This window comes from Rhizobium sp. CG5 (assembly GCF_023701945.1).
Classification (GTDB): Bacteria; Pseudomonadota; Alphaproteobacteria; order Rhizobiales; family Rhizobiaceae; genus Allorhizobium.
Window position 1 is genome coordinate 56,026 of sequence record NZ_JABAEF010000011.1, and the last position, 57,671, is coordinate 113,696.

47 protein-coding genes and 1 pseudogene (2 of these 48 only partly in view) are annotated in these 57,671 nt (G+C 60.8%); 19 read left to right on the top strand and 29 right to left on the bottom strand.

Going from position 1 to position 57,671, the window contains the following annotated elements; translation table 11 throughout:
- A protein-coding gene (locus HGO38_RS18310; RefSeq protein ID WP_250957353.1) for a nuclear transport factor 2 family protein crosses the window boundary here: on the bottom strand, window positions 1-24 show its start. 297 nt of this gene lie to the left of the window's left edge; the window shows 24 of its 321 coding nt (coding positions 1-24); the start codon lies at window positions 22-24; its stop codon lies off the left edge, out of view.
- Window positions 25-126: 102 nt separating this feature from the next.
- Between HGO38_RS18310 and HGO38_RS18315 the strand changes: the two genes are divergently transcribed.
- Window positions 127-1,032 carry a LysR family transcriptional regulator gene (locus tag HGO38_RS18315; protein WP_250957354.1) on the top strand — a complete coding sequence of 302 codons (906 nt, stop codon included), beginning with the start codon at window positions 127-129 and terminating at the stop codon, window positions 1,030-1,032.
- A 423-nt stretch (window positions 1,033-1,455) separates the two neighbouring features.
- Entirely contained in the window at window positions 1,456-2,001 is a 546-nt protein-coding gene (locus HGO38_RS18320) for a phosphatase PAP2 family protein (protein WP_250957355.1), read from the top strand.
- Window positions 2,002-2,044: 43 nt separating this feature from the next.
- On the opposite strand, the gene HGO38_RS18325 is transcribed toward HGO38_RS18320, so the two are convergent.
- The 3 genes from HGO38_RS18325 to HGO38_RS18335 are packed head-to-tail and all read right to left on the bottom strand — an operon-like array spanning window position 2,045 to window position 5,575.
- Window positions 2,045-3,724, bottom strand: a complete 1,680-nt coding sequence (locus HGO38_RS18325) for a metallophosphoesterase family protein (RefSeq protein ID WP_250957356.1) — start codon at window positions 3,722-3,724, stop codon at window positions 2,045-2,047.
- A 27-nt stretch (window positions 3,725-3,751) separates the two neighbouring features.
- Window positions 3,752-4,231, bottom strand: coding sequence for a class I SAM-dependent methyltransferase (locus HGO38_RS18330; protein WP_250957357.1), 480 nt, complete (start codon window positions 4,229-4,231; stop codon window positions 3,752-3,754).
- Between the two features lie 3 nt (window positions 4,232-4,234).
- On the bottom strand, window positions 4,235-5,575 hold the full coding sequence (locus tag HGO38_RS18335; RefSeq protein WP_250957358.1) for a nucleotide sugar dehydrogenase: 1,341 nt from the start codon (window positions 5,573-5,575) through the stop codon (window positions 4,235-4,237).
- A 151-nt stretch (window positions 5,576-5,726) separates the two neighbouring features.
- Between HGO38_RS18335 and HGO38_RS18340 the strand changes: the two genes are divergently transcribed.
- Together HGO38_RS18340 and HGO38_RS18345 are read left to right on the top strand one after the other, a co-directional pair.
- On the top strand, window positions 5,727-6,818 hold the full coding sequence (locus HGO38_RS18340) for a glycosyltransferase family 4 protein (protein WP_250957359.1): 1,092 nt from the start codon (window positions 5,727-5,729) through the stop codon (window positions 6,816-6,818).
- On the top strand, window positions 6,815-7,540 hold the full coding sequence (locus tag HGO38_RS18345) for a polysaccharide deacetylase family protein (RefSeq protein ID WP_250957360.1): 726 nt from the start codon (window positions 6,815-6,817) through the stop codon (window positions 7,538-7,540). The genes HGO38_RS18340 and HGO38_RS18345 overlap by 4 nt, the downstream gene beginning before the upstream one ends.
- Window positions 7,541-7,543: 3 nt before the next feature.
- On the opposite strand, the gene HGO38_RS18350 is transcribed toward HGO38_RS18345, so the two are convergent.
- Together HGO38_RS18350 and HGO38_RS18355 are read right to left on the bottom strand one after the other, a co-directional pair.
- Complete coding sequence (locus HGO38_RS18350) at window positions 7,544-8,527, bottom strand: glycosyltransferase family 32 protein (RefSeq protein ID WP_250957361.1); 984 nt, start codon at window positions 8,525-8,527, stop codon at window positions 7,544-7,546.
- Window positions 8,528-8,595: 68 nt separating this feature from the next.
- A complete protein-coding gene (locus tag HGO38_RS18355; RefSeq protein WP_250957362.1) occupies window positions 8,596-9,771 on the bottom strand; it encodes a DUF3095 domain-containing protein in 1,176 nt (391 codons plus the stop codon).
- Between the two features lie 487 nt (window positions 9,772-10,258).
- Between HGO38_RS18355 and HGO38_RS18360 the strand changes: the two genes are divergently transcribed.
- From HGO38_RS18360 to HGO38_RS18420, 13 genes are all read left to right on the top strand, one after another.
- Window positions 10,259-11,332 carry an NAD-dependent epimerase/dehydratase family protein gene (locus HGO38_RS18360; RefSeq protein ID WP_250957363.1) on the top strand — a complete coding sequence of 358 codons (1,074 nt, stop codon included), beginning with the start codon at window positions 10,259-10,261 and terminating at the stop codon, window positions 11,330-11,332.
- A gap of 71 nt (window positions 11,333-11,403) precedes the next feature.
- A complete protein-coding gene (locus HGO38_RS18365) occupies window positions 11,404-14,127 on the top strand; it encodes an ABC transporter transmembrane domain-containing protein (protein WP_250957364.1) in 2,724 nt (907 codons plus the stop codon).
- A 36-nt stretch (window positions 14,128-14,163) separates the two neighbouring features.
- Complete coding sequence (locus tag HGO38_RS18370; RefSeq protein WP_250957365.1) at window positions 14,164-14,622, top strand: cyclic nucleotide-binding domain-containing protein; 459 nt, start codon at window positions 14,164-14,166, stop codon at window positions 14,620-14,622.
- A gap of 35 nt (window positions 14,623-14,657) precedes the next feature.
- Entirely contained in the window at window positions 14,658-15,518 is an 861-nt protein-coding gene (locus tag HGO38_RS18375) for an MBL fold metallo-hydrolase (RefSeq protein WP_250957366.1), read from the top strand.
- A gap of 203 nt (window positions 15,519-15,721) precedes the next feature.
- Window positions 15,722-17,311 (top strand): adenylate/guanylate cyclase domain-containing protein, encoded by a 1,590-nt coding sequence (locus tag HGO38_RS18380; protein ID WP_250957367.1) that lies wholly within the window; start codon window positions 15,722-15,724, stop codon window positions 17,309-17,311.
- Window positions 17,312-17,429: 118 nt separating this feature from the next.
- Complete coding sequence (locus HGO38_RS18385; RefSeq protein ID WP_502941597.1) at window positions 17,430-18,386, top strand: polysaccharide lyase family 20 protein; 957 nt, start codon at window positions 17,430-17,432, stop codon at window positions 18,384-18,386.
- Window positions 18,387-18,867: 481 nt separating this feature from the next.
- Window positions 18,868-20,757 (top strand): dipeptide ABC transporter ATP-binding protein, encoded by a 1,890-nt coding sequence (locus HGO38_RS18390; RefSeq protein WP_250957368.1) that lies wholly within the window; start codon window positions 18,868-18,870, stop codon window positions 20,755-20,757.
- Entirely contained in the window at window positions 20,754-22,658 is a 1,905-nt protein-coding gene (locus HGO38_RS18395) for an ABC transporter substrate-binding protein (RefSeq protein ID WP_250957369.1), read from the top strand. The genes HGO38_RS18390 and HGO38_RS18395 overlap by 4 nt, the downstream gene beginning before the upstream one ends.
- A gap of 1 nt (window position 22,659) precedes the next feature.
- A complete protein-coding gene (locus HGO38_RS18400) occupies window positions 22,660-23,658 on the top strand; it encodes an ABC transporter permease (protein ID WP_250957370.1) in 999 nt (332 codons plus the stop codon).
- Complete coding sequence (locus HGO38_RS18405) at window positions 23,655-24,800, top strand: ABC transporter permease (RefSeq protein WP_250957371.1); 1,146 nt, start codon at window positions 23,655-23,657, stop codon at window positions 24,798-24,800. Before HGO38_RS18400 ends, HGO38_RS18405 begins: the two co-directional genes overlap by 4 nt.
- A gap of 57 nt (window positions 24,801-24,857) precedes the next feature.
- Window positions 24,858-26,057 carry a glycosyltransferase family protein gene (locus tag HGO38_RS18410; RefSeq protein ID WP_250957372.1) on the top strand — a complete coding sequence of 400 codons (1,200 nt, stop codon included), beginning with the start codon at window positions 24,858-24,860 and terminating at the stop codon, window positions 26,055-26,057.
- A 2-nt stretch (window positions 26,058-26,059) separates the two neighbouring features.
- Window positions 26,060-27,313 carry a glycosyltransferase family 4 protein gene (locus HGO38_RS18415; RefSeq protein ID WP_250957373.1) on the top strand — a complete coding sequence of 418 codons (1,254 nt, stop codon included), beginning with the start codon at window positions 26,060-26,062 and terminating at the stop codon, window positions 27,311-27,313.
- Complete coding sequence (locus HGO38_RS18420) at window positions 27,310-28,482, top strand: glycosyltransferase family protein (RefSeq protein ID WP_250957374.1); 1,173 nt, start codon at window positions 27,310-27,312, stop codon at window positions 28,480-28,482. The genes HGO38_RS18415 and HGO38_RS18420 overlap by 4 nt, the downstream gene beginning before the upstream one ends.
- Before the next feature lie 202 nt (window positions 28,483-28,684).
- Here HGO38_RS18420 and HGO38_RS18425 read toward each other — a convergent pair whose 3' ends face one another.
- From HGO38_RS18425 to HGO38_RS18485, 13 genes and pseudogenes are all read right to left on the bottom strand, one after another.
- On the bottom strand, window positions 28,685-31,309 hold the full coding sequence (locus HGO38_RS18425; protein ID WP_250957375.1) for a heavy metal translocating P-type ATPase: 2,625 nt from the start codon (window positions 31,307-31,309) through the stop codon (window positions 28,685-28,687).
- Between the two features lie 182 nt (window positions 31,310-31,491).
- Window positions 31,492-31,911 carry a type II toxin-antitoxin system VapC family toxin gene (locus tag HGO38_RS18430; protein WP_250957376.1) on the bottom strand — a complete coding sequence of 140 codons (420 nt, stop codon included), beginning with the start codon at window positions 31,909-31,911 and terminating at the stop codon, window positions 31,492-31,494.
- A complete protein-coding gene (locus HGO38_RS18435) occupies window positions 31,908-32,162 on the bottom strand; it encodes a FitA-like ribbon-helix-helix domain-containing protein (protein ID WP_250957377.1) in 255 nt (84 codons plus the stop codon). Before HGO38_RS18435 ends, HGO38_RS18430 begins: the two co-directional genes overlap by 4 nt.
- Window positions 32,163-32,345: 183 nt before the next feature.
- Window positions 32,346-32,483, bottom strand: a pseudogene (locus tag HGO38_RS18440) (transposase); the annotation flags it as partial.
- A 64-nt stretch (window positions 32,484-32,547) separates the two neighbouring features.
- A complete protein-coding gene (locus HGO38_RS18445) occupies window positions 32,548-33,648 on the bottom strand; it encodes a histone deacetylase-like amidohydrolase (RefSeq protein WP_250957378.1) in 1,101 nt (366 codons plus the stop codon).
- Window positions 33,649-33,671: 23 nt separating this feature from the next.
- On the bottom strand, window positions 33,672-35,177 hold the full coding sequence (locus tag HGO38_RS18450) for an aldehyde dehydrogenase (RefSeq protein WP_250957379.1): 1,506 nt from the start codon (window positions 35,175-35,177) through the stop codon (window positions 33,672-33,674).
- An 11-nt stretch (window positions 35,178-35,188) separates the two neighbouring features.
- Window positions 35,189-36,772, bottom strand: coding sequence for a GMC family oxidoreductase (locus HGO38_RS18455; protein ID WP_250957380.1), 1,584 nt, complete (start codon window positions 36,770-36,772; stop codon window positions 35,189-35,191).
- 10 nt (window positions 36,773-36,782) lie between these two features.
- The gene (locus tag HGO38_RS18460; RefSeq protein ID WP_250957381.1) at window positions 36,783-37,850 is read right to left on the bottom strand and encodes a branched-chain amino acid ABC transporter permease; all 1,068 of its coding nucleotides are present in this window, start codon (window positions 37,848-37,850) and stop codon (window positions 36,783-36,785) included.
- Between the two features lie 10 nt (window positions 37,851-37,860).
- Entirely contained in the window at window positions 37,861-38,748 is an 888-nt protein-coding gene (locus HGO38_RS18465) for a branched-chain amino acid ABC transporter permease (RefSeq protein ID WP_250957382.1), read from the bottom strand.
- Window positions 38,749-38,753: 5 nt separating this feature from the next.
- Window positions 38,754-39,479: an ABC transporter ATP-binding protein gene (locus HGO38_RS18470; RefSeq protein WP_250957383.1), complete on the bottom strand. Its 726-nt coding sequence runs from the start codon at window positions 39,477-39,479 to the stop codon at window positions 38,754-38,756.
- On the bottom strand, window positions 39,476-40,276 hold the full coding sequence (locus HGO38_RS18475; protein WP_250957384.1) for an ABC transporter ATP-binding protein: 801 nt from the start codon (window positions 40,274-40,276) through the stop codon (window positions 39,476-39,478). Before HGO38_RS18475 ends, HGO38_RS18470 begins: the two co-directional genes overlap by 4 nt.
- Window positions 40,277-40,350: 74 nt before the next feature.
- On the bottom strand, window positions 40,351-41,652 hold the full coding sequence (locus HGO38_RS18480) for an ABC transporter substrate-binding protein (RefSeq protein WP_250957385.1): 1,302 nt from the start codon (window positions 41,650-41,652) through the stop codon (window positions 40,351-40,353).
- 48 nt (window positions 41,653-41,700) lie between these two features.
- Window positions 41,701-43,128: an amidase gene (locus HGO38_RS18485; protein ID WP_352230499.1), complete on the bottom strand. Its 1,428-nt coding sequence runs from the start codon at window positions 43,126-43,128 to the stop codon at window positions 41,701-41,703.
- A 144-nt stretch (window positions 43,129-43,272) separates the two neighbouring features.
- Between HGO38_RS18485 and HGO38_RS18490 the strand changes: the two genes are divergently transcribed.
- Window positions 43,273-44,232 carry a LysR substrate-binding domain-containing protein gene (locus HGO38_RS18490; RefSeq protein ID WP_250957387.1) on the top strand — a complete coding sequence of 320 codons (960 nt, stop codon included), beginning with the start codon at window positions 43,273-43,275 and terminating at the stop codon, window positions 44,230-44,232.
- Between the two features lie 137 nt (window positions 44,233-44,369).
- On the opposite strand, the gene HGO38_RS18495 is transcribed toward HGO38_RS18490, so the two are convergent.
- From HGO38_RS18495 to HGO38_RS18525, 7 genes are all read right to left on the bottom strand, one after another.
- Window positions 44,370-45,989 carry a dihydroxyacetone kinase subunit DhaK gene (locus tag HGO38_RS18495; protein WP_250957388.1) on the bottom strand — a complete coding sequence of 540 codons (1,620 nt, stop codon included), beginning with the start codon at window positions 45,987-45,989 and terminating at the stop codon, window positions 44,370-44,372.
- A gap of 12 nt (window positions 45,990-46,001) precedes the next feature.
- Entirely contained in the window at window positions 46,002-46,997 is a 996-nt protein-coding gene (locus tag HGO38_RS18500; RefSeq protein ID WP_250957389.1) for an ABC transporter ATP-binding protein, read from the bottom strand.
- Window positions 46,990-48,087 (bottom strand): ABC transporter ATP-binding protein, encoded by a 1,098-nt coding sequence (locus HGO38_RS18505; RefSeq protein WP_250957390.1) that lies wholly within the window; start codon window positions 48,085-48,087, stop codon window positions 46,990-46,992. Before HGO38_RS18505 ends, HGO38_RS18500 begins: the two co-directional genes overlap by 8 nt.
- Window positions 48,088-48,089: 2 nt before the next feature.
- Window positions 48,090-48,278: a hypothetical protein gene (locus tag HGO38_RS18510; protein ID WP_250957391.1), complete on the bottom strand. Its 189-nt coding sequence runs from the start codon at window positions 48,276-48,278 to the stop codon at window positions 48,090-48,092.
- Complete coding sequence (locus HGO38_RS18515; protein ID WP_250957392.1) at window positions 48,275-49,213, bottom strand: carbohydrate ABC transporter permease; 939 nt, start codon at window positions 49,211-49,213, stop codon at window positions 48,275-48,277. The genes HGO38_RS18510 and HGO38_RS18515 overlap by 4 nt, the downstream gene beginning before the upstream one ends.
- Window positions 49,210-50,157, bottom strand: a complete 948-nt coding sequence (locus tag HGO38_RS18520) for a carbohydrate ABC transporter permease (protein ID WP_250957393.1) — start codon at window positions 50,155-50,157, stop codon at window positions 49,210-49,212. Before HGO38_RS18520 ends, HGO38_RS18515 begins: the two co-directional genes overlap by 4 nt.
- 104 nt (window positions 50,158-50,261) lie before the next feature.
- Complete coding sequence (locus HGO38_RS18525) at window positions 50,262-51,596, bottom strand: ABC transporter substrate-binding protein (protein WP_250957394.1); 1,335 nt, start codon at window positions 51,594-51,596, stop codon at window positions 50,262-50,264.
- Between the two features lie 300 nt (window positions 51,597-51,896).
- On the opposite strand from HGO38_RS18525, the gene HGO38_RS18530 reads away from it, so the two are divergent.
- The gene (locus HGO38_RS18530; RefSeq protein ID WP_250957484.1) at window positions 51,897-52,919 is read left to right on the top strand and encodes a LacI family DNA-binding transcriptional regulator; all 1,023 of its coding nucleotides are present in this window, start codon (window positions 51,897-51,899) and stop codon (window positions 52,917-52,919) included.
- Window positions 52,920-53,017: 98 nt separating this feature from the next.
- Here HGO38_RS18530 and HGO38_RS18535 read toward each other — a convergent pair whose 3' ends face one another.
- The 3 genes from HGO38_RS18535 to HGO38_RS18545 all read right to left on the bottom strand — a co-directional run.
- Entirely contained in the window at window positions 53,018-55,105 is a 2,088-nt protein-coding gene (locus HGO38_RS18535; protein ID WP_250957395.1) for an FAD-dependent oxidoreductase, read from the bottom strand.
- 107 nt (window positions 55,106-55,212) lie between these two features.
- Window positions 55,213-56,868, bottom strand: a complete 1,656-nt coding sequence (locus HGO38_RS18540) for a GMC family oxidoreductase (RefSeq protein WP_250957396.1) — start codon at window positions 56,866-56,868, stop codon at window positions 55,213-55,215.
- Between the two features lie 59 nt (window positions 56,869-56,927).
- Window positions 56,928-57,671, bottom strand: partial view of a GMC oxidoreductase gene (locus tag HGO38_RS18545; protein ID WP_250957397.1) — the end only. It continues 762 nt past the right edge of the window; the window shows 744 of its 1,506 coding nt (coding positions 763-1,506); the start codon falls outside the window, past its right edge; the stop codon is at window positions 56,928-56,930.

Genomic DNA, 57,671 nt, shown 5'->3' on the forward strand with positions numbered 1-57,671 from the left:
TTTGACAGCATCTGGCAGTTTCATCGGAGTGATCCTTCTCGTTTGCGTGTGCCTACCAATTTAGTGCTTGACGATAATAATGATAACCGGGACAAAGCCGGATGACGTATTGCGGAAATCAGGATAATGGAACGGACTTCTCTGGACGATCTGAACGCCGTTATGACCATCGCGCGCAAGGGGACGTTTCGTGCGGCGGCGGTTGAACTCAACATGTCGACGACAGCCCTCAGTCATGCCATCGCACGGCTGGAAGCCAGCCTCGGAGTGCGATTGTTCAACCGGACAACCCGCAGCCTTTCGCTGACCAGTGCCGGAAACATCTTCGTCGAGCAGGTGGGGCCGGCGCTTCAGGACATTCGCGGCGCCCTGGACGCCGTTCGATCCGAGCGCGACACCCCCTCCGGCACATTGCGGATCAATGCGGCTCCTTTCGCCGCGCAAGAGATCGCGACGCTCGTCTTCGAGTTTCTGCGTCGCTATCCGGATATGACGGTGGACCTTGTCACCGAGGGGCGCCTCGTGGATATCGTGGCTGATGGTTTCGATCTGGGGGTGCGCGTGGCGGGATTGATCCCGAGCGACATGATTTCGGTGTCACTCGGACGACGACAACGATATGCCGTCGTCGGCTCTCCCAACTATTTCGCCAATCATCCGAAACCGCTCGTTCCTCCGGATCTTCTGAAGCACAATTGCATCCAGGTCCGCCTTCCCGGTGGCGCACTGTTCAAATGGCGCTTCGAGAAGGATGGCGAGACGGTCCAGCTTGACGTCGAAGGTCCCATCATTCTGGATGAAGCAAATCTTGCGCGCGCTGCCGTGATGGAGAACGTGGGCATCGGCTACTTCATGGAGCAGAACGTGATCGCCGACATAAAGGCCGGTCGTCTCATCCGTGTGCTGGATGACTGGACACCGGCCTTCCCCGGTCTTTGCCTCTACTATCCCAATCGTCGCAACCCCGCCGCAGGCATGAAGGAATTCCTCGCCTTGGCGCGACACCATGCGTCGGAAGCCTCCAAGTCATGACTGTGCCGCGGGCAAAAGCAGCCCCGGTGGACAGCACCAGAATGCTTCAGTCTAGCCAGAAAACGCTCTAAATCGATACACCTTCATCGCGTGCCGACCGTTAGCGCACGCCGGACGTCGATGAAACATCGGCGCCGAGTGTTCTCTATCGAAATCACGGCACCCGACAGGAGTGCCATCATGCGGAGCCTGATGTGAAATCCGCTTTTCTGGACAATGCAGCGATATCGGATGCAGACGCGATTGAAGTTCAATGCGCTGACAGAAGATCAAAGACCGTGACGCCCCACCCCAACTCGAGCGGTTGACCCGAGAATGACGCCAAAAGGAGGGCCTGTGGTCGAAGGATCCAAAGCGCGGTGCAGCCCATTCGTGCCGGTGACCACGTGGACAGTGGGGTTCCTTGCGTTGGCTGCCTTGAGCATGCTTTTGATCGATCAACCTGTCGCCCGGTGGGTCACCTCTCTGCCTTCATGGCTGCAGACCGTCGGCATATGGATTTCCGAGGCGACGTCGCCTGTATTCGTCCTACCCCTCATCTTCGGCACGAGCGCATTTGCCTTGCTCTACGCCAAAGCCCGGCAAAAACCGGCATCTACATTTGGTGTTTTCTGTCTATGCTGCGGCGTCGCGGCCGTGCTGTCGTCTCTGCTTGTCAAGAATATCATCGGGAGGGCTCGTCCTGCTGCGCTGCATGGCTGGGACACGTCGCTGTTCAAGCCTTTTGCCTTCGACGACGCATTTGCTTCCCTGCCATCGACCCAGGCAGCCTTTGCCGCTGCGGTCGCTTGTTCGGCAGCAATCCAGTTCCCGCAATACCGCGTCATCCTGCTCACCGCAGGAGCCTTGACCTGTGCTGCGCGAATATTCGCAGGCGAGCATTGGCCAAGCGACGTGATCGCTGGCTGGGCACTCGGCTGGCTGGTGACACTTGCGCTTCTCAAACTCTCCAATACCCGCCTTCATTAAGGCCGGGGGCCGAGACCCAAATTTCCTCGCTGGCGGCCGAGACTTACCCGCCAGCCGTCGGGCCAGCGGCTCTGTCGAGATAGAAGATCAGCGAGCGGAAAAAAGTGGCGAGGTAGCGCGCAACTGCCCGGTTATCCTCATCATCGATTTTCTCGCAATAGAGCAGCGAGATCCCCCGCAAAACGGCAATCCGCCTGTTTCCCAGATAAGACATGGCAATCGAACCGCCTTGCCGGATCAAATACCAGTCAGTCACAAGGCCGATGACGTCGATTGCTTTCAGCTCGTCTTCGGACATTGCAACGGTTTCGTAAAAGTCTGCCCCGTCGCGCGGACGTGTCACGGGATCGCGGAGAAGGTCCGCGACCGTCATGGAGATGATCGCGGCGACCACCTGCGCGGGCCACTCACGGGGAAAGTAGCGATGGAGGACAAGGGCCTTCGTGTGGCGGGAGAGAAACTCACCATACGTCGCTGCGGACAGCGCAGCATCCTCGCTGAGGCCGGCTTGCTCGCATTCCCGCCGATAAAGCGCCACGATCGCTTGATCCAGCGCCATAGAGGAGATGTCGACGGTCTCCACCGCAATATCGTCATGGCAAACCGAGACGACATCGAAAGCAGGCGGAAAGGCGACAAGTGACGGCACGGATATGTTGGTGAGCTCACCGTTGGCGTTTTTGCGCCGGCTCACGCCTCTGACGTGCCAATGACCGCTGAAATGGAGCGAAATTCCGGCCGTGATCAGAGCCTCGGCAACCGCGTCCTGGGGTATCCTCTGGGCAGCGACACCGCCTGGGAAAAGATCCCTCTCAAAACCATCCCCACCATCGCCGAAAGGGCTGATGGCCGGATAGTGCGAGTATGTCAGAAGCACTTTTCCCAACGCCGTGGCGCGCGCGCTGACGTCGCGGATCCAGTCGAAGATAAAGGGCTTAAGCCGCAACATGGCATTCCAGCCGGCGCCTGTACTGTCGATAAAGGCGCCTTTGGAACCGGTCTTGAAGGTGCCGTTGTTCGGCTCGAACACATTGGCATCGATCATCAGCAGCCACAGCCCCTCCTCCGGCTCGACCAGATAGGACGCGTCCACCAGGAGATGGCGGTTCTGCCCGTCCTGCGACACCACCTCGTATCTTCGCGCCTCAAGCGCATCGTCGTGGCCGAACGGCGTTTCCCACCACCAATCCACCGGGCGGCGGAAATAGCCGTGTCGCGCCATCGACAGCAGGGCGGCCGGATAGCCTTCGCAATACATGTGCGGCGTCACGATGCTGCCGGGCTTCGGATCGCGCCCATCGCTGGTCACCAGCACGGGCACGCCGTCTTCCTGCAGAAAATACCGGGACTGGTGTCGGCCCCACGGGCCGAACATGTCGTGGTTGCCAGGCAGGGCATAAAAGCGCGTGCCGAATTGGGCTTCATGGTCGGCAAGCCGTCGCTCAAGGCTTGCCGTTGTGCGGCGCTGGCCGTCATCGGTGTAGTCGCCGAGCAGAACGACATGACGGATGCCGCGTGCGGCAATCGTCTCGAGCGCCCTGTCGAAGGCCCCGGCACTCTCGTTGAAGACACGGGTCGACTCACGGCTGTGCGCCCAGGTCTGCAAGGTCAGCCTGCGCTCACCCACAGCAATGCTCGGCACCGCATAGTCGCCCTCGATATCATGGAAATGCGCATCCGCGATCACGGCCAGCGAGAAGCGTCGATCAGGGTCATGCGCCATCGTGGCCACCGCGCAGGAGGTGAACCATCATGACCTGCGATAGAGGAAGTAGCGCTCGGGCGGGAGATGTATCGGGATGGACAATCGTTCGAGTTCCGGCGCCTCCAGGCGCAGTCCGCTCACCGCATAGCCGCCAACTGCCAGCATGCCGGAAACCATCTGCGGCAACCAGGTAAGCGTCACCGCATCCCGGTCGTCATAGCCGGTTCCGATATCTGCATGCACCAACGCCGCGCCGCAGCCGACGAAAGTCTGGCCCGTCTCGGCGATCTCGCCCAGCACCATGTTTTCCATGTCCGGAACCGAGCTCTTGTGTGCGCCCACCACTCGGTCGAAGGCGATGATCCGGCGCTTTGGAAACTGTTCGCGCAGGTGGCTATAGGTTCGCCCGTTTCCCAACCCGATTTCGAGAATCGGCCCGTCGGGCAGGACAACGTTGCCGGCGATGGAATTGAGGATATCGCGCTGGGCGGTCATCCGCATGATAAAGGCATCCAGGCGGCTCATGGTTCAGGCTTTCACAATGTTGGTGGACACAATCTGCCGCCTTGCAAAGATGTTGCGCGTGTCGACAATCAACGGCGCCCAGTCGGCAATGCTCTGATAGTCGACGGCGTCATGATCCGTCGATACCAGTACGAGATCGAAGCTGCGGATCGTTGCCTCGTCAAAGGCGATGCTGCGCTGACCCATCAGATCAAGATATTCGCGGGTCCTGGGAATTTCAGCAATGAAGGGATCGTGATAGGCAATATCGGCCCCGCGCTCCTTCAGCAGTTCCATCATCCGCAGCGATGGACTTTCGCGGATATCAGGGACATTCTTCTTGTAGGCGAGCCCGAGGACCAACACGCGCGACCGGCTGAGCGCCTTGCCCGCCTGACGATCGAGCGTCTCGGCCACCCTGGCGACGATATGGTAAGGCATCGCGGTATTCACCTCGCCGGCAAGCTCGATAAAACGGGTCGGCCGGTCGAATTCGCGGGATTTCCACGTCAGATAGAATGGGTCGATCGGGATGCAGTGGCCGCCAAGGCCGGGGCCCGGATAGAAGGGCATGTAGCCGAATGGCTTGGTCTTGGCCGCATCAATCACTTCCCAGATATCGATGCCCATCTCGTCATAGACCAGCTTAAGCTCGTTCACGAGTGCGATATTGACGGCGCGGAAGATGTTTTCGGTCAGCTTGACGGCTTCAGCCGTCGCCGTGGTCGAGACCGGCACCACGGTTTTCACCACCGCACCGTAAAAGGCGATCATCAGTTCGCGCGCATCGGCACCGTCGCCGGCAACCACCTTGGGAATGGTCGAGGTTGCAAAATCGCGATTGCCAGGATCCTCGCGCTCCGGCGAAAAACCGAGGAAAAAATCCTTGCCGGCTGCCAGGCCCGTCTTTTGCAAAATCGGCTTTACCACTTCTTCCGTCGTCCCGGGCCATGTGGTTGATTCCAGCACCACGAGTTGACCGGGGCGCAAGGTTTCGGCAATCGTTCGGCAGGTGTTTTCGACATAGGAGAGGTCGGGATCGCGTTGGCGTGTCAGCGGTGTCGGCACGCAGATGGCAATCACGTCACAGTCTGCAAGCCCCTTGAAGTCACAGGTCGCAGCAAACCGTCCGGCTGCAATTTCCGCCTGCAGAACCGCGCTGGAAACGGCCTCGATATAGCTCTCCCCCGCCGCGATCGCGGTAATCTTCTGTGGATCTACGTCAAAGCCTGTCACGGTGAAGCCGGCCTTTGCCATGCTCATCGCCAGGGGCAATCCGACATAGCCGAGACCAATGACGCCAGCTTTCGCCGTGCGTGCCTGGATGGCCGACAAAAGTCCGGTCGCAACGGCGGATGATGTCATGGATGAGAGGCTCCGTCAGGTTCTATTGTCCCTCAGGTGCGTCTAGCCCGCCTGGATGTCAAGAGCCGGCAATGGCGGCTGGCAGGATCGTTTCGCCTGTTGATCGACCGCGCCTCTTGCCTTGCCTGCAGGACCGGGCTTTAACGCAGATATGAAGATCGCCTTCTACGCGCCGCTGAAATCGCCTGAGCATCCGGTTCCCTCTGGCGATCGCCTGATGGCAAAACAACTCGTCGCAGCCCTCAGCGAGACCGGCAACCAAGTCTCGGTCGCATCGCATTTGCGCAGCTTTCACCGGACACCGGATACGGTTCTGCCCGATCTTGAATCGCAGGTGGCATCCGAGATCGAACGGCTTCGCCAGGAATGGCAGCGCAACGGCCCGCCCGATCTCTGGTTCTGTTATCACCCCTATTACAAGGCGCCGGATCTCATCGGGCCGCCGCTTGCCCGCCTTTTTGGCATTCCCTACGTGACTGCGGAAGCCTCCTATTCGAAGCGGCGCAATCTTGGTTGCTGGGCACGGCATCAGGATGCGCTGAAGGATCTGGTCGCCAGAGCCGCCGTCAACTTCTGCTTCACCGAGCGAGACCGTGCGGGCCTGGAATCGGCAGTTCCAGACGCGCGACTTGCGCGTATCGCCCCCTTCATCGACGCCGCGCCATTCCTCACCGCAACTCCGGCGCCGGAAAAGGCCCGCCTGGTGACGGTCGCGATGATGCGACCGGGTGATAAGCTCCAGAGCTATGCCGCGCTGGCGGCAGCTTTGAAATATGTAATTGCCCCCGACTGGCACCTTGCCATTGTCGGCGATGGCCCGGAGCGGGAAGCTGTCGAAGCGCTCTTTTCCGCTTTTCCAGCAGGCCGGATCGAATGGCTGGGTGAGTTGTCTCGCACCGGGGTCATCGAACAACTGTCACGCGCCTCGCTTTTCGTCTGGCCCGGTCATGGCGAGGCCTACGGGCTTGCCTATCTCGAAGCGCAGGCAGCCGGCCTGCCGGTCATCGCCGAAAACATCGCCGGCGTACCAGAAGTCGTACTCGACGGCAGCACGGGTCTGCTGACCGCGTCCAATGACGCCAGCGGCTTGGCGCAATCCATTGACTCTCTGCTTTCGGATCAACAACAACGGCAGAAGCTTGCCGAAGCTGCCCGAATATTTGTCTCGACCGAACGTTCTTTACCGGTGGTCGCTCGCCGCATTGCCGACCTCCTGGTTCCAGCACTGGAGTTTACCCTATGACCGAACTACTGCTGCGCGAGACCCTGGGTCGCCTGGCGGACAACCGCCAGACGATAAAACTGTGGCTGCGCGACGATGACGCGGTCAACCCATCAACAGCGCTCGACACCTTGTTGACCATGACCGCTTCATACGCCGTTCCGGTAACGCTCGCCGTCATACCCGAGCACACAGGCGAAGCCTTGGCAAAAAGGCTCGACACCGCGCCGGATGCCCTCGTCGCCGTGCATGGATGGTCCCACGCCAATCACGCGCCGGACGGCGAAAAGAAGCAGGAACTCGGACCGAGCCGTCCGGCCGAGTTGGTTCTAGCTGAACTGAAGGCCGGCCTGCGCAAGTTGAAGGACCTGCACGCCCACCGTTTCATTCCGATGCTGGTGCCCCCGTGGAACCGCATTGCCGCAGGTCTTGCGTCTCGGCTTGGCGAGCAGGGTTTCACATCGCTCTCTGTTTTCGGCAGGGAGCAGCCAAGCTCTCCCATCTGTCTGATCAACACCCATGTCGATATCATGGACTGGCATGGCACCCGCGGCGGACGCCCGGCCCCCGTCTTGTTTGCAGAGCTTGCAACCGAAATCGGACGGGTCGATCCGGCGCCGCTGACCGGCATACTGACCCATCACCTCGTGCATGACGCCGCAGCCTGGGATTTTCTGGAAGCGCTCTTTGCCATCACGAATGGCCATCCGGCATGCGAATGGGTACGGCCAGAACCGAGCTGACGGTTACCAGGACTTCCAGTCGATCAGGAAACCCCGATCGCAGCGCATCGCCTCATTGCGCGCGTCATCCACCGCCTCAAGCGGCGCGCGGCGCGGCAGGACCGCGGCCATCATGTCGACTGTGGCAAGCGTGACGCCAGCACCCCGACAGGCATAGGTGAAGATCAATGGCCCCGTCGACCACCAGGCTGGCGCATCCGGCAAAGCGCCCATAACCCGCGGGATCGCCTCTATGATCCGCCGTATGACCGGATGCTGCGGTGGCGTGCTGATGAAGGCATTGGCCAGAAGCAGGCCGCCGGCACTGGTCAGCCGCGGCGTCGCGTCGGCCAGCGCCGTAAAGCCGACAAGTGCGATAAAATCGTCGAAGCCAACATCGTCGCGCGCCGGATACCAGTCGGCATCCATGTAGAGGCCACCGAATTTTTCCAGCACCAGATAGCGCGCCACATCGGCCGCACCGGGAAAATCCTTGCGCGCCATCATCTCTGCAAAGGCGGCGTTCTGATCAAAACCTTCCGCCAGCAGCGCAGCCTCGTCCCAAAGCCGGTATTGCATCGAAAAGGAAGCACAGTGGCGTCGCCAGGCGTCCACGGCCGGCGGCTGCGGCAGATCGCCGATCCAGACCTGGTGGAGGATCCGCGGCACTGTCTGGCCGGCCAGCCGAGCAATGCGCCGCTGTTCTTCGCCGCTATAGCGTCCGATATCTGCCATAACAGCGGGATCCGGCACCAGTGTGAACTGAAGCCCTATGACCCGCAGCCTGTCCTTGGAGACCTTGGCAAGCTTCAGATTGGCCGAGTGCAGTTTGCGCGGCAATCCGAGCACGGTCGGCGGCCCGAGTTCAGCGCGGGCGACCAGTTCCTTGTCGGCCATGAGACTGTCCAGCAGGTCCTGGGCACCCTTGGTGTCACCACCGCGCGCCATTTCGACGCTCTGGGCAATAATTGCCCGAGCAATGGCGCGTGGATTGTCGCTGATGGTCAAATTTTTCTCCGGGCAAGGCAGGCCGATTTTCTATCGGGGAAATCGCCATCCCGCAAGATCACCGACACTTACGCCTGCGGCGCCATCAGCATCTGCCGCTTTATCTGGGTCGAAGCAGCCGCATAACCGCCCATAGCTCCATCGACGAAATGCATGTGGTCAAGCGACAGCGGCGATGGAACGATGCAGGTCATGAGGGCTGCCTCCTGTTCGTGCAGGCCATAGAAGCAAAGGCCTGCGGCATAGGCCTGCTCGAGCCGCTCGCGCAGTTTATCCAACCTTGCCTGGTCCATGTCGATTGTCATTTTCAGGCCATCGTCGAACTTTCGGAAGTCTGTATTGCTGGCCACCGATCGCCCGTAACGGGCCGCATCGAAGCCGCGGAATGAACCGCCAAAGACGCGCAGGACATTGACGAGCAGGACTTCGCCGACCACGCGAAGGCCGCGCTTGAGCATGCCGACGCGGTTGAGGTGGCGAGCTCCGGCGCTCGCCTCGAACCCGATCCCCTCACTGACGAAGCCGAGCTTTGGTCCTTCCTCGGGCACAGGGTGCCCCTCTCGCCCATCCACTTCCACCAGATCGATGATGTCGAGCACGAGACTGCTGAAGGCCTGCGGATCCTGCACAGGGCCCGCAACCACAATGATCGAGACGACCTTTCCACGCGTCGCTTTGATCGGGTCCCAGCGGCAGGAAAGACCACTGAGGTCCGGCCGTGCCCCGATCGCCGCGGCCGGAACCGCATATAGGCCCTCTTTCATGCGCGCATCTGCCCAGCTGTTGCCGCCGCCCGAAAACATCGCATAGGACACGTCGTCGCTGGCCTGAAAGCGGGCGATGCGAACATCGAAGCCATGGTCGCGGATATCTTCGACAGGGACCAGCGCTGCGCGCAGTGTCAACCCCAGATCGTCGAAGGCCCACCGCTGCACATTGGACAGCGTGGTCATCGCGATCTCCCGACCCTGTGGCGGTATGGCCACGGCCGCGCCATCCCCACCAAAGACGAAGGGCAGGTCGTGACGCCCGAGACTGTTGTTGAGGCTGGCGATCACGGCAGCGCCCGCCATGTTGACGGCCTTATAACGGCCCGCCTCGATGGCCACGGTCGAATCGACGATGTCAGCGACCGCCAATGCCCAGCCAGACGGCAGGGCGCTATAGACAGCGGGATCGGCCACATCCTCGAAATTCCGCAGGACACGGACGCCCGCAAGAAATTCATTATACGTCGGTTCCATCCCGCCATCCTTGTTCGACACGCCCAATCGAATTGGGTACACAAAGGCGCGAAATCAAGTGCGTTCGCCACTGGCAGACTTACTGCAGCCGATGGCTCGAAGCCATAAGCCCAATCGCCTGGACGGGCGCGCCGCCCGTTCTGCTTGCGCCACCACATAAGGTCCAGGTCGTCGCTGCACGATCCGAGAGAGGAGTGACGAGATCATGCGCCCTGTTGAGAGCCGTGCATGTCCGATGTCTGCGTTGACATCGCAGTTCACTCGCAACCAATCTTAAATCCTATTGTATTTCAGAGAAAATCTGGCATATCCGTGATCCGATATATGCCGCGGTGGCGCGATCGTTGTTCGCTTGAACGACTGTTGACTGAGCTCCGGCAACGTAGATTTATCTGCGTCGCTTAGTTAGCGAAACAATACAAATGCTTGTTCGGTCCCGAACCGATAGATGGGACAGGCTTAACAAGAACGAATCCATGGGCAAAGAATGCGCTATTTGATAACCGGCACGGGTGGCTTCATCGGCTTTCATCTCGCGCGCAGACTGCTGGCTGCCGGTCATGCCGTGACCGGCTTTGACGGCATGACCCATTATTATGACGTCAAGTTGAAGCAGCAGCGCCACCGCATTCTCTCCGCCTATGACAATTTCGATCCGGTGATCGGCATGCTCGAAGACCGCGACGCTCTCGATCGAGCGGCCTCGATCGAGACGCCCGACGTGATCGTTCATCTCGCAGCCCAGGCCGGCGTCCGCTATAGCCTTGAAGAGCCCGGCACCTATGTGTCTGCCAATATAAACGGTTCGTGGCAGGTTCTCGAACTGGCCAAAGCAGTCAAGCCGAAACACCTGCTTCTGGCATCGAGCTCTTCCGTCTATGGCGCAAACGAGAGCATTCCGTTCCTGGAGAGCGATCATGCCGACGAGCCTTTGACCATCTACGCCGCGACCAAAAAGGCGATGGAGGCGATGGCCCATTCCTATGCCCATCTGCACAAGGTGCCGACGACGGCCTTCCGGTTCTTTACCGTCTATGGCCCCTGGGGCCGGCCGGACATGGCGCTGTTCAAGTTCACGGATGCGATCATCAATCACCGTCCCGTGGAAATTTACAGCGAAGGCCGGATGAGCCGCGACTTCACCTATATCGATGACCTGGTCGAGGCGATTGTCAGGCTTGTCGAAGTTCCGCCGGCAGAAGGCAACCGTGTCGAAACCGAGGGCGTTGTCGACACGCTCTCGCGGCACGCGCCTTTCCGAGTGATCAATATCGGCGCAGGCTTGCCGGTCGAACTGATCCGCTTTGTCGATATCGTCGAAGATGCAATCGGCCAGAAGGCAATCCGGAAGTATCTGCCGCCCCAAAAGGGCGACGTACCGCGCACCTTTGCCGATCAGAAGCTTTTGAAGGCCCTCACCGGCTTCGTGCCCCAGACGCCTTTGGAAGAGGGGGTGCGTGCATTCGTCGAATGGTATCGCGAGTGGTCCCAGGCGCTTAAGAATGACGACGCCCTCCGCGACGTCAGCACCCGCAGGGCAGAGATCCGTGCATCTCTCTGAGATTCTTTGACAACCAGCACAGCCGGCGTTAAAATAACGGATGCCCCCCGGTCAGGCCAAGTTTTCAGTACATGAACAAAAGTCTTTCTCGATATATCTGGGGTCATACCCGACGCCAGCAGGTCGTTATACTGTTGATCGTCGCCTTGTCGATGATCCCTTATTTCCTTGCGCTTGACCTTCCAAAACAGATCATCAACGGGCCGATCCAGGGCGACGGGTTTGCCACAGCAGATGCTGTCCAGCCATTTTTCGAGGTCAGCTTCAATCTGCCGCTGATCGGCGTCATCGAAGTCTATGCGGGCTATCCGCTCGACCGCCTCTCGATGCTGATGGCACTCAGCTTCGAATTTCTGGCTCTGGTCATTGTCAACAACGCCTTCAAATATGTAATCAACACCTACAAGGGTCGCCTCGGCGAACGGCTTTTGCGGCGCATCCGCTTCCAGCTGATCGACAGGATCCTGCTTTTCCCGCCGATCTACTTCAAGCGGACCAAAAGCAGCGAGATGGCGACCATGATCAAGGACGAGGTCGAGCCGCTCGGCGGCTTTGCTGGAGAGGCCTTTGTCTCTCCCGCCATGCTCGGCGGACAGATCCTGGTCTCCCTCGCCTTCATCCTGGCGCAGAACCTCTGGCTTGGCATGGTCGCACTCTTCATGGCCATGCTGCAGCTTGGCATCATTCCACGCATGCGCCGGCGTCTCATTCGTCTGGGCCGGCAGCGGCAGCTGACCGCGCGCGCCCTGGCCGGTCGCGTCGGCGAGATGGTGGATGGGATTTCGACGATCCACGCCTACGATACATCAAACTATGAACGCGCCGACATGGCACGCCGACTGGGCGAGATTTTCGCAATCCGCTACGATCTCTACCAATGGAAATTCATGGTGAAGTTCATCAACAACTTCCTGGCTCAGGTCACTCCCTTTCTGTTCTACTGTATCGGCGGATATCTGACGCTCAAGGGCAGCCTCGACGTCGGTCAGCTGGTTGCGGTCATCAATGCCTACAAGGAATTGCCAAGTCCTTTGAAGGATCTGATCGATTGGGATCAGGCTCGCCAGGACGTGCAGGTGAAATACGAGCAGGTGGTCGAGCAGTTCCAATCGGATTCCATGCTGGGGGAAGAAATCCAGAAGCTCTCAACGGCCGTGGTCACGCCACTCGATGGCACGATTACAGCCGTCAACCTGGCGATCAACGACGACAGCGGCGCGCGGCTTGTCCACAATGTCTCCTTCGAAGTCGGACGCGGCGAAGTCGTGGCTTTCCTCGATGCGAACGGGACAGCAGCCGTCGCCGTGGCCGAGGCAATGGGTCGCGCTGTCTGGCCGGCAAGCGGCAAAATCACGGTCGGCGGTGTCGACATACTGGAGCTGCCGGAATCGATTAGCGGCCGCAACATGAGCTATGTGTCCGCAGAATCCTATTTCTTCCACGGTACGTTGCGGGATAACCTCCTCTACGGCCTGAAGCACGCCCCGTTGCAGGCCCTGGCGCGCAAAGGCAAGGCAGCCACCCAGCGCCAATGGGAAATCAAGGAGGCACGCCTCGCCGGCAATGTTGATTTCGACATCGAGGGCGAGTGGATGGGCAACCCGGAGGCTGCCGACAGTGTGGCAGATCGTGCCACCCAGAACCGCTGGATGCTGGGCGCGCTCGACACCGTCTTGCTGACCCATGATGTCTTCGACCTCGGATTGCGCAACACAGTCGATCCGCGACAACATGCGGAACTGGCAAGCTTTTCAATCCACGCACGCCAGACCTTGCGTCAGAGGCTGGAGGCCCTGAAACTGCCGCAACTTGTCGAGCCGTTCGAGTTTGACGCCTATAACAGCGAGGCAACAATTGCCGAGAACCTTTTGTTCGGGGCGTTGGTGGGTGGCGAGGGCGCAGCCCGCAGCATTATTTCGACAAACTATTTCCGTTCGATCGTCAGGGAGAACGGGCTGGCGGAGGAGCTGTTCGAGGTTGGCCGCGAAGTGGTTGCCAATATGGTCGACCTGTTCGGTGACGAACAGCAGAACAATCCGCTGCTGCCGGAAATGGCCTTCATGGAAGGCCGGGAAATACCCGATCTCGCCCGACTTCAGATGGACGTCGATGGCAAGGGCCCGTTCGAGGTGTCGGAAGAAAATCGCCGGCTTATGTTTCTGACGGCCTTCTCCTATGTCGAAGGCCGCTTCCGCTTCGGCCTTCTGACCGATGGGCTGCGAGCCAAGATTGTCGATGCACGCGCGCGGTTCTATCAGAACCTGCCGCCCCAGTTGCAGACGCTCATTTCCCCATATAATCGCGAGGAGTATCAGCCGGGCCTGAGCCTGATGGAAAACATCGTGTTCGGCAAGATCAGCCGCTCGGACGCCAATGCCCATGAGCGCATCGTCTCGATGATCCAGGATCTGGCCAAGGAAAAGGATGTTTACGGCAAGATTCTCGAAACAGGCATCGAATTCGATCTCGGTCCCGGCGGCCGACGCCTCACCCTGTTGCAGCGACGCAAACTGAACGTGGCCAGGGCTATCATTAGAAAATCAGAATACTACATTCTCAATCAGCCATTGCCTGGACTGAATCCACGACTTCAGAGTCAATTGGTTGAAAATGTCATCTCGTTCTTGCAGGTGCAATCTAATGAGTGCAGTATAATCTGGGTCCTGTCCAATCCGAGCTTGTGCTCATACTTTGAACGGGTCGTGGTTTTCGACAATGGCGAAATCAAAGCCAATGGAAGCTATGGCTCGCTCGTGGCTGAAGACGAGATGGTGAAAGCGCTGACGACGGGATAGGTTTAGGACCGCTAACTTTGGTTTGGAGGTGTGCATATGATCCTTGCTGATGAAGTTCGCTGCCTGCGCACGTTGCAGTTGTTTGCATCTGTCGATGCAGCAAAGCTGAAACTTCTGGCCTTCAATTCCGAAAGGGTGCGCTATTCACCGGGTCAGGTGCTTTTCTATCAAGGCGATGTCGGCGATGCAGCTTATGTCATTCTCAGCGGCACGGCAGAGGTAACGGTGGAAACGTCATTTGGCATGGTCAAGGTTGCGACCATCGAACGAAACTCGCTGATCGGTGAAATTTCCCTGCTCGGGGACGGCACGAGAACGGCAACGGTGACTGCGTTGACGCAGCTGGAGACATTGCGGATCGGCAAGGAGAACTTTTTGAAGCTGATGACGGAGTCACCAAAATTCATGCTATCCGTTCTGGAGGTACTTTCCAGCCGTCTGACCCGGACCACCCGGGAGTTGGCCAAGCATAAGGGCCAGTATGAGTTCGCATGATTTGTCCCTAGGACTGCTGTCGTCGCGAGGGTGCCATGGTTGGCGTCGTCGTCGATGAAGTGAAGGACCAGTCCGCCCGGCTTACGGTAAAGGTTTGGGGCACGCGCGGTTCGACACCTGTCTCAGGCCCCGCTTATTCGCGCTATGGCGGCAACACAACCTGCATTGAGGTGCGCTGCGGCAAGCGGGTGCTGATATTCGATGCCGGGACGGGTATAGTGCCTGCGGGCCGGCAACTTCTATTGGAAGACGAGACCGACCTACACCTCTTTTTGACCCATAGTCATTACGATCACATCATCGGACTGCCGTTCTTTGCGCCGCTGCACAAGCCGCATATGTCCGTCACCATTGCGTCCGGCCACATGGAAGGCAGGATGACGACGCGCCAGCTTGTCGCAGAGATCATGCAGCCACCTTGGTTTCCGGTCTGTCCCGATGTCTTCAAGGCGGCTGTTACCTATCAGAACTTCATGCCGGAAGATCAGCTTGAGCCGGTGCCCGGCGTCGTGTTGCGCACCGGCCGGCTGAGGCATCCGGGCGGCGCCGTGGGATATCGCATCGAATTCGCCGGCAAGGTGGTGGCGATCATAACGGATACCGAACATGTGCCGGGCGAACTGGACGAACACGTGATGAAACTCGCTGAGGGCGCTGATCTGTTTCTTTATGACAGCGCCTATTGCGACGAGGAAATGAACAAGTATAACGGCTTCGGACATTCGTCCTGGCAGCAGGCAATCCGTGTTGGCGAGGCGGCAAATGTGCAGACGATTGCCATGATCCACCACAGTTTCTTTCACGAGGACAAGGATCTCGATCGCGTCGCAGCTCAGGCCAAAGCCCTGTTCGATCGTTCACATGTCGTCAGGGACGGACAGGTCTTCGAATTGTAACCGCGTGCCGGGAAGAAATCCGTCTCTCTCCAGCCATTCTCCTTCTTTAAGGGAGACAGCAGGGTTTCATCCAAAAGGTTAAATGATTGATGGCGAAGCCTCCGGCGCGGCCCTTTCTTCCGGATAAAGCGGCCCGAACGCTGGGATTGATCACGGGTGTGATCATGTTCACGTTCGTCAGCATGCACCTTTTGAACCACGCGATGTTACTGGTATCGGAGGAAGCCGCCGGCCATGTCCTGCGGGTCTTCAAGGTGATCTGGCGCAATCCGCTCGGCGCCATTGTGCTATATGGCGCCTTTATAATCCACTTCCTGTTGGCACTGCGCTCGCTCTATCTGATGCGGCATTTCGATATGCGGATCGGCAAGATGGTCCAGCTCGGCTTCGGGCTTTCGCTGCCAATTCTGATTTCGGCGCATGTTATCTCGGCGCGCCTGCCAATTCTGTTTGCCGGCCCCGACAGTCGATACGACACCGTCATTCGTTTCATGTGGTCGGACAGTCTTTTTGCTTTCAGGATGTTTGCAGCGATATTTGTGGCCTGGATCCATGGCTGCATCGGTCTTTATTCCGCGATCAGTCATCGGGAATGGTATCAGCGCTTCGCCAACCTCTTCTTTGCAGCCGCGGTGATCGTTCCGACACTCGCACTCGCCGGTATCGTCGCGTCCGGGCAAAGGCTTGATCCGGCCACCGCAGGCGATCGAGGCGATCTGAGCACATTGCCCCAGGAACTGCATGGAAACTGGATCGCTCAATCACTCAACCTGGACCTCTCCCAGATAGAGCGCCACTTCTTTATCATTCTGGCGGCATGCTGCGCCGTGGTGCTGGTGCTGAGCATTATCCGCAAAAGCAGGCAGAAGGAGCTCGAAATCGCCATCACCTACACCCATGGTGCGTTTGTCCGGGTGCCGCGCGGAACCAGCGTGCTCGAGGCCAGCCACATCGGCCACATCGACCACTACTCGGCCTGTGGCGGAAAGGGACGATGCTCGACCTGCCGCGTTCGGGTTGTCGAGACGGATGGACCGCTGCCTCCCCCGAATGCCATCGAGCAGGCAACGCTCGGTCGCATCCAGGCTCAGCCTGACGTTCGGCTTAGCTGCCAGCTGCGACCGGACTACGATCTCGTCGTCGACCAGCAGCTTCTGGTGCCCAAGGGTGGAGATCGGCGGTCGCTCAATGACGAACCCAACGGAGGCCGGGAGAAGGAGATCCTGGTGATGTTCTCGGATCTGAGAAACTTCACGACGATTTCGGAAAGCAGCCTGCCCTACGATATCGTCTTCCTGCTCAATTCCTATTTTGCAATCCTGGTCCAGGCGATCGAGGCAGCCGGGGGACGCGTCGACAAATATATCGGCGACGGGGTGATGGCAATCTTCGATATCGACAAGCGCGGAGCCAGTGACGTGTGTCGCCGCGCGCTCGGGGCCGCAGCCAGGATTGTGGCTGAGACGAAAAAGCTCAACAAGACGCTGCGGAAGGATTTTTCTGTCGATCTGGAGGTCGCGATTGGCATGCACTACGGGCCTGCTATCGTCGGGCTTGTCGGCTATGGCAAGGTGGCAACGCTGACCGCGATCGGTGATACTGTCAACGTGGCCAGCCGTCTGGAGAATGTCGCAAAGCAGTTCAATGCCGCTGTTGCTGTTTCGGAAACCGTGATGTTGCTGGCCGATCTTCCGCACGAAGGCATGTCAACCCAACTGATCGCTCTGAAGGGCCGCCGTGTTGAGATGCGCGTGCTGCTGATTTCGGCCGAGCAGATCGCGCGTTATCGATAGATGCCGAGTTCCAGTACACCGCATCGTGTCTTGGCACGATGCGGTCCCGGTTGGCTCGGGCACGACTTTAGCGTATCAAAACATGAACATCTGTTGCCGTCGACTTTTGGAGCTCCCCATGAATACCGGCCGTCGGATACTTGCCGCGTTGATGCTCGCCGGTCTCTTCGCCGACCCTGCCCTCACTGACGACGGGCGCAGCCAGAAGCTGACGGACGGATTCGACGGGACGGACTTCGCATCGGAAGGTGGGCTCTATTACCGTGAAAACGATGAGCAGGCTGCCGGAACCTATACGTTCCAGAGTGCCGTCAAGCGCGACGGACCTGGAGCGCTGGAGTTGAGTGTGCGCTCACTGTGCGCGGCTGGTGACAATGCCTGCAGCGAGCGCGCGGAAATCTGGGAGAAGACCGAGCTTCGCGTGCCCTACGATGAACCGGTTTGGTACGGATTTTCGATGAAGCTTGCCGAACCGGTCCCGCAGGACGATCATCGCTATCTGATGGCACAATGGAAGCGCGAAATCGGCCCGACGGCTGAAGGCGATTACAGCCCCTTCATTGCGTTGAGGCTCGAGCGCGGCCGGATGTTCTTCACCGTCGAAACGAACCTTATCGCCGGCGGCCCTGCGGCCCAAAATGGCCATTGCCCGGCAGGCAGCACGCCGGTCTGGAACCGCCCGCAAGACAAGCAGATGCGGGCGCTCGTGGCCACCGGCACCGACTGGGACGACAAGGGCGTCGCCGAATTCCCCGACTGCACCGACCAGATACGGACGGTTACGCACAATCCCCTGCCCGTTGCCTCAAGCGACTGGATCGACTTCGCCATCTATTCGCATCCCGATGCCAAGGGTAAAGGTCGGGTCGAGATATTCGCCGACGGGATCTGGATCGCAACCGTCACCGGGCATATCGGCCATGACGACGTAGGCCTCGGCCAGAACCAATATTTCAAGTTTGGCCCCTATCGCGCCGGCCACCCAGGAATATGGACGGTCTATTACGACAACTTTCGCCGCTCTCCAGATTGCATCGATGTGTTGGGCGAAGAGACCTGTCGGAGGTTCAACTAAAGCGCCTCTGTCGCATGGTCAGCGGAAACGTCTTGTTGCTGAAGCCCTCAGTCTAGCCTGCCTCGAATATAAGATCTGCCGGCGCACCTTATACCAAGTGTCGATGATAGGAACCTATAGGATGGCTTATGGCAGGTCTCTGGCTAGGCGCGGTGCGCAGGGCGATGCTTGTCGCATCGGCCAAGCGGCGCAACAACGCCAGAGGCCTGCCATAAGCCATCTTCGGCCGGCTTCTCGGACCTTCTGGCGTCGTCGAGCCCCTCGACCGATGCGCAAGCATCGCTCTTCGGACCTCTCCTAGCCAGCAGGGCCGGTCCTATAGGTTCCTATCATCGACACTTGGTATTAGACACATTTTTCGGGCCGTCTTGTAAGCCATGGACAGTGTCAAAACCGTGGGCTACGGTGCCGTGCGTCTAAGAGCCAATACGAGCAAGGACTGCTGTTTAAGACACTGAGATGCGGGGGCAATACTTGATTGATGGCGGTTCCTTCTGATTTGCTTTCCGTGGAAATGCTCAGCGTTTCCTTTCAATTGTTGCACGGAAATATAGATGCGGTTCGCTCTATGTCGATGCACGTTGCGCCCGGCCGGGTCACGGCCCTGGTTGGTGAGTCCGGCTCCGGAAAATCCGCGCTTGGCCGCGCCATCATGGGCATTGAGGCCCACTACGCCAAGATCAGCGGACGGATCATTTTCAACGACCCTGAAGGCAATGGCCCGGTCGATCTCCTCAGCCTGCCACGAGATGGCCGTCGAATTCGACAGATCCGTGGACGCCGCATCGGAATGATATTCCAGGAGCCGATGACCTCCTTCTCAGCGCTTCATACCGTCGGCAACCAGATCGAAGAGGTATTGCGCATCCACACGAGCCTTTCGGTCGAGGAGCGGCGACAGCAGTCGGAGGACATGCTCGGGCTGGTGGGCTTCGACAGGCCCGATCGCGTTTTCGACATGTATCCCTTCGAATTGTCCGGCGGCATGCGCCAGCGCGCCATGATCGCCATGGCGCTGATTGGACGGCCGGCGCTGCTGATTGCCGATGAGCCGACGACCGCCCTCGACGTCACAATCCAGGCCCAGATCCTCAAGCTGCTCAATGAGTTGCAGTCGAGCCTAGGCATGGCGATGCTGCTCATTACCCATGATCTCGGCGTTGTCGCCAGCATGGCAGACGAGGTCGTCGTCATGTACCGTGGTGCAGTGGTGGAATCGGGCAGTGTCGACGACATTTTCGGCAATCCGCAGCATGCCTATACCCGCGGCCTGCTGGCCGCCGTACCGACTTTCGATATGCCGCGCGGCGAGCGGCTGAAACCGCTGCGCGAAATCCGCGTGCAGACGACAGGCCTGCTTGGAGAGCGTAAGCGCCCTGCCAGCGGGACATCGGACGTCTTACTGTCCATCCGTCATATCAGCAAAACCTATCGGCCGAGGAATACAAAAGGGTTCTTCGCAGAGGCGCCCATCGCCACCAGGGCCGTGCATGACGTTTCCTTTGACATCCGCCGCGGCGAGACGCTGGGTCTCGTGGGCGAAAGCGGCTGCGGCAAGACAACGCTGAGCAAGATCCTCATGCGCGGCGTGACCCCAGATCAGGGGTCCATCATCTATCGCGGCGCGGCCGGCGACACCGACGTGCTGAGCGCCAAGGGCGAGGCGCTGAACCACCTGCGCACGTCGATCCAGATTGTGTTTCAGGATCCCGTATCCTCCCTCTCGCCGCGCATGACTGTGCGCGGCATCATCGGCGAGCCATTGGAAATCCATGAGCACGGCAGTGGCCCCGAACGGCTAGCCCTGATCAAGCGACTGGTCGAAGCCGTCGGCCTGCCGGCCTCGTCGCTTGGACGCTATCCGCACAGTTTCTCGGGGGGGCAGCGCCAGCGCATCGGCATCGCCCGCGCCCTGGCGCTGGGTCCCGACCTGCTGATCTGCGACGAGCCCGTCTCGGCCCTGGATGTTTCGGTGCAGGCGCAGGTCCTCAACCTGTTGAAGGATCTGCGCGCAGAACTCGGGCTGACCTATCTCTTCATCTCGCACAATCTGGCAGTGGTGAACTACATGGCCGATCGGGTTGCGGTGATGTATGCCGGCCGCATTGTCGAGATCGCCCCGTGTGACGTCATCATGCGCAATCCTGTGCATCCCTATACGCGCAAACTGATTGCGGCAGTCCCCTCTCCCGATCTCAGCCGGCCGATGGACTTCGATAGCGCCGGCCAACCCTCGACCGTGGCCCGGAACACCTGGGCGAATTGCTTTCTCGACGACGGAAATCCCGACGATCTTGCCCATGTCAACGTTGGCCCGGGCCATTTTGTGCTGGCCCGACGTGAGGTTGACGCGCGGGAGCTGGCATCGTGATCAACCGGCGAACCCTGCTTGCTCTGATGGCCAGCGGCGCGATACGGCCGACCTATGCAATGACCGCTGTAGACGAGCCCGAGAACCTGGTCGATCTCGTGCGCGCCGGAAAACTTCCCCCTATGCGCGAGCGCCTGCCCCGGACGCCGCGGATCGTGCCGCTGACCGAATCCGGCTACGCGCCCGGCCGCTACGGCGGCATTATCCGCATGCTGATCGCCAGCCAGCGCGACATCCGCTACATGCCGATCTACAGTTATTCCCGGCTTGTCGGCTACGACCGAAAGTTCAACTTTCAGCCAGACATTCTGCGCAGCTTCGAGGTGGACGACGCACGCGTTTTCACGATGCACCTTCGGCCTGGACACCGCTGGTCTGACGGCACGCCGCTGACGGTCGAGGATTTCCGCTATGTTTGGGATGACATGTTCCACAACAAGGAGCTTCACGGCGGCGGGATCCCGACCGTTCTTATCGTCAACGGCAAGGAGCCGAAGTTCGAGATACTGGACGATATGACCGTGCGCTATAGCTGGGAAGATCCGAACCCGGAGTTTCTCGGCGAACTGGCCTCTCCAGTCGCGACGCGTCTGATGCAACCGTCGCACTACATGAAGCAGTTTCACCCGAAATACCAAACCGCCGATCGTTTGAGTTCCTTGATCGAGGAGGAGAATGTTCAGGATTGGGTCGCGCTGCATCAAAAGATGTCGCGCAGTGCCCGGCCGGAAAACCCCGATCTGCCGACACTCGATCCGTGGCGCAACACCACCACGCCGCCGGCCGGATACTTCGTCTTCGAGCGCAACCCCTATTTTCACCGGGTAGACGAAAACGGGCTGCAGCTTCCCTATGTCGACAAGATAGCGCTCAGCGTTGGCTCGGGCGACCTGATTTCCGCAAAGGCGGCATCCAGCGAGAGCGACCTGCAGCTCAACAATATCAGTTTCTCCGACTATACCTTCCTCAAAAGCGCCGAGCCACACGGCGATATCGAGGTTAAGCTGTGGAAGCGCACCGAGGGCTCGCGTGTCGCGATCATTCCCAATCTTAACTGCGCCGATCTGGTCTGGCGCCGCGTACTCTGGGATGTACGGGTCCGCCGGGCGCTGTCGCTGGCGATCAATCGCGACGAGATCAACAAGGCGGTGTTTTTTGGCCTTGGCCAAGCGAGCTCTAACACTGTGCTGCCCGACAGCCCTCTGTTCAAACAGAGATACCGCGATGCATGGGCGGGTTTTGATCCGGACCAGGCCAATGCGCTGCTCGACGACGCCGGGCTGACACGCAAGGCCAGGCATGGCCCGCGGATGCTGCCGGACGGGCGCGAATGCAGCATCATCGTCGAAACGACGGCCGAGAACAGTTTCGAGGCGGATGTGCTGGAACTGGTGACGGACTATTTCCACCAGATCGGCATCCGCATTTTCACCCATGTCTCTCATCGGGAGCTGTTCCGCCAGCGCATCGTCAACGGCAATACGCTGATGGCGCTTTGGTGGGGCATCGACAACGGCGTTCCGACAGCCGACATGTCGCCGCGCGAGCTTGCACCGACCAGCAATGACCAAATCCAATGGCCGCTCTGGGGGCTGCACGAGTTGTCGGGAGGTGGACAAGGCCGGCCACCGCTCATTCCCGAGGCGCTGGAGCTGCTGGGCCTATTCCACCGTTGGCGGCGCGCCAGCGAATTCAGCGAACGCGAGGCCATCTGGCACGCAATGCTCGAAATCTTCACGCAACAGGTCTTTACCATCGGTATCGTCAACTCCGTACTTCAGCCGGTGGTCAAGAACAGACATCTGCGCAACCTGCCGGAAAAGGGCCTGTTCGGTTTCGACCCGACCTCCTATCTCGGTATCTACATGCCCGACACGTTCTGGCTCGAGCAAGAGGCCTGAGATGATCCGCTATATCGCCTGGCGAATCGTGATGATGGTTCCGACCCTGATTATGATCTCGATGCTGATTTTTACGATCATCGAGCTGCCTCCGGGCGACTACTTCGAAAGCTATGTCGAGGAACTGCGCGCAATGGGCGAGCGAGCCGACATGCAGGAGATCGCCGATCTGAAGGCGCGATACGGTTTCGACAAGCCGGCCCCCTTGCGCTACTTCAACTGGGTGACAAATTTCGTGCAAGGCGACTTCGGTTACTCGTTCGAATATCGCCTGCCGGTGTCTGCGGTCATTGGCGACCGGGTCTGGCTGACCATCCTTGTGTCCGTCGTCACCATATGCGCCACCTGGCTGATCGCCTTCCCGATCGGCATCTATTCGGCCACTCACAAATATAGCTGGGGCGACTATGGGTTGACCCTTTTGGGCCTGATCGGCATCGCGGTACCCAATTTCATCCTGGCGCTGGTTATGATGTATTTCGCCAATATCTGGTTTGGCATCTCGATTGGTCACCTGGTGGAACCCAGACTGCTCGACGAGCCGATGAGCTGGATGAAATTCAAGTCGATCCTGGAACATCTCTGGATCCCGGTGATCATCATCGGCACGGCCGGCACAGCCGGCATGGTGCGGCGGGTCCGCGCCAATCTGCTGGATGAACTGCACAAGCAATATGTGATGACGGCGCGAGCGAAAGGGCTGCATCCGTTCCGCACCCTGATCAAGTATCCGTTGCGCATGTCCCTGAACTTCTTCATCTCCGATATCGGTTCCATCCTGCCCGCGATCATATCCGGCGCCGAGATCACGGCCGTCGTGTTGTCGCTTGAAACGACGGGCCCGATGCTCATCCGGGCGCTGCAGAACCAAGACATGTATCTCGCCGGCTCGTTTTTGATGTTCCTGGCAATCCTGACGGTGATCGGCGTGCTTGTGTCCGACATTGCGCTGGCCATTCTCGACCCACGCATCCGGCTGCATGGAGGAAGCGTGAAATGACGGCTCCCGAGCATTTCGTATCCACGGAACCCTTCGACCCCAATCTGCTCGAAGCCGACCAAGACCTGGTCAGCGGCCACGCCTCGCAGTTAAAGCTTATATGGTGGCAGTTTCGCCGACATCGGCTGGCGCTGGCGTCCGGTATCCTGCTGCTTGCCGTCTATCTGTTGATCCTGATCGTCGAGTTTGTCGCCCCCTATAATGTGCGAACCCGCGACGTCGACAACATCTATGCACCGCCGCAACAGGTCCGGCTGTTCCACGAGGGATCGTTTGTCGGCCCATTTGTCTATGGGCGCACAATGGCGCTGGACATGACGACATTGAAGCGCGTCTACAGCGACGATCTGGGCGACGTGCAGCCCCTGCGCTTCTTCTGTCACGGCGACAGCTATCGCTTCTGGAACCTGGTCGATGGCGATGTCCATCTGGTCTGTCCGGCCCGCGAAGGCCAGTTCTTCCTGTTGGGAACCGATCGTCTCGGCCGTGATGTTTTCTCGCGCATTCTCTACGGAGCCCGTATTTCGCTGACCATCGGACTGCTCGGCGTCACCACGAGCTTCGTTCTGGGTATTGTGATTGGTGGTCTGGCCGGCTACTGGGGCGGTTGGTTCGATATGGCGGTGCAGCGCGTCATCGAGGTGCTGCAGTCCATCCCCAGCATCCCGCTGTGGCTGGCAATGGCGGCGATCATGCCGGCCGACTGGTCGCCCTTTGTCGTTTATCTCGGCATAACTTTCATTCTGGGACTGCTCGACTGGACCGGGCTTGCCCGTGCGGTAAGGTCCAAGCTCCTGGCCCTGCGCGAAGAGGACTATGTTCTGGCGGCCCAGATGATGGGTGCAAAAAGTCCGCGCATCATCGCCCGCCACCTGATCCCGGGTTTTCTGTCCCACCTTATCGCCAGCGCAACGCTGACAATCCCGGGCATGATTCTCGGGGAGACAACACTGAGCTTTCTCGGGCTGGGACTGAGACCGCCGATCGCCAGCTGGGGCGTGCTTCTGACCGAAGCACGCACCGTCAACGTGATCGCCCTGTATCCATGGTTACTCTTTCCGGCAGTTCCTGTAATCGTGATCATCCTAGCCTTCAATTTTCTGGGAGACGGCCTTAGAGATGCCGCTGACCCTTACCACTAGTCGTCGCATGTCGCATTGCACTCCCAGCAGTCGGCGAATATTCAGGAGAACTTCCCCATGACTGGGCGTTCGCGCAAAGTACGCGTACTTATGTATAGCCACGATACCTTCGGCCTCGGACATCTGCGCCGCTGCCGGACGATAGCTCATTCGCTCGTCCAAGATTATCACGGTCTCCAGGTGCTGATCATTTCCGGCTCAACCATCGCCGGCGCATTCGATTATCGGGCCCGAGTCGATTTCGTGAAGATCCCCAGCGTGATCAAGCTGCGTAACAGCGAATATACGTCCATGGACAAGCACATCGACGTGTCCGAGACAATCGAGATGCGCAAGTCGATGATCTTCCATACGGCAAAGACGTTCGAGCCCGACATCCTGATCATCGACAAAGAGCCGCTGGGCCTGCGCGGCGAAGTCGAAGATACGCTGCGCTTCCTCAGGGCACGCGGCACGACATTGGTGCTCGGCCTGCGCGAGGTCATGGATGCTCCGCATCTGCTCGACGTCGAGTGGAAGCGCAATGACACGATGCACAAGATCGGCGAACTCTATCACCATATCTGGGTCTATGGCCCGCCGGACTTTCACGATCCCCTCGTCGGGCTCGACGTGCCCGAGAGCGTGCGCTCGAAAATGGAATTTGTCGGTTTTCTGCAACGCAAATCATCGAAGACTATCCCGGCCGATGCCAGTGACTATCTGCTGGTCACGACCGGCGGCGGCGGAGACGGCTCCGATCTGGTCCGCGACGTGATAGCAGCCTACCAGGCCGACCCCACTCTGACGATGAAAGCCGTCATCGTGCTTGGCCCCTATATGCCCAACGAGCAACGGATGAATTTCGTCCAACAGGCAGCCGACAATCCGCATATCGAGATCATCGAGTTCGACAGTCGTATGGAAGACCGGATCGCCGGCGCCCGGGCGGTCGTCGCCATGGGCGGATACAATACCTACTGCGAGATCCTATCCTTCGACAAACCGGCACTGATCGTTCCGCGCATGCAGCCACGTCTTGAGCAGTTCATCCGGGCACGCCGGGCGGCGGAACTTGGACTGATCAGCATGCTGCCACCCGAGGAGGCCGCCGACGGCCTTCGCATGGCCGCGGCTATAAAGGCTCTCCTCAAGCGCGATCCGCCATCGGCAAGCCCGGCCGCAATGCATCTTGAAGGCCTGCCGACGATTTCGTCGCTGGTCGCCCAGTATCTGAGCGACAGGGCCGAACTGTCTCCCAACATCGCCCAAGGCTGACCATGCAACGCAACCGGAAGATTACCGTTTTGCTCAAGGGCTATCCGCGCCTATCGGAGACCTTTATCGCTCAGGAGCTGCTGGGGCTGGAGAAAGCCGGGTTCGAGCTTGAACTGGTCTCGATGCGGCGGCCGACAGACAAGAAGCGCCATGCGGTCAATGACGAAATTCGCGCGCCCGTTCACTACCTTCCCGAATATCTGCATGAGGAGCCGCTGCGGGTACTCAAAGCGCTTTGGGCCGTGCGTTCGGCACCCGGCCTGCGCGATGCCGCCAGGCAATTCTGGCGCGACCTGATGCGCGATTTCAGCCGCAACCGCTTCCGCCGCTTTGGTCAGGCCGCCGTCCTGGCGGCCGAATGGCCCAAGGGCTCCGAGTGGCTCCATGTCCATTTCATACATACGCCGGCATCGGTTGCCAGCTATACAAGCCAGATCAACGGTATACCGTGGACGGTCTCGGCACATGCCAAGGACATCTGGACCTCCGCGGACTGGGACTTGTCTGAAAAACTGCAACGTGCCGATTGGGTCGTGACCTGCACCGGCGTCGGCTTTGACAAGCTGAACAATCTTGCCGATGGGCGGGGCAATGTGAACCTGAGCTATCACGGGCTTGATCTTGAGCGTTTTCCGAGATTCGATGGTCCGCGACCAGCCCGCAATGGCCTGGACGCCGCCGACCCGGTTGAAATCCTCAGCGTCGGTCGAGCGGTAAAAAAGAAAGGTTACGACACCATCCTGGAAGCGCTGGCAAGACTGCCCGAGGCGCTGAACTGGCGCTTCACCCATATCGGCGGTGGCGGTGAACTCGCCACGCTGAAAACCTTTGCGCAAGAGCGCGGCATCGATGACCGGATCACCTGGAAGGGATCGATGAGCCAGCAGGATGTTCTGGCCCACTACCGCAAAAGCGACCTTTTCACGCTCGCCTGCCGGATTACCGCCGATGGCGACCGCGACGGCCTGCCGAACGTGCTTGTCGAAGCCGCAAGCCAGGGACTGGTGGCCGTGACGACCACCGTGTCGGCGATTTCAGAACTCTTCCACGACCGCGACAACGCGCTTCTTGTCGAAACCGACAATGCCGACAAACTCTCGGCAGCGCTGGAGCTGGCGATTTGCGACCCATCGCTGCGCGAAACGCTCGGCACAGCCGCCGAGGCTCGGGTGCGGCGCGATTTCGACTATCACAACAGCATCCGCGATCTCGACAGGCTTTTCCACGCCTCCTGGGCCAAGCGAGAGATGGCATGAGCACGACGGGTACTGCAACAGCGGCTTCGGCGGGCCGGGTGTTTTTCTATGTTCAGCATCTCCTCGGGATCGGCCACCTGGCGCGCGCAAGCCGCATCGCCGGCGCATTGAAGGATGCCGGACTCGACGTGACGCTTGTAACCGGCGGGTCGGCAGTGGACGGGTTTCCCGGAGCGGGTATTGCCCATGTGGCCCTGCCACCCATTGTCGCCTCCAACAGCGGGTTTTCCGGTCTCGCCGATCTCCATGGCAATCCGATTGACGAGCGGTTCAAGCGCGACCGGACGGAGCGTCTGTTGCAGGCCTACCGGACGGCGCGGCCGGACGTCGTCATCGTCGAGGCTTTTCCGTTTGGTCGCCGGCCGGTGCGCTTCGAACTGCTGCCGCTGATAGACGCCATCGAGAACACGCGGCCGCGGCCGCTGCTCTTCAGCTCGATCCGCGATATCCTGCAGCAAAACCGCAAGCCCGGACGAGACCAGGAGACATCAGACCTCGTGCGCGCCCATTTCGATGCCGTCCTTGTCCACGGCGATCCATCCTTCGGGCGGCTTGAAGACACGTATCCGCTTGCCTCGCAGATCGCCGATCGTGTCCACTACACCGGACTGGTGGCAGCACCGCTGCCGACGCCGGCGCCCGACCGTTTCGACACGGTTATCTCCGCCGGTGGTGGCGCTGTCGGTGTCGAGTTGATCGCTGCGGCGCTCGATGCACGCGCAATTCTCGGCGATATGTCACCGTGGTGCGTGATCACCGGTCCAAACATGCCGAAAGCCGACTATGATCGATTTGTGGAGCGTACGGCGGGTAGCCCTGTAAAGCTATTCCGGTTCCGTTCGGATTTTCCGAACCTGCTGCCCAATGCAGAATTGTCAATCTCACAAGCCGGCTACAATACCGTCTGCGATCTGCTGCGCGCCAATTGCCGGGCGCTGCTGGTGCCGTTTTCCGCCGGCGGGGAGACCGAACAGAGCGTCCGGGCCGAAAAACTGGCTGCACTCGGCTTTGCGCGGATCATTCCGGATGAGGGGTTGACCGGCAACGGCATGGCGAAGGCCATCACTGCGGCGCGCACACTGACGCTTCCGCAGCAGTTCACAGTCTCGCTGGAGGGTGCGGCCGAGACCGCCCGCCTCATCCTTGAACGGCTGGCGGGTCGAGGATGACGCTCTAAAGCGGGTGCCGACTTGCCAGTGCGTTCTCTCGCTAAGGACGCCGCTCACCGAACACACACTTATTCTGTTGATGGTTTATGACGGCGGTTTTCTCCTCACCAGAGAGACCAAGCTTCGTTCAACGTTCCAGCTGCAACAACGCATCTCGCCGAGGTCGGCCCTCGTTGCCGTTAAGATTGAGATGCGTTCCGTTTCATCGGATCGGACGAAGCAGCCGCAGCGCGTTCATGGTGACAAGAACCGTCGCTCCGGTGTCGGCCAGGATCGCAGGCCACAAACCTGTTATCCCGAGGACAGTCGTCACCAGGAAGACCACCTTGAGGCCGAGGGCGATGGTGATGTTCTGGAAAATGTTGCGCATCGTCCGCTTCGACAGATCGATCATCAGGGCGACGTCGCCGACCCGCCCGTGGAGAACCGCGGCATCCGCTGTCTCCAGTGCCACGTCCGTTCCGCCACCCATGGCGATGCCGACGTCGGCGGCGGCCAGCGCTGGCGCGTCGTTGATGCCGTCGCCAATCTTGCCGACGACATAGCCTTCCTTCTTGAGCTCGCCAACGATCCGCTGTTTGTCTTCGGGCATCAGTTCCGCGCGGACCTCAATGCCGAGTTGCGCGCCGATGGCGGTTGCCGTTCTCTTGTTGTCGCCGGTCAGCATCACCGTCTTGATGCCCGCGTCGGTCAGGGCTTTGAGGCCCGCCACGGCATCGGCCCGCGGCTCGTCGCGCATGGCAATGGCGCCAGCGAGAACGTCGCTGATTACCAGAACAGACACGGTCTTTCCCTGATCGTTCAATGCGGTGATGGTCTTCGAGTGAGCCATCGGCATCGTGACCCGCTCCGCGGCGGCTTTAGGGGAGCCGAAGAAGACCTCGACCCCGTCGATCACCGCGGTCACGCCCTTGCCGCCGAGTGCCTTCGCATCGGTTGCCGCCGGAGCGGCGATCCCATCGTCGTTAGCCTTGTCGAGGATCGCAACGGCGAGCGGGTGGCTGGACCCCGTCTCAAGGGCGGCGGCATAGCGCAGCACCTCGTCGACCTTGCGGCCAAACGGTACCACGTCGGTCACCTTAGGCTTGCCCTCGGTCAGTGTCCCCGTCTTGTCGAAGGCAATCGCGGTCAGCTTGCCCAATCCCTCAAGCACTGCACCGCCCTTCAGGAGCAAGCCACGGCGGGCACCGGACGAAAGGGATGCGGCAATTGCGGCCGGTGTCGAGATGACAAGCGCGCACGGGCAACCGATGAGAAGGACTGCAAGGCCCTTGTAGACCCATTCGCTCCAGATGCCGCCGCCGACCAGTGGTGGGACTACGGCAACAAGGGCTGCCACAAGGACAACGCCCGGCGTGTAGTAGCGCGAAAAACGGTCGATGAAGCGCTCGGTCGGAGCTTTGGACTCCTGGGCTTCCTCAACGAGCCGCACGACGCGGGCGATGGTGTTGTCGGCGGCGGCGGCTGTGACTCGTACACGCAAGGCTGCGTCGCCATTGACCGTACCTGCAAAGACGTTGTCATCGACGGCTTTCCGCACGGGAACACTTTCACCGGTGACAGGCGCCTCATCGATAGAACTTTCACCGGCAACAATTACACCGTCGGCGGATATGCGGTCGCCCGGTCGGACCAAGATGATCGAACCCACGGCGAGGGTTTCAGCCGGGACTTCACGGGTCTTGCCGCCCTCCTCCAGCAGTGCAGTCTTGGGAACAAGCGCGGTGAGTGACGTGATACTGTCACGAGCCTTGCCGGCAGCCACGCCCTCAAGCAGTTCGCCAACCAGGAACAGGAAAACAACCGCGGCGGCCTCCTCGGTGGCATCGATCACCAAGGCTCCAACGGCGGCGATCGTCATCAGCATCTCGATCGAGAACGGCGTGCCCGCCCTCGCCGCCATGAAGGCCCGACGTGCAATCGGAACGAGGCCTACGAACATAGCGACAATGAAGGCATAGGTGGCGATGGCTGGGAACAGATGTCCGAGGCCGTAGGCAAGGACGAGCGCTCCGCCCGCCGTGATGGTCAGTCGGCCCTTCTTGCTCTGCCACCACGGACCTTCGGATGGGGTGTGGTCGTGGCCGTGCAAGCCTTCGATCTCGTCTTTGGCAGATTTCGGGCCGTGGTCATGGCCAGAATGGTCGCTGGACACCGCAGAGCCCGCGGCCACTGCTTTTGCCGCCTTCAAAACCGGCGCGATGGAGTAGCCGAGTCCTGAAACCTGCTTCTCGACGGCCTCGAGATCGGCGGCGGCCGAATGTTTTACCGTCATCGTCCCGGCGGTGACCGATACGCTGACATCGTCGATGCCGGGAAGACGGCGAACAGCTGTGTCGATCTTGCTGGCACATGAAGCGCAGTCCATACCTCCGATCCTGAAGCGTACCTGACCATGGGTGCTGCCCTCTCCAGGGAGAGCATGGTCATGCCCGTGCTGATGATCATGGTCGAAACCGCCGGTGTGGTCATGGGGATGGGCTTCATGGTCCTGGTGCTCGCCATGATTGGCGGCCTGCCCGTGTGCATGGTCGTGGCCATGCTCCGCACTGCATGCAGGCCCGTGAATATGTCCCGAGGCTCCAGCGGACACAGGACCTGTCTTGGGCGCCATCGGCCGCGCCTCGTATCCAAGACCGGAGAGCGTCTTGCCGATCGCCTCAAGATCGCTGCTGGTGGCATGGCTCACCGTCATCGTTCCCGCGGTGACGGAGACGGACACGTCGGAAACGCCGGGCATACGCCTGACCACGGTGTCGATCTTGTCCGCGCAGGATGCGCCGTCCATGCCTTCAAGACGAAATCCCGTCTGCAACGAATCGCTCATTCTCAGAATCCTCATGGTCTCTGCGAATTTGTTTAGGACCTCTAGCTACTAGAGGTGCAAGAGCGGAAACAGCTTATTGTGAAAGTCCGCCGTGAGCATGATGAGACGTGCAGCAAGCTATGCGCGCGGATGCCATCGCCTTGAACGGTATCGAACGTACGACACCTATCTGCACACTGTCGTTATCTGGACCAGGGATTGATCACTGTCAGCCCAGCAGCCTCGAAAGGGCTTGTGTCGCGAGTGGCGATGGCGAGGCCGTTTGCTGCCGCTGTGGCTGCAATGTAGCCGTCAGCCGTGCCGATCGCTTTCCCAGATACTCGAGCGCGTGCCATCAGTTCGGAATAAAACTGAGAAGTAGCCAGATCGAAGGACAGGATGCGCTTGGAAAAGTGAGGCAGCACTTCGCCCTCAAGGCGGTCGCGAAGAATAGTTTGCCGTTTCCCTGAAGGCAAAGCGGCGATCCCGAAGCGAAGTTCAGCAATCGTTATTGCGGAGAGGAACAGCGTTTCGATAGCTTGAGCGTCCAACCAGGCGATCACTGCCTCATCAGGAACCGGTTTCCAAGGCTCGGATACAACGTTGGTGTCCAGCAAGATCATTCGAATGTCATCGGTTCAGCAGGTGTATTGTCGCGACTTTTCTGCAGAGCTTCAACGTCGCTGTCGGAAAGCTCGGCGTCGCGACCAATGGCCGTCAGCAAGGAACCTAGCTTAACACGTTCGGGAGGACGAACAGCGTTTTCAAGAATGTCACGGATCTCGGCCTCGGTGCTCCGGCCATGATGAGCCGCTCGCACCCGCAGGGCACGATGTGTTTCGTCAGAAAGGTTTCGAATGGTGACTGCCGGCATTGATATCATCCCCATAGATATGATGGATATGATATCAAAATATGCAGAATGACGCAAACTTCAAGAGGTTCGTTACCGAGGACGAACATACTGTCTTTTTGGATATCCCGCCTTGAACCAATTCGAATTGTCGTCGATCTCTCCTTGCCCGGCAGGCAAATGCCTTCATTTGCCGAAAGGGGCGCAGAGCCGGGACACCTGGCTCTTGGAGATGCCCGACATGCCCATAGCCTTGACGAGATCATCGACGGATCGGGTCGAAACGCCCTGGATATAGGCTTTCTGGATGACCGTCATCAGGGCCATCGCGGCTTTGCCTCGATTGTGGAACTGGGATTATCACAGCCGCCAGATACGACATGCGCTGACCGCGTGGCAACCGGCGTTATTTAATCCCAACCAGCAAGTCGGCCGCAGCAGAAATTGCCTCCTGCTGCCATGGCCTTAACTCCTGGCCATAGTAATTCTGAAACACCGGCAAAAAGGGATCGTCGATGTGGGTCTTGATACCCGACATCTGTTCCATCACGGCAAGCCCGCAATACGGAACATAGGCCGCGGAATAGCCGCCCTCGTGCGACATCACCAGCCGACCGCCGCACAATTCTTCTGCCGCATCCATTAGCATGCGCGTCATCGCCCGGTAGGTGTCGCTGTGCAGCATCATCCGCCCAAGCGGATCGGCGCCTGACCCGTCAAAGCCGGAGGGCACCACGATCAGATCCGGCTTATAGGCTGCAAGGGCAGGCAAAACCACCTGTTCGAAGGCTGCGATATAGGCGCCGTGACCGCTTCCGGCCGGCAGTGGAATATTGAGGTTATAGCCGAATCCAGCCCCGTCCCCGCGCTCCTCCCGGTCGCCGCTGTCATGCGGATAGAGCCGCTCCTGATGCAAGGAAATGGTCAATACACCCGGATCGCTCCAGAAGGCCGCCTGCGTGCCGTTGCCGTGATGGACGTCCCAATCCACTGTTGCGACGCGGTCGAACCGGTGTGTCTTGCGGTTCTTGAGAATGGCGACAGGGACATTGCCGAACAGGCAGAACCCCATGCCCTTGTCGCTTTCGGCATGATGGCCCGGGGGGCGCACCAGCGCATAGCCATTGTCGATCTCGCCGGACAGCACCTTGTCCACCAGTGCGCAGGTTCCGCCAGCGGCAAGGCAGGCGATCTCGTAGCTCCCTCGCCCGAAGGGTGTGAGATAGCTGGCATCGCCACCGCGATCGTCGCTTTGCGCCTTGATACGGCGGATGTAGTCGCGCGTATGGAACAGCGCCAGATCGTCCTCGTCGACCGGAACGGAGCTGACCTTCACCAGCTGATCGGTGAGGCCGGAGACTTCCATGAGATTGCGAAACCGGCGCTTGGTCGCGGCATTTTCGGCGTGTTCACCGGGCTCGATGGTCAGACCTGCCGGAAAGAACTGCGCCGCACTGCCCGTGTCGTGCCATAGATAAAGCTCGTGGAAATTCCAGCCTGTTTTCACGGTCTCTGCTCCTTGCCGATTTCTCAGTTGCCGATCGTCGCCCAAACGCTTTTGGTCTGGGTGTAGGAAACGAGGGCATCCATGCATTTGTCGCGGCCGTTGCCGCTTTCCTTCCAGCCGCCGAACGGAAACTGCATGTCGCCGTTCATATAACTGTTGATGTAGACCATGCCTGCCTCGACATCCCGTGCGAAGCGGTGCGCGGTGCCCAAATTGCTGGTCCAGATGCCGGCCGCCAAACCAAAATTGCTATCATTGGCGATGCTCACCGCTTCCTCGTAGCTGTCGAACGGAATGACGCTCGCGACAGGCCCGAAGATTTCCTCGCGGGCGATGGTCATTGAATTGGTCACCCCGGTAAAGATCGTCGGCGAGACATAGGCACCCGCTTCCAGCCCTTCCGGCACGCCGCCGCCCAGAATGCAGTTCGCGCCGCCCTGTTTTCCGATACCGATATAGTTGAGGACCCGCTGCTGCTGCTCGACGGTCACCATCGGACCGACCGTGGTCGTCGTATCCAGCGGATCGCCCGGGATGTAGTCCTTCTTCGCGACAGCTGAAAACGCATCGAGGAAATCCGGCAAAATCGATGTCTGCACCAGAATGCGCGACCCCGCACAGCAGACCTCGCCCTGATTGCCGAAAATCCCCATCGCCGCCCACCAGGCCGCCGTTTCCAGATTGTCGGCATCGGCCATGATGATATGCGGCGACTTGCCGCCGCATTCCGTCGAGACCTTCTTGAGATTGGACTGCCCGGAATAGACCATCATCAGCTTGCCGATCTCGACGGAGCCGGTGAAGGCGATCTTCTCTATATCGCCATGCAGGGCAAGCGCCCTGCCGGCCTCCGCGCCAAAACCGTTGACGACGTTCAGCACGCCGGCCGGTGCTCCCGCCTCCATGAACAGCTTTGCCAGCAGAAGGGCAGACAGCGGCGATTGTTCGGCCGGTTTCAGCACCACGCAATTTCCGGCGGCAAGGGCCGGCGCGATCTTCCATGCCGTCATCAGCAGCGGATAGTTCCACGGCACGATGCAGCCGACGACGCCAAGCGGCTGGCGCAACACATAGGACAGGACGTCGGGACTGGTCGCGCCGACCGTGCCCTGCATCTTGTCGATGCATTCGGCGGTAAAGCGGAAGCAGTTGACCGCCAGCGGCACGTCGACCGTCAGCATTTCGGTGATCGGCTTGCCCATGTCGAGCGTATCAATGAGCGCAAAATCGCTCGCATGCTGCTCGATGAGATCGGCAAAGCGCAGCATGATCGCCATGCGCGCCCGCGGCGCCAGCCGCGACCATGCGCCCGACTTGAAGGTTTTCAGCGAAGAGGCGACAGCGAGGTCGATATCTGCCGCGTCGCCGCGCGCAACTTCGGCCAGCACCGAACCGTTTGCCGGATTGATGCTCTCGAACATCTTGCCCGATGCCGCGGCACGAAACGCGCCATCGATGAAAAGGCGGCCTTCGAACGAGAGTTTGGCGGCCTGATCATGCCACGAACCTGCCGATGGGGCGATTGTCATATCTGCTTTCCTTAGCCTGCGAGGATCATCTGGGCGGCGCGCTCGGCGACCATGATCGTCGGCGCATTGAGATTTCCGGACACCATTTTCGGAATCGCCGAGGCATCGGCAATGCGAAGCCCTTCGATACCGTGCACCTTCATGCTGGCGGGATCGGTCACGGCCATCGCATCGACGCCCATGCGGCAGGTGCTCGACGGATGGTAGAGCGTCGTCATGTGGCCGCGTATATAGTTGCCGATCTCCTCATCCGTGCTGCACTCGGCGCTGGGGCTCAGTTCGTAGGCGATCAGGTCCTTCATCGGCGACTGCGCCATGATCTCCCGGTTGATGCGGACACCGGCGATCATCGTCGCAAGGTCGGTGCCATCGGGATCGCTGATGAAATATTTCGGATCGATCGCCGGATATTCCACCGGATTGGCCGAGCGCAGCGTGATCTCGCCGCGGCTGTTCGGCCGCTGCAATGTGCTATGGCCGGTAACGCCCGCCTGTCCGCCGAGGAAGCGGGCATAATCGCGATGCGGGCTGATCGCGCCGTAAAGCTGGAGATCGGGCTCGATACCGGGGCGCGAGCAGACATGACCGCCTGACGCGACCCATGGCGAGGTCCGAATGCCGGTGCGCTTGTCGCGCCATTCGGCAAAGCTGTCGGCGATGATCTCGTCCGTCCAGGCGCCAATGCCGATCGGCTCGTTGGTATAGAAGGAGATCGGAATATTAAGGTGGTCCTGCAGATCCTTGCCGACGCCCGGCAGATCGTGAACCGGCTTGACGCCGACGGCCGCGAGTTCGTCGGCAGGACCGATGCCTGACAGCAGCAGCGTCTGGCATGTGCCGATCGCACCCGCTGCCATCACCACTTCGCGATCGGCATAGGCGACCTCCGGCACACCATCGACGAGGAACTTCACGCCCTTCACACGACCGCCCTCGATGACCAGCCCGGTGACGAGCACACCCGATTTCAGCGTCAGATTCGGCCGATCCAGCGCAGGCCGCAGATAGGCCTTGGACGTACCCCAGCGTTCGCCGTCCTTGATGGTGAACTGGAAGAGGCCGACACCCTCCTGGCTCTCTCCGTTGTAATCCGGATTATAGGCGTGACCGGCCGCCTGCGCGGCTTCTAGCCAGAGCATCTCGTATTTGTCCACATAAGGGACGTTGCCGATATGCAGCAACCCGTCATTGCCATGATAGGGACTGTCCTTGATATCGGCATTGGCCTCCGACGCCAGAAAGGTCGGAAAAACATCCTTCCAGCCCCAGCCCGCGCAGCCCATCGCCTCCCAGGCATCGTAGTCCGACGGCAGGCCACGAATATAGATCATGGCATTGAGCGCACCGGAACCGCCGATCATCTTGCCCCGCGGCCAGAAGATGCGCCGTCCACGGCAGCCCGCCTGCGGCTCCGTGTAATAGCTCCAGTCCGAGCCGGTGTTGAACATCGTGACCCAGTCCGACGGAATATCGGAAGCGATGGGGGCGGCGCGCCCGGCCTCCAGCACGAGAACCTTTCTGTCCGGGTCGGCGCTCAGCCGGTTGGCGAGGACGCAGCCGGCAGACCCGGCGCCAATGATGATCGTATCGTACATAGGATCCCTCTCATTCACCGGCCGGGGCCGGGCTTTCTGCTAACTTTCCACGGACAGGAGCCGCGTGACGGCGTCGAAGCCAGCCCATCAGATCTCCCAACCGGCCGACAAGGCCCTTCGGCATGAGCACGATCGACACGGCGATGATGATGCCGAGACCGAGCGTGCGGAATTCTCCTGCCTCGCGCATCACCTCGTCAGCTGCGACCAGCACGATGGTGCCGACCAACGGCCCCCAGAAGGTGCCGACACCGCCGACAACGGTGATGGCGATGATGAACATCAGCTGCGACATGGACAGGATTCCGGGACCGATCGCCTGAAAATGCGCGGCATAGACGCCACCGGCGAGACCGGTGAAAAAGGCGGAGATGCCGAACACCAGAAGCTGCGCCTGGAAGCGGTTGACACCCCGCGCCACCGCATAGCCGGGATTATCCTTGAGCGCCCGGAAGGCGAGACCCATCGGGCTTTTGACGATCGCATAGGTGAACGCCATCGTGATCGCGAACAGGACGGCGACAATGGCGTAGTTGCCGACCAGCCATTGCGCCTTGAACGCCGCGCGGGTACCGAAATCGCCGAAGCGGGCAAAGCCGACCGCGCCCCCGGTAAACTGGCGGCAGGTCGAGCCCACCATGACGAAACATTCGGTATCGGTGACGATCAGCAGATACATCGTCTGCGCGATGGCAAGCGTCAGCAGCGCCACATAGACGCCGGTCAATCGCAGGCAGGCGAGGCCGACAACCAGAGAGAAAGCGACGGCGCCGAGGGCCGCCGGAACCAGCGCCGCCCAGACATTCCAGCCGAAATAGAAGCAGATCATCGCCGTCGCGTAACCGCCGAAGGCGAAGATCGCCATCTGCGCCAGCGAAAACACACCCGCAAACCCGAACAGCAGGTTCCATTGCGATGCGATGGTCGCGTAGAACAGTGCCAGCACGATCTGGCCAAGCACATAGCGGCTGTCGATGAAGAACGGCAGCGCGATCGCCGCCGCAACCAGCATCAGGGTGATGACGATATCCGGCTTGTTCAGGCCGGCAAGACCCTTGGGAGAGGAGTGTGTATTCATGATCGGCTCCTCACATGCGGCGGATCTGGGTCCGGCCGAAAAGACCGGAGGGGCGCCAGATCAGCACAGCGATGACGACAAACAGAAGCGACGGGAACCCCCAGCGCGCGCCCGCCGCGTATTGAATGAAGGCTTCGAGCAAAGCGAGGCCAAAGGCCGCCGCGACCGCTCCCGGCAGATTGCCGAGACCGGCCACCACGCACATAATGAAGGCCTTCAGCATCGGATCGTTGCCGAGCGGCGGCGACAGCTGCGTCATGGAACTGACCATCACGCCACAAATACCCGCGAGCGCGCCCGACAGCACCAGCACCTGAAAATAGACCCGGTTGACGGCAACGCCCATCAGCTGCGCCGCATCGCGGTTCTGCGCCGTGGCACGGATCGCCCGTCCCATCCGGGTCTTGCCGAGCAGCAGCGCGATCACCGCCATCATCACCACGACGACGAGAATGATGACGATGTTCTGGTAGGGCAGATTGAGCGGCCCGAGCTTCAGAACACCATCGACGGACAGAGGTTGTTTCAGCGGCTGGCCGCCATAGGTCAGGAGAATGGTGTTTTCGAGCGCGATGCCGATGCCGACGGTGGCGATCATCACGTTGGATTCGAACGTCGCTTTGTCGTTTTTCAGCAGATTGCGCACGATGAGGACGTAGAGCAGACCACCGGCCATCGCGCCAAACAGGATGGCGGCGGCAAACCCGGCGAAAACGGGCAGGCCAAGCGTGGTGGTGGCTGTGAAGGCTGCATAGCCGCCCAGCGTCAGCATCGCCGCATGGGCCATGTTGAGCATGCCCATCGAGCCCCAGACAAGGGACAGGCCAACGGTCGCCAGCGCATAGAGGGCACCCGTGGTCAGGCCGGCGACAAGAACGGACATCAGAATATCGAGCATGCCGGTCAGCCTCCAAGATAGGTTGCGAGAAGCTCGTCGCGGGCGAGAAGGTCGGCGGGCGGGCCGGACCAGACGATGTCCCCGTCGTCGAGCAGATGAAGGCGGTCGGCGAGATCGGCGACACGCGCCGGATTTTCCTCAACGAGCAGGATGGTCCGCCCGCTGCGGGAGAGTTCTGAAATTACGCCATAGATTTGATCGATGATCAGCGGGGCAAGGCCGAGCGACGGTTCGTCGATCAGCAGGATCCGCCCGGCCATCATCAGGCCGCGACCGATGCCGACCATGCGTCGCTCGCCACCCGAAAGCGACGATGCCACCTGGTTGCGACGATCGGCAAGTTTGGGCAGCAGTGCATAGACCTCCTCCAGCCGCCGGTCGATCTCGGCTTTTCCGGGCGCCAAATACGCGCCCATCAGCAGGTTTTCGAGCACGCTCATTTCGGGAAACAGCATATCGCCCTGCGGCACATGCGCGACACCCAGGGCTGCCACCCCATGCGGCTTCGTCAATGTCGGTCGTCCATCGATGCTGATCGATCCGCCTTTGAGCGGCACCAGTCCGGAGATGGTCTTGAGAAGTGTCGACTTGCCGTGGCCATTGGGGCCGACGACCGTGACGAGTTCTCCGGCAGCAACGTCGAAGGAAACGCCCTTGAGAACGGTGAGCTCGTTATAGCCCGACACGACATTCTGCAGGCTGAGAACGGGTGGCTTTGCGGTGTCGCTCAAGCGTGCGCCTCCCCGTCGGAGAAAAAGGTCTTGAGGCGCTTGCGCGTCCCCTCGCCCAGATAGGTTTCAACCACGACCGGATCTTCCGCGACGCCGCTCGGCGGTCCCTCGAAGATCTTCTTGCCGTGATGCATGATGAGGACCCGGCTCGACAGCGCCAGCAGAAACCGCATCACGTGCTCGATCAGCACCACTGTCAATCCGTCGCCCTTCAGCCGGATGACGAGATCCATGATGTGATCGATCTCGGAAACATTGAGACCGCCCACCGGCTCATCGAGAAAGAGCAGCTTCGGTCGGGTGGCAATGGCGCCCGCGATCATCAGGAGCTTGCGATCAAGGACCGGCAGTTGAGCGACCTTTTCATCCGCCTTGGCGGAAAGGCCGACGAAGGCAAGCGCTTCTTCCGTCTGCTCACGGACGTCGCGCCCCAGCCGGAAGCCGGGAACGATCCGCTTTCCACGACCGAAATAAGCGGCGATATCGATGTTTTCGCGCACCGTCAGGCTTTCGAAGGCGGCATTGAGCTGAAAGGTCCGGGCGATCCCGAGCTGGCAGATCCGGTCGGCGCCAAGATCCGCGATATCGTGGCCGTCGAAATGCATCTGGCCCTCGGTCGCTGGCGTTATGCCCGTCACGACATCGAAGAACGTCGTCTTGCCGGCACCGTTCGGCCCGCCGATGCCGACGATCTCGCCGGACCTGACCGAAAGCGACATGCCGTCGACGGCCGCCAGTGAGCCAAATCGTTTGACGACATTTTCGCATTCGAGCAGCACGCTCGCGCCGTGATCCATAATCCCGCTCCTTGGTCCGGTGGCATGACGGCTGCACTCCAGGCACAGCCGTCGTCAGAGGCCGATCGTGATGGTTACGCCTTGATCCATGGCGGCAGCACAAAGCTGTCCGTCGCATAGAGCGGCGGCGCGATCAGCTTCGGATCGGTCTTGTAGTCCTGGTGCTGGAGGAACTGATGCGGCATGCCGAGCGACGGGTCTGCCACCTGCGTCGGATAACAATAGGCGGACTGCCCGGCCGGATCGGCACGATAGGTGCCGTTGACACCGCGATAGACGTTACGACGCATGACGGCTGCGATCTTCTGCGCCTGTTCCTTGTTGAAGGGTTCGCCCGGACCGCCGGCGATGGCGGCAGCCGTTGCCCACATCCACAGCCCGTCATAGGTCTGCGAGCCGGTGATATAGGCCGAACTCGGGCCGAACTTGGCCCGATAGGCCTCGCGGAACGGCTTCGAGAAGTCGTCCGGCAGGCAACCGACCACCGTCGAATAGATCACGCCATTGACGCTTTCACCGCCGATTTCGCGGAAGGCCGGCAGCGACGGGCCGTACTGCATGTAGATCAGGCTGTCGATCGGCTGCGCCAGGAACTGCACCATGAACTGGGCAAGGTCCTGTGGCAGGAAGTGGGTGACGATGATCGCCGCAGGCGGGTCCTGCCGCAGCTTGGCAAGCGTCGGTCCCCACTGGTTGGTCGGGAATGGAACCGTTTCGAACAGACTGACCTCGAAGCCGTATTCCGCTGCCTTGTCGCGGATCGCGTTGGCGATCACGATCGAATATTCGTTGGCGGACGGAATGATGGCGATCTTCTTGTTCGGCGCCTTCCAGGTGCCCGCTGCGGCCAGTTCCTTCAGGAAGTTCAGGCAGCCGGGGCCGTACCAGAATTCCGGTGGGTCGCCCTGAAACGAGCCGTAATAGCGCTCAGGATCGGTCTTGAACTTCTCGTTGTGCGAAATCAGCGTGTTGTAGTGCATCATGATGACATCATTGTCGGCGGCAATGTCCATCTCGATCATGTTGGTGCCGACGTTGTAACCGTTGATGATGACGGGGGCGGTGTAGCGGTCGATCAGGCGCTGCATGGACTGGCTGACGATATCGGCACCCATTTCCTTGGTGTCTTCGACATGGATCTCGACCGGCCGTCCGAGAATGCCGCCTGCGGCATTGATTTCCTCGGCGGCAAGGTCGAGACCGTTCTTGAATTCGATACCGTCGGCGGCGGCGAAACCGGACATCGGCAACGCCGCGCCCACGGCGATAGGTGTGGCATCCTGTGCCTCTGCCCTCGAATTGAGGTCGGCGAGAAGCGCTCCACCGGCGGCACCGGCGCCGAGCACTCCCTGAAGCATTGCACGTCTGTTGATCATAACTGCTACCCCTTTTATCGTTGGTTGTTCAGTTGTCATGCATCGCGCCTACCTGGAAAACAGCGCCTCCAGGTTTGCAGCCGCCAAGAGAACGCGGGCATCCTCACCCCGCGCACCGATGATCTGGAAACCGACCGGCAGGCCATCCGCCGTCAGCCCGCAGGGAATAACGCAGGCCGGCTGCTGGCTGAGATTGATCGGGAAACTGAAGCCTGCCCACTGCGTCCAGCGCGTGTAGGAACCGTCGGCCGGCACTTCCAGACCGGCATCGAAAGCCGGGATCGCCGTGCCGGGCGAGACGATGAAATCATAATCCGACAGCAGCCGGTCCATTGCTGCACCGAAATCGGCGCGGCGAACCTGAGCGGTCACCAGTTGGGTGGACGTGTAGGTAGCGCCGTCGCGCGCGATTTCCAGGAAACCCGGATCGATCGCGGACCGTTGATCCTGAGGGATCGTGGAAAGCCGTGCCGCCGCGCCGGTAAACCAGTGGTGATGGAAGAGATCGAGCAGGTTCTCGCCCGGAAGCGTGATCCGCTCGATGACGGCGCCGGCCGCCTTGAGCCTTGCTACGGCGGAATCGACGATCGCGGCCACTTCGGGATCGACCGGACCGCAAGGCGATGCAAACCAGTAGCCGATCCGCTTGCCCTGGAGATCCACCGGTCCCGCATCGAGTGACGACAGAACGCCAGCGCCCTGGTTCCAGTCGGCAAGACTGCGTCCGGACATCGTCTTCAGCATGGCGAGAGCGTCGGCTGCACTGCGCGTCATGGGGCCGAGATGGGCAACCGTGCCGAATGCGCTGGCGGGATAGGCCGGAACCCGGCCGAAGGTCGGCTTCAAACCGACAATACCGGTAAAGGACGCCGGAATTCGAATTGAGCCGCCGCCATCCGTCCCGAGATGAAAGACCCCTGCCCCGACCGCCGCCGCGACGGCCGCGCCGCCGGACGAGCCGCCCGGTGTCTTCGCTGCATTCCACGGATTGCGGGTCACACCGCTGAGGGCGCCATCGGTGATTGCTTTCCAGCCGAATTCGGGTGTCGTCGTCTGCGCCGTGAACACCAGCCCCGCCGCACGCATCAGGGCGACGGCCGGTGCGTCTTCGCCGTACGGAATGTCAGAGGTCGTCGTGCTGCCATAGCGCACGCTCCAGTCCTTGACCCAGACAATATCCTTCAGCGTGGCCGGAACGCCATCGACCGGCGACAGCGGTTCGCCTGCCCGCCAGCGTTTTTCCGATGCCGCCGCCGCATCCAGTGCCCCCTCGCGATCGATGAAGGTGAAGGCATTGAAATCCGGATTGACTGACTCAGCACGATCCATCGCCGCCCGCGCGACCTCGACCGGCGAAATTTCCCGCGTCCTGTAAGCGGATGCCAAGTCTGCGGAGCTCAATAGACACAGGTCCTCTGCCCCTGAAAGAGGGTTGCTGAAAGCCATTGCTGCTGTTCCCCAGTTCGAGCGCATCATCCGAACACGGTTGATGCGCTTTCATGTTCCCGCCTGCATCTTCGGCAGGTCTATTGGATGGCGGTAGATTGCGGCTTCACATCACATTCACAAAATGTATTCTTCGACATAACTTTATGCATTTTATGTAATCGAGATTGTGCGATGAATCTGACCATCCGGCAGTTGCGCTATGTCTGCGAAGTCGCGCGCCGCGGCAGCGTGCAGGCTGCATCGAAGGCCTTGCTGATCTCGCAATCCTCGATTCTCGCGGCGATCACGCTGGCGGAAGGCGAGATGGGCGCTCGCATCTTCGAGCGCCGCCCGTCACGCGGCGTGCAGATCACCCCGGCCGGCGAGCGCTTCGTGAGTGCCGCCCGAGTGATGCTGTCGGCCGAGACGGAGTTCAGCCGCGCTATCGGCGATCTGACCGACCGCGTACCAAAAGTGCTGCGCATAGGCTGTTTCGAGCCGTTCGGCGCATTGTTCATGCCGGAAATGCTGCGCCGGTACGTCGACAATTTCGGCGATGTGGAAATCGACCTTCTCGAAGGCAATCAGGTGCAGTTGCAAGCCTGGCTGGCCGAAGGCCTGATCGATTTTGCTATCCTCTACGATATCGGCCCGATCCATACCGGCAGTATCACACGCATCTGCAAAGTCCCGGCGCATGCCGTGCTGCATGCCGACGATCCGCTGGCCGGCGAGAAGGCCGTCTGGCTATCGGATATCTCGACCCGCCCCTTCATCCTGCTCGACATGCCGGAGACCGCCACCTATCTCCTGATGCTGTTCGACATTCTGGCACAACGGCCGGATGTGCGTTTTCATACACGCTCCTACGAGACGGTCCGCTCCGCCGTCGCATCGGGGTTTGGCATGTCCATCCTCAACATGCGCCCGATCGGCCGGGCTACGGCCGATGGTCAGACGATCGTCCGATTGCCCATTCTCGACGAATTGCCGCCGCCGTCGCTCATCATTCTCGACCTTTATGGCAATGCCAAACCGCTTTTCGTCCGGCTGTTCATCGAGATCTTCAAGCAGTTTTTCCTCGAGATCGGCCCCTCCGGTTTTTCGGTGACGACGCCGGAACGCGAGGCCTCGCTCCTGCACGTGCGGTAGCGAGCGCGACGTGCACTGGACATTGGCCGCCGCACCGCACTCAGGTATAAACCGACTGGCGACTTTAGCAGCCCTGCAAACAGAAGGATCGCCGCGACGACGGCGTTCAGGTAGCTCTTTCTGGAGGCATCGCTCCTCTACCCCGCGAGATGTTCGAACAATCTGGCGACGGCCTCTGCGCCCGGATCTGCGTGGCCCTGCAATTGCTTCGCATTGATATAGGCGGCGCGGCCTGCATTTGCCCGGGTCAGCGTCGCGGTCCGGTCTGCTCCAGCTCGTGCGGCACTGGCCGCGGCTTGGAAGCCGCCGGCAAGCGCATCGAGCGCCGGCGCCAGGGCATCGACCATGGTACGGTCGCCGACCTGCGCACCGCCGATCTCCTGCATGCGGGCAAGCCCCGCCTTCAGCGCGTCGCGGATCGGCAGGCCGCTCGAGGCCCCATCACCGGCGGCAGCAAAGAAGATGGCGAGCAGCACGCCGGAGGAACCGCCCATGGTCTGGCTGAGTTCGAGCCCAATCGCGCGCAGCAGCTGGGTGTAATCCGACAGCGGCAGGCGATCCATGGCGCTGATGAGGGCGCGGGCGGCACCGGCCAGCGTCGAGCCGGTATCGCCGTCACCGGACTTGGCGTCGAGGGCGTTGAGATCCTGCTCGGCGGCGATCATCACCTCGCAGCAGGATGTCAGGAATTCTCGGGTCTCCTTGTGGTCGGAGGCCAGCGGCATGATCGGGGTCAGGCCATCGGGCAGTGCCATAACCGAGACCGGGCGAACCGGCGAAAGACCCGGCCAGGCAACCGGGCCGACCGGCTGGGCGAGCGCATCGATGTCGCGGGCATCGGCCGGAAACAGCGAGATGGAAAAGCCACGCATGTCGAGTGAGGTCATCAGGGGCGCCGGGCCGATGACGTGGCTGACATGGGGGCCGATCTCGGAGCGGATCAGTTCATGGGCGAGCACCGACATTTCCAGCACCGAGGTGCCGCCGAGATTGTTGATCAGCGCGACATGGGGTGCATCGCTGATCGTCACCTTAAGCTTGGCAACGACGGCGGCCATGGCGGAGCGGGCACCGGAATAATCCACCTGCTCGACGCCGGCCTCGCCATGGATGCCGAGCCCGAGTTCGGCCATGCCCTTGGGGATGCGATCCTCCTTGGGCGAGCCCGGCACGGTGCAGGTGTCGAGCGACATACCGATGCTGCGGATGCCGGAAATGACGCGGCGGGCGGCCTCCGCCACGGTGTCGAGATCCGCGCCGCTTTCGGCCAGCGCTCCGGCGATCTTGTGGACGAAAAGCGTGCCGGCGACACCGCGGGCCTGCGGCAGGTCCGGCAGTGCGATGTCGTCGTCGACGATGACCATGTTGACATTGAGGCCGAAGGCGCGGGCCCGCTCGGCGGCGAGGCCGAAATTCAGGCGGTCGCCGGTGTAGTTCTTGACGATCAGCAGGCAGCCGGCCGGACCGGTGACAGCGAGAATGCCGGCCAGCACCGCATCGACGCTTGGCGAGGCGAAGACATCGCCGCAAACGGCGGCGGTCAGCATGCCCGCCCCGACGAAGCCGGCATGGGCCGGTTCGTGGCCGGAACCGCCACCGGAGACCAGCGCCACCCTTGAGCGATCCCAATCGGCGCGCACGACGACGCGGATATGGGGATAGCCATCCAGCCTTGCGAGCGGCACGGCGGAGGTCGCGAGCAGGCCTTCGACGGCCTCGATGACCACGTCTTCCCGTTTGTTGATGAACTGTGCCATTGGAAAACTCCTTCAAGCGAGACGCAGACCGTCGGCGTCGAAATAAAGCGGGTTGCTGGGCTCGATCTTGACGATGTCGCCATCGCGCAAGGCCGTATGGGGTTCCGTGACCGTCACGAGGCTCAAACCCCGGAAGGTGAGGTGCAGGCGGGTCTGGTCGCCGAGCCGCTCGACCCGGTGGACGAGGCTGTCCTCGCCCTGCCCCTGGCGGGTATGCTCCGGCCGAAGCCCCCTGGAGACGGCGCGCGGGGGCGCGCCCGGGGAAACGTCGGCGGGGAGAATATTGATCCGGGGCTGGCCGAGGCGGGCGGCGGCATAGAGGCTGACCGGTTGCTCATAGACTTCGCGGGGCGAGCCAAACTGGACAAGGCGGCCGTGATGCAAAACGCCGACATGGGTCGCCATGGTCATGGCCTCGACCTGGTCATGGGTGACGTAAAGAAGCGTCGCGCCGAGATTGGCCTGGATGTTCTTCAGTTCGATGCGCAGGTCCGCCCGAAGCTTGGCGTCGAGCGAGCTCAAGGGTTCGTCCATCAGGTAGATCTGCGGATTGCGCACCAGGGCACGGCCGATCGAAACGCGCTGCATCTCGCCGCCGGACAGCGCCGTTGCCTTGTTGTCGAGCTTGTGGCCGATCTGCAGGACGTCGGCGATCGCCTTGACCTTGCGCTCGATCTCGTCCTTCGGCGTCTTGAGCAGCGGCGATTTCAGAGGGAATTCCAGGTTTTCGCGCACCGTCAGATGCGGGTAGAGCGAATATTGCTGGAAGACCATGGCGACGTTGCGTTCGGCGGGTGTCAAGCCCTGGGTCGGGCGGCCATCGATCAGGATCTCTCCGCTGTCGGGACGCTCAAGACCCGAGATCAGGCGCAGCGTCGTCGTCTTGCCGGCACCGGTCGGGCCGAGCAGGACGACGAAGGAACCGTCGGGCACCGTCATCGAGACATTGTCGAGAGCGACATGGCTGCCGAAGCGCTTGGTGACATTGTGAAGGGTGACCTCAGCCATGGCGCAGCACTCCCTCATTGCCGGCCGACACAAGCGCATGGCCGCGCTCGCCGGCAAACACCGTCAGCGTCCGGCTGTCGAATTCCAGACCTACCGTCTCGCCGGTCTTGACGGAAGCAGCCGACGAGATGCGGGCCTTGATGTCGCCATTGGCGGTCTTCAGCGTGACGATCTGGGTCGTGCCGAGATATTCGGTTGCGATGACCCTGCCTCTATAGGGGGCGGAGTCGGCAAAGCGCACATGTTCGGGACGAACACCGAGCGTCAGCCGGCCCTCGGCGCCCTGGCGGGAGACCGGGATTTCGAAGCGGTGGCCGTCGAGGGTCACATGGTCGCTGCCGATGCCGACCATGCCGTCAAATTCCAGAAAATTCATCGAGGGGGAGCCGATGAAATTGGCGACGAAGCGGGTGGCCGGCCAGTCGTAGATCTGCTGCGGCAGGCCGAACTGCTCGACCACGCCATGGTTCATGACGACGATCTTGTCGCCCATCTGCATGGCTTCGAGCTGGTCGTGGGTGACATAGACGGTGGTCGCGCCCATGCGGTCGTGAAGCGCGCGCAGTTCTTCGGCCATGTGCTCGCGGAACTCGGCATCGAGTGCGCCGAGCGGCTCATCCATGAAGAAGGCCTTGGGCCTGCGGACAATGGCGCGGCCGAGGGCCACGCGCTGGCGGTCGCCGCCGGAGAGGCCACCGACTGGCTTGTCGAGGATGTCCTCGATCTTGAGGATGCGTGCGACCTCCTCGACGCGGGTTCTCACCTCCGGCTTCGGAGCGCCCTGGCTCAGCAGCGGATAGGAGATGTTGCGGCGGACATTCATGTGCGGATAGAGCGCGAACATCTGGAACACGAAGGCGATGTCGCGCTGGCTGGCCGGCTTCATGCCGACCTCCTCGCCATCGATATAGATCTCGCCGCTGGTCGGCAGTTCCAGCCCCGCCATCATGCGCAAAGTCGTGGTCTTGCCGCAGCCGGAAGGGCCGAGCAGCATGAAGAATTCCCCATCCTCGATGGTGAAACTGGAGGACTGGACAGCGGTGAAGCTGCCGAACTCCTTGCGCACATTCTCAATTCGGATCTGCGCCATGGTTACTCCGGAAAATGGCTGACGATGATGAACATCACGGTTCCGATCAGCGTCACGAGGAAAGACCAGGAATAGAGGACAAGCGCAAAAGGCTGCATCATCATGACCACGCCGAGCGCAATCAGCGCGGATGCGAGCAATTCCCATTCGTTGCGCCTGAGACGGCGCAGGCCCTGCAAAAACCGGCTCATTTGCGCACCGCTCCAAAGGTGATGCCGCGCAGCAAATGCTTGCGCAACAGGATGGTGAAGACAACGACCGGGATGAGGAAGAGCGTGGCGCCGGCGGCAACCGCCGGCCAGTCCTGGCCGCTCACCCCGATGATGGTCGGGATGAAGGGCGGTGCGGTCTGTGCAGTGCCGGAGGTGAGCAGCACGGCAAACGCATATTCGTTCCAGGCAAAGATCAGGCAGAAGATCGCGGTCGATGCGATCCCCGTGACCGCCTGGGGCAAAACCACCTTGTAGAAGGCCTGGAAGCGGGTGTAGCCGTCGATCAGTGCTGCCTCCTCGTATTCGATCGGGATCTCGTCGATAAAACCCTTCAAAAGCCAGACCGAGAGCGAGAGATTGACCGCCGTATAGAGCAGGATCATGCCGAGATGCGTGTCGCTGAGGCCGAGCTGGCGGTACATCAGGAAGATCGGGATGGCGACGGCGATCGGCGGCATCATCCGGGTCGAGAGGATGAAGAACAGCAGATCATCCTTCAGCGGTACCTTGAAGCGGGAGAAGGCATAAGCCGCGGCCGTTCCCAGTACGATGCAGAGGAAGGTGGAGCCGAAGCCGATGACGACGGAGTTGTAGAAGCGCTCGCCGAAGCGCGAGGGACCCGCAATGACAAGGCCGTCCTCGCGCACCAGCGCCTCATACCACGTCTTCGGCTCGCCAAGTGCCTGGAGATCCGCTTCCGAGACGCGGGTGCGGGTGGTGAAGAGGTTCACATAGCCTTCCAAAGTCGGCTGGAAGAGCAGTTTTGGCGGATAGGCGATCGAATCCGACGGGCTCTTGAAGCCGGTCGTGATGATCCAGATCAGCGGCATGATGGTGACGACGGCATAGAAGATCACGAGGATGCCGGCGAACCACTTCTGGCGGACGGAGGGTTCGGTGACGGAATAGCTCATCGTTCTTTCACCTTGTTCAGCGCCTTCACATAGATCGAGGCGAGGCCGAAGACCGTGACGAACAGGATGACGGCGTAGGCCGAGGCATAACCGGTGCGCCACTTCTCAAAGGCTTCGCGCTTGAGGTTGATCGAGGTGAGTTCGGTGATCGAGCCCGGCCCGCCGCCTGTCAGCTGCACGACCAGGTCGAACATCTTGAAGTTCTCGATGCCGCGAAACAGGATGGCCAGCATCAGGAAGGGTAGGACCAGGGGAATGGTGATGGTCCAGAACTGCCGCCACTTGCTGGCGCGGTCGCATTCGGCCGCTTCGTAGATGCTGGCGGGGATCGAACGCAGGCCGGCAAGGCAGATTAGCATGACGAAGGGCGTCCACATCCAGGTATCGACGATGATGATCGCCCAAGGGGCGAGCGACACATCGCCGATCATCGAGAAGGCGGATGGGTCGATGCCGGTGAAGAAGCTGATGACGTAATTGAAAAGGCCGATCTGCGGCTGGTAGAGGAAGGTCCAGAAATTGCCGACGACGGCGGGGCTGAGCATCATCGGCAAGACGATGATGGTGGTCCACAGGTCGTTGCCGCGAAACTTCTTGTTGATCAGGTAGGCGAGCGAAAAGCCGATCAGCACCTGGAGCGCGATGGTCCAGAGCAGGAAATGGGCCGTCGCCTGCATGGTCAGCCAGATGTCGTCATCGGTCAGGATGCGGGTATAGTTGCGCAACCCGACGAATTCCGGCGCCTCGTTCGGGCGATTGACCCTAAAATTGGTGAAGCTCAGCCGCACGGTCCAGATCAGCGGAAAGATGTTGATCGCCAGCAGCAGCACGATCGACGGGGTGACGAAGAGCCAGGCAATGGCGCGGTCCGAGAGACCGGAGATGCGTCTCGCCACAGGCGGCGGAGTGGCACGGGCGATGCGCTCGATGGCAGTGTCGGACATGGGTTTCCCCCAAGGTATGGGTTGCATCCGGCAAGGCCGGTCGGTCAGGCGACCGGCCCCGCGATTGCATCAGCTCCGCCTTCGGCGGATCGAGGCTTCTCGGATCAGAGCTTTCCTTCGTCCTCGAAGACTTCGGTCCAGTCCTTGACGAGACCGTCGAGTGCTTCCTTGGCGGTTCCCTGGCCGGCCACGACATAATCGTGGAAGCGCTTCTGGGAGGCCTGCAGCAGTGAGGCGTAGGACGGCTCGGCCCAGAAGTCCTTCACGATCGCCATGGAGTCGAGGAAGGTCTGGGCATAGGGCTGGCTGGTGGCAAAGCCCGGATCCTCAACAACGGAGCGCAGGGCCGAATAACCGCCGAGCGACCACCACTTGTTCTGGATCTCCGGCTGGGCAAACCACTTGATGTATTCCAGCGCCGCATCCTGCTTGGACGATGCCGCGACCACCGAGATGCCCTGCCCGCCGAGCTGGGCGAACTGCTTGCCGTCGGGGCCTGCCGGATTGGGGAAGTAACCCGACTTGTCGCCACCGACATTGGCGTCGGCATGGATGCCAGGCCAGATGAAGGCGAAGTTCATCTGCAGCGCGACCTGGCCGGACTTATAGGCGTCGATGTTCTCCGACATGTAGGCGTCGGACGAGCCCGGCGGCGTGCAGCAGTCGTAGAGCGCCTTGTAGTATTCCAGCCCGGCGATCGATTGCGGCGAATTGACGAAGCCTTCGAGGTCGTAAGGCTTGTCGGGGTTCTCATATTGAAAGCCGTAGGAATAAAGCACATCCATGACACCCATGGTGACGCCTTCCGAGCCGCGCTCGGTGTAGATCGCGGCGCCATAGACCTTCTTGCCATCGATATCGCGGCCCTGGAAAAATTCGGCGATATCCTTGAGTTCGGCAAACGTTTTCGGCACGGCGAGGTCTCGGCCGTATTTCGTCTTGAATTCGGCCTGCAGTTCGGGACGGGAGAACCAGTCCTTGCGATAGGTCCAGCCGACGACGTCGCCAAAGGCCGGCAGCGCCCAGTAGTTCGGAGAATTCTTCGGCCATTCGGCATAACCGACGACGGTCGCCGGGATGAAGTCCTCCATCTTGATCCCTTCCTTGGCGAAGAAATCATTGAGCTTCACATATTGGCCGTTCTCGGCGGCGCCGCCGATCCACTGGCTGTCGCCGATCATCAGATCGCAGAGCTTACCGCCGGAATTCAGCTCGTTGAGCATGCGGTCGGCGAAGTTCGGCCAGGGCACGAATTCAAATTTCATCTTGTGGCCGGACTTGGCCTCAAAATCCTTGGACAGTTCAACCAAGGCATTGGCCGGGTCCCAGGCGGCCCAGCACAGGGTCAGGTCCTCGGCCTTGACGGCACTGGCGCCGGACAGGCTGGCAAAGACCAGCGCGCCGGCGGCAACCGTTGATTTCAGGAATGCTGATGTCATGACGTTCTCCTCCCAATGTTCGTGATCCCGACCTCCATCGGGACAGGTGCGACGCCCCCTCCAGGGCAAAAACTGCACTGCCAGACTGTATGAGCAGGCGGCCTTGCCTCCTCCGGCTCCCGCATCGGGACGGCGGCGCGACCAGCGCGCCACGGCGAAACCCCGAGACAGGAAAGGTATATTTGAGGTGCGCACCTCAATGCAAGATATTTTTGAGGTGCGCACCTCATTTTCTTGCGTTTCGTTTGAATTTGTTGGAAAAGTCATTCCCCACCATCACAGAAATGATAGGCCGCCTTGATCAGACCGACCGCAAAGGATCTCGCAGAAGCCGCCGGCGTCAGCCTGGCCACGGTCGACCGCGTGCTCAACGACCGGCCCAATGTCAGCGAGAAGGCAGCGCGCAGGGTCAATGAGGCGATCGAGCGGATCGGCTTCGTCCGCAATCCGGCAGCCGTCAACCTGGCGCGCAACCGCATCTATCGTTTCCGGTTCGTCCTGCCGCTTTCCGGCGACCAATATCTGCAGCAAATTCTTCAGGAAGTCACCGATGCGCGCGAAGCGCTGCGGGCAGACCTCACCGATATCGATTCTGTCCAGATGCCGATGTCAGACCCCCATGCGGTGGCCAATTATCTGGCAGGCCTTGGCACTGATGATATCGACGGCGTGGCGGTCATGGCACCGGAATCACCCCAGGTTCGCGACGCGATGGCAAGGCTGATCGAGCGCGGCATCAAGGTGGTGCAGTTCCTGTCCGGCCAGGAAAAGCTGCCCGCCGCCGATTTCGTCGGGGTGAACAATTTTGCAGCGGGCGCCACGGCGGGCAAGATTATCGGCCGCTTTCTGGAGCGTCGCCCGGCCAAGGTCATGGTCGTGGCCGAAACCATGATGGCACAGGACAGTATAGAACGGCGGCTCGGCTTCGACCGGATCATCAATGGCCAGTTTCCGCACCTGACGCCGCTACCCTCGCTTGAAACCTATGGGGACGAACGCCGGGCGGGTCTCGTCATTGCGCGCATGCTGGATCACAATCCGGAGATCAAGGCCGTCTATGTGCTGAGTTCGGAAGCCCGCGTGCCGGTCTCGGCGATTGAAGCCGCCGTCGATACCCGTGCCCTCACCGTCGTCGTGCACGAGCGCACGCCGTTCAGCGAGGACGCTCTGCGCGACGAGCGGATCGACGTGATCATCGCGCAAAATCCCGGCCATGCCGTCAGGAGCGCGGTGCGGATCATGCGGGCACGGCTCGAACAGCGTGAACCGATCGCCTCCCAGGAGAAGATTCGGATCGAGGTTCTCCTCGGCGAAAACATCTAGCAGGCAACCGGCCGACGTGCCCGATTTTTGTTCTTTCGGTAGCGACATCCACGTTGTTCACCTGCAAACCCGCCGGTTTCGAGTGGAACGTCCGTACCCTAATCGCTCTGGCCCGCGCCGTCATAGATCCGCCCGGTCAGCCAATCCGGCCAATCGCGCTCGAAGAACGATTTTGTGCTTTCATCGAAGGTCCGGATCGGACACGTGCGCAAGATCAAGGCTTCTCCCTCGGAACGAACGACGATTTGCTCTGACTTGTGCTCGGCTTTCTCCCGACGAAAGCGAAAGGCTTCCAGGGTGCCGTCCCTCGTGACCGGAACGTCTTCGCCATCCGGATCGCAGATCGCCCGCGCGCCCCGGCTGCCGCCCCCGCTGGAGATGTAGACGTCAAGGGCTGCGAGAACGGCTTCCGACGCAAGCGCCATATGGCGCCATTGCAGCGCCCGCGCGGCCTCTGCCGGTCGCCCATAGCCGATGCCGTTCGCCTTGATATTTGCAACCAGTTGACGGGCTTCGGCCAGGGCCTCGCTGACGGTCTGCGCATCGCAGATCAGGCCGGCCTTGTCGCTCATGCGCGCCTGGATCTCGGCGCGGACGGATTTCACGGAATTTTCGCCACCCGGTTTCAGCAACTCCAGCAAGGCTTGGATGCGGTCGCCGGCCGTGGTCCTGATATAGCCCGAAGGCCGCAGTTTGGCACGGCCACTGGCGGCAATGTGTTCGGCCGCGCGGGTGCCAAAAACCTGTCCGGCGTTCAAGGCGGCACCACCCGGCCGCGTCACACCGTGGGTGCCTGCCGCCTCTCCGACAGCGTAGCATCCCGGCAGATTGGTCCTCCCCCAGACATCCACCCTGATGCCGCCGTTCATGTGCTGGTTGTTGACGGCAAATTCGAGCGGCTCCGCGGCGATATCGACCTTGTAGCGGCGGTAAAGCTCGATCGAGAGCGGGTTCATGTGGCGAAGGCGCTCGATGGGAAGAGCCTGGGACGCCCCGGCATTGCCGAGATAGGTTTTTACATCGTCATCGAGCCGTTCGAGGCTGAACGGAAGATCGCCGGGAACGGCAAGCGGATTGCGGTTGAAATCCAGATAGACCCGGCGACCTGACGCACTTTCGAGGTAGATCGCCAGGTCGATCAGGCTTGACTTGAAATCCAGCATCCGCGTCGCATGGAACGGCCACTGATAGCCCTTACGGAACAGGTTGCTGGCAAGCTCCTGGGTTGTCCGGTAGTAGGCGCCAAGGAAGTGGTGCTCTTTGCCATCGGCATCCACCGAATAGACGTGCGGGATCGACTGGACATAGGTGCCGGAGAGGTTCCAGGGAAAGCCCTCGCGGCGCGTCCCGATGCCGAACTGGCTTTCCGTCAGGTTGACGAGTTCGATCCCCGCCTCCAATGCCAGACCGAGCGAGCCGAAGCAGCCGTTCGGATAGACGCTGTCGCGATAAAGTTCGCCCGGCCCGCCGGCGGCCAGCACGAGGGCCGAACAGGGAAACAGCGCGATACCGAAAGGATTGCTTTCCGAACGATCCGCCGCCCGCATGGCGATGACACCGATGATCCGCCGATCCGCCCTGCGGCCTTCCGTCAAAATGCTGACCGCCGTCGTCTGATTGTAGATCGGCAAAGCAAGACGCAGCGCCTCTTCGGCGAGAACCTTGACCATCAGGCGGGAGGTTCTCGGCCCGCAGCTCGTGGCCCGTCCCACGTCGTCGTGGTCGGTCTGGTAGCGAAGCGTGCCCCCCAGCCGTTCCTGCGGCAGCGGCAGGCCCAGATATTGCAGCGAGGCCATCATGCGTGGCGAGCCCACCGCCTCCACATAGGCGGTGTCCTCGTCCATGGCGCCACCATCACGAATGGCCCGTGCCATGGCTTTGAAGTTGTCGCCTTGATCAGCCGTGTTTGCGGTGTGCAGGGTCTGCTTATCGGAACCGGAGCAGGCAGACGTGCCGCCCCAGGCGCTCTGGCTGATGACGACGACGTCGTCTCCCCGGCGCTTCAGTTCGACGGCAGCCCGCAGGCCCGCCGCCCCTGAGCCGACGATCACGCAGCCACTGCGGTAAACCGGCACCTGCAACCCTGCCAGATCGAGCCGTTCGGTGGTTGCTGGCTCGGCCGGCAGACGCGGCATGTCCACATCGGTCAGTTCGTCGAGAATATGCTGCGGAACATCAATAGACATCACGTCCTACCATTCATAGGTCAAAGAAACGGGGCGGCGTGCGCGATCGATGCGGCTCTCGTCCGCGGCAGCTATGGAAACAAATGAAGGCACAGCGCCGGATCATCTCAACGCACCTCGCTGCGGGCACGCGGACGCATGTCGTTGCGTTCGTTCTGGAATATGGCGGGAGGAAGGGACGGCAATCCGCGAATGATGTCGGAGCCCTTCTCGCCCATCATGATCGTTGGCCCATTGGTGTTGCAGGAGGGAACGCGCGGCATGACCGAGCTGTCACAGACGCGAAGTCCTTCCAGCCCTCGGACCATCAGATCCAGTCCCACCACGGCATCCTCGCCTAAGCCCATGCGGCAGGTGCCGACGGGGTGGTGGTCCGTCTTGGCATTGGCGCAGGCATAGTCGAACATTTCATCATCCGAGACGACCTTCGGTCCCGGCAGTCGCTCCGCCATGACGAAAGGTTTCAAGGCGGCCTGCTGCATGATCTCCCGTGCCAGCTTCAGTCCTTCGATGGACATCTTCCGGTCATGTGGGTCGGCGAGATAGTTGGGATCGATCAAGGGCGCGGCGGAGGGGTCGGCGGACCGCAGCCGGACCGTTCCGCGCGAACGGGGATGAAGATAGGCCGAGTTCAGCGTCACACCGGCATTCTTCAGCTTCTCGACGCCGGCCTCGATGCCGGAGCCAAGACCCAGGTGAAACTGGATGTCGGGAGAGCGGGCATCCGGATCGGCGTACCAGAACCCGCCCGTTTCAAAGAGGCTGGAGGCCACGGGTCCGCTGCGGAACAAGACATACTGAAGCCCGGCCCAAAGCGTGCGATGAAGTTTCGCCACGCCATCATAGGTATGGTCACCGGTGCATTCCGAGATGACGAAGAGATCGAGGTGATCCTGGAGATTGCCGCCAACGCCCTTCAAGTCGTGGTTCACGTCCACGCCAACCGAGCGCAGATGATCGGCAGGACCGATGCCGGATTGCAGCAGGAGTTTTGGCGAGCCAATGGCGCCGGACGTGACCAGAACTTCACGATCCGCCCGAATGGTCTCAACACCGCGCGCGGAGACCACCTCGACGCCGACGGCTCGGCGGCCTTCCAGCACGATCCGAGAGACACGCATGCCTGTCCGCACCGTCAGGTTCTTGCGGTCCTTGATCGGGGAGAGATAGGCGAGCGAGGCGGAAGACCGGCGGCGATTGCGTTGCGTCAACTGGTAGAAGCCGACGCCTGCCTGCTGCTTGCCATTGAAATCGTGATTGTAGGGAATGCCGAGCTCCTGCCCCGCCCGGATATAGGCGTCGCAGATCGGCAGCGCCGAGACGGGCATGGACACCCCAAGCGGACCGCCATAGGAATGATAGTCGTCGGCAAAACGCTGATTGTCTTCCGAGCGTTTGAAATAGGGAAGGACGGACCGGTAGTCCCAACCCGTGCAGCCTTCTTCCTCAGCCCAAAGGTCGTAGTCCCTGGCGTTGCCACGGGTATAAAGCTGCGCATTGATCGACGAGCCGCCGCCAATCACCTTGGCCTGTGTGTATCGGAGCACGCGATTTTTCATGTGCTTCTGCGGGACGGTCTCCCAGCCCCAGCTCGCCACACCCTTGGTCATCTTGGCAAAGCCGGCCGGCATGTGAAACAGCGGATGCCAATCGCCGCCGCCGGCTTCGAGCAGAAGCACCGTCACAGCGGGGTCTTCCGACAGGCGATGGGCCAGCACGCAACCCGCGGGACCGGCACCGGTTATGATGTAATCGTAAGCCATGGCCTTCATCCTGTAATGCACACGCGGTTTCCTCGCGGGCTGGCAGCGCGCAGCCGCCGTCATGATCTCAAGTGTTCAGTCCTGATGCGGCTCGCCACGCGCAATGCCTGCGCCGCGATCGTCAAGGCGGGATTGACGGCCGCGGATGTGGGCAGGCAGGCCGCATCGACAACGAACAGATTGTCGTGCGCATAGGCGCGGCAAAACGCATCCAGCGGTGCGGTTGCCGGATCATTGCCCATCCGGATCGTGCCGCATTGGTGCGACGGCGTGCGCTTGTCGAACGGACGCGACAGCACGATCGGGAAGCCAATGGTGCGCAGGATCGATTTCAGTTTGGCAACGAGATCGAGATGCGCCTGCCAGTTGGTGCGGTGCCACTGAAGAACGATGCGGTCTCCGTCCACCATGATCCGGCTTTCGGGATGCGGAACGTCTTCGCTCATCGCGTAGAAATCGATGGCATGCGCAGACATTTGGTCCAGAAGCCATTCCGGCACCCGCGGCATCTGCGCTTTCAGAATCTTGCCCGTCACGCGACCGAGAAGCTGTACATTGCCCAGCGGTGGACCGCCATTGCCGTCAGAAAGATAAAAGTCGTTAAAACCGAACGTCTTCTGATAGACGGCGTCATTCCTGAACCAGGGCGCCATGGCGATGACGGCCGACGAATTGTGGTTCATGAAATTTCGACCGACCTGATCGGACTGATTGGCAAGGCCTGTCGGAAACGCCGCATTGGCAGACCGCAACAGCAGCACCGCCGACTGCACGGCTCCTGCGGACAGAATGGTCAGTTTCGG

Bases quoted from the DNA above. Each gene is read 5' to 3' on its own strand.
- HGO38_RS18315 (WP_250957354.1), top strand. From the start codon at position 127: ATGGAACGGACTTCTCTGGACGATCTGAACGCCGTTATGACCATCGCG.
- HGO38_RS18320 (WP_250957355.1), top strand. From the start codon at position 1,456: ATGCTTTTGATCGATCAACCTGTCGCCCGGTGGGTCACCTCTCTGCCT.
- HGO38_RS18325 (WP_250957356.1), bottom strand. From the start codon at position 3,724: ATGGCGCATGACCCTGATCGACGCTTCTCGCTGGCCGTGATCGCGGAT.
- HGO38_RS18330 (WP_250957357.1), bottom strand. From the start codon at position 4,231: ATGAGCCGCCTGGATGCCTTTATCATGCGGATGACCGCCCAGCGCGAT.
- HGO38_RS18335 (WP_250957358.1), bottom strand. From the start codon at position 5,575: ATGACATCATCCGCCGTTGCGACCGGACTTTTGTCGGCCATCCAGGCA.
- HGO38_RS18340 (WP_250957359.1), top strand. From the start codon at position 5,727: ATGAAGATCGCCTTCTACGCGCCGCTGAAATCGCCTGAGCATCCGGTT.
- HGO38_RS18345 (WP_250957360.1), top strand. From the start codon at position 6,815: ATGACCGAACTACTGCTGCGCGAGACCCTGGGTCGCCTGGCGGACAAC.
- HGO38_RS18355 (WP_250957362.1), bottom strand. From the start codon at position 9,771: ATGGAACCGACGTATAATGAATTTCTTGCGGGCGTCCGTGTCCTGCGG.
- HGO38_RS18360 (WP_250957363.1), top strand. From the start codon at position 10,259: ATGCGCTATTTGATAACCGGCACGGGTGGCTTCATCGGCTTTCATCTC.
- HGO38_RS18365 (WP_250957364.1), top strand. From the start codon at position 11,404: ATGAACAAAAGTCTTTCTCGATATATCTGGGGTCATACCCGACGCCAG.
- HGO38_RS18370 (WP_250957365.1), top strand. From the start codon at position 14,164: ATGATCCTTGCTGATGAAGTTCGCTGCCTGCGCACGTTGCAGTTGTTT.
- HGO38_RS18375 (WP_250957366.1), top strand. From the start codon at position 14,658: ATGGTTGGCGTCGTCGTCGATGAAGTGAAGGACCAGTCCGCCCGGCTT.
- HGO38_RS18380 (WP_250957367.1), top strand. From the start codon at position 15,722: ATGTTACTGGTATCGGAGGAAGCCGCCGGCCATGTCCTGCGGGTCTTC.
- HGO38_RS18385 (WP_502941597.1), top strand. From the start codon at position 17,430: ATGAATACCGGCCGTCGGATACTTGCCGCGTTGATGCTCGCCGGTCTC.
- HGO38_RS18390 (WP_250957368.1), top strand. From the start codon at position 18,868: ATGGCGGTTCCTTCTGATTTGCTTTCCGTGGAAATGCTCAGCGTTTCC.
- HGO38_RS18400 (WP_250957370.1), top strand. From the start codon at position 22,660: ATGATCCGCTATATCGCCTGGCGAATCGTGATGATGGTTCCGACCCTG.
- HGO38_RS18405 (WP_250957371.1), top strand. From the start codon at position 23,655: ATGACGGCTCCCGAGCATTTCGTATCCACGGAACCCTTCGACCCCAAT.
- HGO38_RS18410 (WP_250957372.1), top strand. From the start codon at position 24,858: ATGACTGGGCGTTCGCGCAAAGTACGCGTACTTATGTATAGCCACGAT.
- HGO38_RS18415 (WP_250957373.1), top strand. From the start codon at position 26,060: ATGCAACGCAACCGGAAGATTACCGTTTTGCTCAAGGGCTATCCGCGC.
- HGO38_RS18420 (WP_250957374.1), top strand. From the start codon at position 27,310: ATGAGCACGACGGGTACTGCAACAGCGGCTTCGGCGGGCCGGGTGTTT.
- HGO38_RS18425 (WP_250957375.1), bottom strand. From the start codon at position 31,309: ATGAGCGATTCGTTGCAGACGGGATTTCGTCTTGAAGGCATGGACGGC.
- HGO38_RS18430 (WP_250957376.1), bottom strand. From the start codon at position 31,911: ATGATCTTGCTGGACACCAACGTTGTATCCGAGCCTTGGAAACCGGTT.
- HGO38_RS18435 (WP_250957377.1), bottom strand. From the start codon at position 32,162: ATGCCGGCAGTCACCATTCGAAACCTTTCTGACGAAACACATCGTGCC.
- HGO38_RS18450 (WP_250957379.1), bottom strand. From the start codon at position 35,177: ATGACAATCGCCCCATCGGCAGGTTCGTGGCATGATCAGGCCGCCAAA.
- HGO38_RS18455 (WP_250957380.1), bottom strand. From the start codon at position 36,772: ATGTACGATACGATCATCATTGGCGCCGGGTCTGCCGGCTGCGTCCTC.
- HGO38_RS18460 (WP_250957381.1), bottom strand. From the start codon at position 37,850: ATGAATACACACTCCTCTCCCAAGGGTCTTGCCGGCCTGAACAAGCCG.
- HGO38_RS18465 (WP_250957382.1), bottom strand. From the start codon at position 38,748: ATGCTCGATATTCTGATGTCCGTTCTTGTCGCCGGCCTGACCACGGGT.
- HGO38_RS18475 (WP_250957384.1), bottom strand. From the start codon at position 40,276: ATGGATCACGGCGCGAGCGTGCTGCTCGAATGCGAAAATGTCGTCAAA.
- HGO38_RS18480 (WP_250957385.1), bottom strand. From the start codon at position 41,652: ATGATCAACAGACGTGCAATGCTTCAGGGAGTGCTCGGCGCCGGTGCC.
- HGO38_RS18485 (WP_352230499.1), bottom strand. From the start codon at position 43,128: ATGATGCGCTCGAACTGGGGAACAGCAGCAATGGCTTTCAGCAACCCT.
- HGO38_RS18490 (WP_250957387.1), top strand. From the start codon at position 43,273: ATGAATCTGACCATCCGGCAGTTGCGCTATGTCTGCGAAGTCGCGCGC.
- HGO38_RS18495 (WP_250957388.1), bottom strand. From the start codon at position 45,989: ATGGCACAGTTCATCAACAAACGGGAAGACGTGGTCATCGAGGCCGTC.
- HGO38_RS18500 (WP_250957389.1), bottom strand. From the start codon at position 46,997: ATGGCTGAGGTCACCCTTCACAATGTCACCAAGCGCTTCGGCAGCCAT.
- HGO38_RS18505 (WP_250957390.1), bottom strand. From the start codon at position 48,087: ATGGCGCAGATCCGAATTGAGAATGTGCGCAAGGAGTTCGGCAGCTTC.
- HGO38_RS18510 (WP_250957391.1), bottom strand. From the start codon at position 48,278: ATGAGCCGGTTTTTGCAGGGCCTGCGCCGTCTCAGGCGCAACGAATGG.
- HGO38_RS18515 (WP_250957392.1), bottom strand. From the start codon at position 49,213: ATGAGCTATTCCGTCACCGAACCCTCCGTCCGCCAGAAGTGGTTCGCC.
- HGO38_RS18520 (WP_250957393.1), bottom strand. From the start codon at position 50,157: ATGTCCGACACTGCCATCGAGCGCATCGCCCGTGCCACTCCGCCGCCT.
- HGO38_RS18525 (WP_250957394.1), bottom strand. From the start codon at position 51,596: ATGACATCAGCATTCCTGAAATCAACGGTTGCCGCCGGCGCGCTGGTC.
- HGO38_RS18535 (WP_250957395.1), bottom strand. From the start codon at position 55,105: ATGTCTATTGATGTTCCGCAGCATATTCTCGACGAACTGACCGATGTG.
- HGO38_RS18540 (WP_250957396.1), bottom strand. From the start codon at position 56,868: ATGGCTTACGATTACATCATAACCGGTGCCGGTCCCGCGGGTTGCGTG.